Source organism: Mucilaginibacter koreensis (assembly GCF_054783355.1).
The window spans coordinates 345,490-403,160 of sequence record NZ_BAAGQS010000001.1; the positions used below are offsets into that span (position 1 = coordinate 345,490).

The following is a 57,671-nucleotide window of genomic DNA, read 5'->3' on the forward strand; positions in this document are numbered from 1 at the left end:
CTGGCTATGCTATTGAGGATAGTATTTTAACTGACGGCGACTCGCCGGAAGGGCAGTATAAAAATAACTACCTGAGCTATGCGGCCTTAACGGCCCGTTATTTCAACGCTGAATACCGCTGTACCTCCAAAAGTGGTATAGGTGTGCTGGTAAGCTGGTTCCCGCTCATTATGCCAGAAATGTACGATCGCCTTAATCCTAATGATAAAGACAGCCGGTATGATTTTTCAACATATCAGCCGCAGGTGGTGGTCATCAATCTGGGGCAGAATGATGCTTCCATCATAGGCAATCCCAACTTAGAACAGTTTAAAGCGCGTTTCGGTACTCAAAAGCCGGATGCGGCTACTATTATTAAAGCTTATCAGAACTTTTATGGCGCCATTCGCAGCAAGTATCCTTCGGCTACTATCATCTGCGCGTTGGGAAGCATGAGTGCGGTGCAACCAGGCTCTCCATGGCCGGGCTATGTTGCGCAAGCCGTAGCTAACCTGCATGACCGCAAAATGCTGACCTTCTTGTTTTCGCCGGTAAAGGGCTATGCCCATCCCCGTGTTGCAGACGACCGCAAGATGGCCGATGAATTAATCGCCTTTATTAAGGGCCATGTGAAGTGGTAGGCTGATATCGCCAGGGTATTTCTCGCGGTGATAAACTAAAAACTAATCGCAATCCACCTGCTCACAGTGCTCAGAACTTAGTTCTGGCTCAAATGTGCAGTGGCCAATAGATAAATGTTCCAGCCGGTGGCGTAAATCGTGCTTAAGGGTATCAAAGGCTGCCATGTCTGTTGCGCTAACTACAATGTGGGCGGTAAGCGCGTTCTCGGTAGTACTTAGCGCCCATACATGAATATGGTGAACATCTTTAACCCCTTTGGCTTTCATCAGCTCTGTGCGTATTTTGTCAATGTCCATTTCATCGGGCACGCCGTCCATTTCCAGGCGGATGCTTTTCATCAGCAGGCTCCAGGTACCAGTCATGATGACTACCACAATTACTAAACTAACGGCGCTGTCCAGCCAGTACCAGTGGGTAAAGTAAATAAGTACGCCCGAGATCACTACACCTAATGATACCAACGCATCCACAGCCATATGCAGGTAAGCACCTTTCACGTTCAGGTCTTTGTCTTTATCCTTCATGAACAGCCATGCGGTAAGGCCATTAATTCCTATACCCACTAATGCTACCCAGGCCACAGTACCGCCTGCCACTTGCTCAGGGTGCATAAAACGGATAATGGCCTCATAAGCAATAATGGCAACAGCTGCCAGTAATATTACCGCATTCAGCAATGATACCACAATAGTGGAGCGCTTGTAGCCATAAGTATATTTACGGTTGGAGTGCACCTTGCTCAGCTTAAAAGCAAGCAGTGCTAAAGCCAAACTGGCTACATCGCTCAGGTTATGGCCGGCATCGGTGAGCAGCGACAGCGAATGGCTGGCAAAGCCTACAATGGCCTCCACCACTACAAACAACGAATTTAATATGATGCCGACAATAAAAGCGGTATTCAGATGATCCAACTTGGGGGCATGATCATGATGATGGCCGGCATGGGAGTGGTCGTGACCTGATGACATATTACAAATTTAGCTATTTATTGGCTACTGGTGGTGATAAGGTTCGCCTTTGATAATGGTAAAGGCCCGGTACAATTGTTCTGTGAAAAACAGGCGCACCATCTGGTGAGAAAAGGTCATGCGCGAGAGCGATAGCTTTTCATTGGCCCGCTGGTAAACCGAAGCATCAAAACCATAAGGGCCGCCAATTACAAAAACCATGTGCTGTACGGCGCTGATATTCTTTTTATCCAGGTAGGTTGCAAACTGCGATGAATTAAATTCCTGTCCGTTTTCATCCAGCAACACAACGTGGTCCGTTACGGTAAGTTTTTTTAATATCAATTCAGCTTCCTTGTTCTTTTGCTGCTCCTGGCTTAAGGCCTTCGTGTTTTTGAGTTCGGGCAGATCTATGATTTCAAACCGTGTATAATGCTTTAAGCGCTTCAGGTATTTGTCTATGCCTTCCCTGATGTAGGCATCTTCTGTTTTGCCTACCGTAAGCAATGTGATTTTCATAATGCAAAGTAACGTATTTGTAAACGCTAAGTCCGAGAATACATTAATTCGATTTACACTTAGTTAAGGTTACACATATTCTGTTTAAAACATTGCTGTTTCTATATTGTTACGGGCGTCTCTTTAAGTTTTCAATAAATTTAATTACGTTTGGGCAAACATGATTAAATTTTACTCAACTAAACGATGAAGGTATTTGTAAAGAAATCTATTGAGCAGCTTACGGCCAATACAGATGGCGAGGGCAGCCTGAAGCGAACGCTTGGCGCCGGCAGCTTGATTGCCTTGGGTATCGGTGCTATTATTGGCGCCGGCTTATTCGTAAGAACTGCTGCTGCGGCCGGCGAACATGCAGGTGCAGCTGTAACCCTATCATTTATCGTGGCCGCTATTGGCTGCGCCTTTGCAGGCTTATGCTATGCTGAGTTTGCTTCTATCATCCCTATTGCAGGCAGTGCTTATACTTATGCTTATGCTACCATGGGCGAAATTGTAGCCTGGGTAATTGGCTGGGCGCTTATATTAGAATATGCACTCGGGGCGGCTACCGTATCCATCAGTTGGAGCGAATATGCTAATAAGTTGCTCGGGGGGAAAATACCCTATGAATGGTGCCATTCGCCAATGGAATCTATTTTAGTAAATGGCCATAGTGTGCACGGTATAGCTAATTTGCCGGCTTTGTTTATTCTGGTGGTTCTTTCGCTGTTGCTGATTAAAGGCACGCAAGAATCGGCTTTGGTAAATGGTATTATCGTATTTATTAAAGTGGCCATTGTGTTGGTGTTCATTGCTATTGGCTGGCAGTTTATCAACCCGGCTAACCATACACCTTACATTATCCCTGCTAACATGCCTGATGTTAAGCTACAAGATGGTTCTACGTATTCTTATGCGCCATTCTTCAACCACGGTTGGGGTGGTATCATTAGCGGTGCAGGTGTTGTATTCTTTGCCTTTATTGGTTTTGATGCCGTTTCTACTGCTGCGCAGGAAGCTAAAAACCCAAAACGTGATATGCCTATCGGTATTTTAGGTTCACTGGTGGTATGTACTATTCTATATATCCTGTTCTCATGGGTATTAACCGGTGTAGCTCCTTTTACCGATTTTATGCGTTCTGGTAAAGAAGCTTCTGTAGCTTTTGCAATCAGCAACTACATGCATGGTTATGGTTGGTTGTCAACCATGGTAACTGTGGCTATTCTGGCCGGTTTTTCTTCAGTAATCTTAGTGATGCTGATGGGGCAGTCACGCGTATTCTACACCATGTCATCTGACGGCCTATTGCCGAAAGTATTCAGCGATTTGCATCCGAAGTTCCGCACGCCTTACAAAAGCAACATGATCCTGTTCATTTTTGTGGGTGCATTTGCGGCATTTGTTCCGGGTAGTGTTGCAGGAGATTTAACTTCAATCGGTACTTTATTTGCCTTTATCTTAGTGTGTGTGGGGGTAATGATCCTGCGCAAAAAATCACCTAACCTGGAGCGTCCGTTTAAAACTCCATTAGTTCCGTTGGTACCTATATTAGGCATTATTGTGTGCGCCGGTATGATAGTTGGTTTGCCAAGCGAAACTCAACTGAGTGCTTTGGTATGGATGGTATTAGGTTTGCTCATCTATTTTGGCTATAGCCGTAAAAACAGTAAACTGGGTAACATTGGTGATGTATTGCCAACCGCCTCAGATTTTGAAAAGCACTAAACGATATTAACCTCTTTACAAAAAAGGTTCTGCATTGCAGAACCTTTTTTGTTTTAGTTCCTTAGTATACACTACCCATGAAACTGGACAAAAACCTGTGGATACTGATATTTGTGTGCGTAATCAACTCACTGGGGTTTGGTATCATTGTGCCGCTGATTTATTCATACGGTAAAAAGTTCGGCATCAACGAGCAAACGGTGGGTATTTTAACCGCCTCGTTTTCTATCGCCCAGTTTTTTGCCACACCGCTGCTGGGCTCATTGTCTGATAAGTGGGGGCGAAAGCCGGTATTGGTTATCAGCCTTATTGGTACCTGTGCCTCTTTCTTTTTATTTGCAACGGCGCAAAGTGTAATCATGTTGTTTGCTGCCCGTATTTTAGACGGTTTAACCGGGGGCAATATTTCGGTAGCACAAGCCATGATCTCTGATACCTCTACCAATGAAGACCGGGCCAAAAAGTTCGGTATATTAAGTTCTGCGTTCGGCTTTGGCTTTGTCATTGGCCCGGCTTTGGGTGGTTTATTGAGTAAGTATGGTATGCAAGTGCCGTTTTACTTTGCTGCGGGTATTGCCCTGATGGGTGCACTGGCAGCTGCATTTCTGCTTAAAGAAACCAATGATAAAAAGCAGGAAAAAGACGGTAAGGAAAAGAAGTCTTTTACGTTTGCTTCTATCGTTACAGCTCTTAAGATGCCGGTTATTGGTACTGCTGTATTTATCGGGTTCCTGCTCACCATGGCGCAGTTTACCATGATTATCGGCTTCCAAACTTATAGCGTGGATGGACTGAAGCTTAGCCCGCAAAATGTAGGCTTATTATATGCCGGTTTTGGTGTTACCGGTATATTAATGCAATTGTGCGTGCCTTTTTTCGAAAAGATTTTCCCTTCCAAATCGGTAATTTTAATGTGGTCTACTGTGTTATGCCTTGGGGCGATGTTTCTGGCCGGGTTCATGACAGCAGTATTAACATTCATTGCCTGCATTTATGTGTATGGCATGTTTAATGGGTTGCGTAACCCCATGCTGAACGCCATTATTGCCAATCATAACGATGAGGAACGACAAGGAGAGATATTGGGTGTTAATCAATCTTACGCTTCAATAGGCCAAACGCTGGGGCCGATAGCGGCCGGGATGGTGACCGTTTTCTCCAAGCATGCCCCTTTCTTTTTGTCGGCGCTGTTTATACTCGCAGGATTTTTGCTTACTTTTCGGCTGAAAAGAAAAGAACAGCAAAACTCCTGACCTATGTTACACGCTTTCGATGCCCGGCAAATCCTGTCGGTAACCATGATTTTGTTTGCCATTATTGACATTCTGGGCGCTATCCCGGTAATTATTCAGTTACGCCAGCGGGCAGGCCATATCGAGTCGGAAAAGGCTTCTATAGCGGTTCTTATCCTGATGGTGGCCTTCCTGTTTGCAGGTAATGGCTTACTGGCTATTATAGGCTTGGATATTGCCTCATTTGCCATTGCAGGTTCACTGGTTATTTTTTGTATCGCGATGGAGATGATTCTTGGCATCCGCCTGTTTAATGAGGAGGCTGATGTGCCACAAACTGTTTCTATTGTACCGCTGGCTTTCCCCCTGATTGCCGGAGCCGGTACCATGACTACGCTGTTGTCCCTAAAATCAGAATATGCTACACAAAATATCATTGTGGGTATTGTATTCAATACCCTGTTCGTTTACATCGTTCTTAAAAATGTGGGCCGATTGGAAAAGATGTTAGGTAAATCAGGGGTAGGGGTACTCCGTAAGGCTTTTGGGGTGATTTTGCTGGCCATTGCGATTAAGTTGTTTAGAAGCAATACGGGATTGTAGGTGAGAATTAGAATATGATGTCTACTTAAGCAGCCCGTATAGGGTAGTTGTAAAAACAGTAAAGGGCTAATGTAATTACATTAGCCCTTTACTGTTTGAAATATATTTGGAATACCCTTTTACACCGCATTTTTCACCTTAACGGCGTTGAGGCCTTTGGGGCCTTTTTCAGTTTCAAAGGTTACCTTTTGGTTTTCTTTGATGGGATTCATTAAGCCGTTGATGTGCACAAAAATGCTTTCCTGCGTTTGCAGATCGCGGATGAAGCCGTACCCTTTCGATTCGTTGAAAAAGGTAACAATACCGCTTCTTACCGTATCCATCGGTACATCTTCCTGCTTAGGCACACCAATCTGTATGCTGTCGGCAGATATTACCGCTTTGCGTCTGTTCGGATCAGGAGGCGTAGAGGTGATATTGCCGTCTTCGTCAATATAAGCCATCATATCGTCAAGGCTTTTGCCTTTACTTGAGTTGGCTTTGCGGTCTTCTGCCTTGCTCTGCTTGTCCTGCTGCTTTTTGGCTTTTTTCTTTTCTCTTTCTTTCTTACTAAATGTTTCTGTTGATCTACCCATATATAGTTTGAAGTAAATCCCAAACGGTTAAAATTTTTTAGTTTGGGAGCATGTATATAAATATACGGCTTTTATCAGACATTACCTACCCCAGGTTGATAATATCTTTAATTATGACAAAATAAAGGAAATAAAAAGGCATCCTCCTGTGAAGGGAGGATGCCGGCAATGATGGTATAGTGTGTTAAGCTACTTTTACATTTACTGCATTAGGACCTTTACGGCCTTGCTCTACTTCGTAAGTAACCACGGTATTCTCACGAATAGGGTCAATTAAGCCTGAAGTGTGAACAAAGATTTCGCTGCCACCATTACTTGGGGTGATAAATCCGAAACCTTTTGTTTCATTAAAAAATTTTACTGTTCCTTGTTGCATTATATTATTATTAATAAGTCTACAAGGTAAGTATAATAATCGGTAAATTTTACTTTTGGTAAAATATTTTTATAATTGATTAAATCAATTGAAAGGCATTAATATCAATTGCAGGTTAATCTGTCTACTTCAAAAGTAAGTGTTTATTCTTCTGATGCCTTTGGATCATCTGTTTTACCGGGTGCAATCAGCCGGGCCACAAACATGGTATCGGATTTGTGTTCGTACCCTTTAAGTACCTGTTTTTCTTCCAGTATTAAACCCAGCTCTTTAACTAAGAACTCAACAGCGTCTTCGTTCTCTGCTTTAAATGCCGAGCAGGTAATATAAATCAGCGGTTTGCCTGGCTTTAAGTACTTCACCACATTACGTGCTATGCTTTGCTGCAGGCGTTGAAAAAACTGAATGCGGTGTGCCTCAAACTGCGTGATCAGCTCCGGGGTGCGGCCCCAGGTGCCTGAGCCGGTGCAGGGCGCATCGAGTATAATGCCATCAAAGGCATAGTCGTGCATAATGTAATCCGGATTGTGGGTAAGATCCAGTATCTTTTTCTGATACCGGTTCAATCCTGCCTGCTGAAAGCGTTCATCTAAATTAGCCAGGATAGATTCGCGGATATCAGATACCACCAACTTCAAATCAGGCTCCTGCTCATGCAATAAAAGCGATTTGCCGCCAGATGCTGCACAGGCATCCCACCAGTTTTCCCAGCGTTGGGGGCGAAAGTATAAAGCGGTTTGCTGCGAAGAGTAATCCTGCACCTCAAACCAATGTTGTTCTTTAAACAAGGTCTCCAGGCGGGTACCATTGGGCAGGGATAAGCAATTCCGGCCTTCATCTTTGAAAATAACGTCTGCCTTCTTTAATACAGCTTTTACCTGCTGCTCATAGCCTTTACGCACACGAATGAACAGGTCTGGCTGCTGAAAAAAAGACTTCAAAAAAGCCTTTTGATCTATGCTTTCAGATAGCTCACTTATCAAGGGGTAAACATCGGTGAGTTTAAAATCTGGATAAGAAGCTTTAATGACAGCTATTTTTTCATCAATGGTATACTGCATGTAAGCCATCCACTCTGGCTTGAAATGCTGCAGAAAAGAATTAACCTGGGTATTGCATAAAAACTCGGCCACCATCAGGCGGTCTTCAGCCGGATGGCCTGCTAAAGCGTTGCCCAACCTGAAGTAATTGTAAATCAACCGGCTGGCCACCCGCCTGTCGGTTGAACCCATTTGCTTATTTTGGCGGTAAAAGCCTGGCAAAAACTTACTCAGCTGCGTATTGGCCGGAAATTCTTCCAGTAAGCGCTGAAAAGTTTTTAATTGGTTAAGGGCTTTCATTCTACCTGCTTCAATTCAAAGTTAACATATTTAAATAGGTTCACATGGGTATTTATCCATCCCTGACCGGGCTTAAATTCAAAACTGAATGAATTGTGTAAACCAGTAAACTCCTGTTTGTTCAACTGTGAAAGGTTGTTATCGTCATCGGCCAGTACCCGGCCAAAATATAGCCCTTCATCAAAGCCTTTAAAGGCATATTCAGTTGGGTCGTGATGGTAGGTATTGCGGTAGTTGTGTATAAAAGTTATCGCCCCAGTTGAACGGTAATCAATACGTTCGGCGCTGGTGATATGGGTTTTTAACCGCTGCAGGCGCTCGGCTTTCAGGAAAGAATATTTAATCCAGTTGGGATGACCGAACAATACCACCGGATAATGTTGGGTGAGCGTATCCAAAGAGTGCAGTGTTACCATCAAAAACGCCTGGTTGGTTGATGGCACCACAAAATAATTTTCGGCCGTGCGCGATAGTTTGGGCAGTAATGCGCTCAGGTTGCCGCGTACCACACCAAAGTCAATTACCTTGATACGTTTACGACCAATGCTGTCTATCATCCGTTTAAATGGAATGATATACTTATTATCATTAGTATACCCTGAGCGAAGGATGATAACTTGTTTTGCGCCTAAATTGCGACTTAAATATTTAGCGGTAGTTTGGGCATGATAATCCAAAGGCGGGGCCACCGTAATCAACCCTTTGTTATGGTATATAGCAGGCGACGTTGGGGCCAGCGGTGAAACAATGGGTTTATTTTGCATAGCCGGCAGGGTAGTAAAAGCTTTCAGCACCTCAGGAAAAACAGGCCCCACAATGAGGTTGCTGTTGCGAATAGCCGGGTTTATGGCCAGGGCGCGTGCCTGCAATGGCTCATCCTTACTATCGAAAGCCCTCAGTGTATAATTATGCCCATCTGCAGTTATTGAATCTAAAGCCAGTTTAAAGCCCTGATAGTAATCAATAGAAAGGTTAGCCATGCGCTGCTGCGCCTTACTTAAACCACGGGCCGAATTGAGGTGATCCAACTCAAATGGCAGCAACAACGCAATAGACGAAAACTTTTCGTTGCGAACTTTAACCGGCTTGTTCTCCGTTGGTTTGGATGCAGCCGGTTTGCTGCTGGTTTGAGTTTGTGCCTGAATAGGGCGGTTGCTTACCGGCTGCCTTTTGGGCGAACAGGCAGCTAACAGCGCCAGCAGGAACAACCCGTATATCCGCTTATTCCCACTCAATGGTTGCCGGTGGTTTTGAGCTGATATCGTACACAACCCGGTTAATGCCTTTAACATTGTTAATGATTTCGTTTGATATTTTAGCCAGCAGATCATAAGGTAAATGGCACCAGTCGGCCGTCATGCCATCTAATGATTCTACCGCGCGAAGACAAACTACATTTTCGTAAGTCCGCTCATCGCCCATAACACCTACTGATTGTACCGGCAAATAAATAGCGCCGGCCTGCCAAACCTTATCATAAACACCCGCACTGCGCAAATTGTTGATATAAATTGCATCTGCCTGTTGCAGGATATTCACTTTCTCGGGCGTTACCTCGCCCAAAATGCGTATAGCCAAACCTGGTCCCGGGAAGGGATGACGGCCTAAAATTGTATCATCAATACCCAAAGCTTTACCCACTTTGCGTACTTCATCTTTAAATAAAGTATTTAGCGGCTCTACTACCTTCAATTTCATAAAATCGGGCAGGCCGCCAACATTATGGTGCGATTTAATAGTAGCCGATGGACCTTTTACCGATACTGATTCAATTACATCAGGGTAAATGGTACCCTGGCCCAGCCACTTTACATCCTGCACCTGGTGGGCTTCATCATCAAATACCTCAATAAATACCCTGCCGATGGCTTTACGTTTCTTTTCAGGGTCGGAGAGGCCGCTCAGCGCATCATAAAAGCGTTGTTTGGCATCCACGCCTTTTACGTTGAGACCCATATGCTTATATGACTCCAATACGGACTCAAACTCATCCTTGCGCAGCAAGCCATTATCTACAAATATGCAATACAGATTTTTGCCGATGGCTTGGTGCAATAATACTGCCGCTACCGACGAATCAACACCGCCGGATAAGCCCAATACCACTTTGTCATCACCCAGTTTCTCTTTCAAGCCGGCAATGGTGGTTTCAATAAAAGAGTCAGGTGTCCAGTCCTGCTGGCAACCGCAAACGTCAACCAAAAAGTTTTTGAGCAGTTGCTTGCCGTCAATGCTGTGTGTTACCTCCGGGTGGAATTGGATCCCATAGGTTTGCGTACCTTTTACCTGGTAGGCGGCTACCTTAACGGTATCGGTGCTGGCAATGATCTCAAAATCTTCGGCCACCTGTGCAATGGTATCCCCGTGCGACATCCATACCTGCGAAAATGCCGGAATATCCTTTAACAGCGGGCTTTGTTCATTGATGTAATGCAAGTTAGCCCTGCCGTACTCGCGTGTGCTGGAAGGCAGTACCTCGCCGCCATTGTGCTGCGCCATATATTGTGCCCCGTAGCAAACGCCTAATACCGGCATGTGGCCATGGTATGAGGTTAAATCTACCTGTGGTGCATCAGCCTGGCGAACAGAGTAGGGGCTACCTGAAAGGATGATACCTTTTACGCTGCTGTCAACTTCCGGGAAATGGTTAAAGGGATGTATTTCGCAATAGATATTGAGTTCTCTGACACGGCGGGCAATGAGTTGGGTAAACTGCGAGCCGAAATCAAGAATGAGGATTTTTTCTTGCATGGGCAAAGATAGGATTTTTTCGGCAGGTGGAAAGTGCTTTGTTAAGGCTTATATCCTAAGAAATGACCATCGCACTTAAATGCATAAGCTTTAATTACGCTGTATTTCGTAGTTCATACGTCATGAGTAACCTCATAAACTACCTGAATTAGCTGTGAGCGGTCGGCTTAAATTTGTGCCGGCTGCTCAAATTTGCATAATCATTACCGCTATGCTGAAATAAATAATCAAACCTGTTACATCTACCAATGTGGCTACGAATGGGGCGGAAGAGGTAGCTGGGTCGAGGCCGACTTTCTTCAGCAGAAGCGGCAGCATGGAGCCGGCCAATGAGCCCCACAATACAATGCCCACCAGCGCAATGCCTACCGTTAAACCTACCAGCAGCCAGTGCGGCCCGTAAATATCACTAAAGAAAGTCCAGATGTAGATGCGGAAAAAGCCGATGATGCCCAGTGTTCCGCCCAGCAGCAGGCCCGAAAATATTTCGCGCCGCATTACGCGCCACCAATCTTCTACCGTCACTTCCCCCAAGGCCATGGCCTGTATAATGAGGGTGGAAGCCTGCGAGCCGCTGTTGCCCCCGCTGGATATAATAAGCGGGATAAATAAAGCCAATACTACCGCTTTTTGAATTTGGCCTTCGAAAAAACCCATTGCAGTTGCCGTCAGCATCTCGCTCAAAAATAATATAATCAGCCAGCCCACCCGTTTTTTTACCAGCCTGAACAGGTTGATATCGAGGTAAGGTTCCTCTAATGCTTCGGTACCACCAATTTTCTGAATATCTTCGGTATATTCTTCGTTGGCTATCCACAAAATATCGTCTACGGTAACAATGCCTAGCAATATTTGCTCATTGTCGGTAACTGGTAATGCCACACGGTTATTCATCCTGAAGGTGTTGATAGCTTCCTCCTGCGGGTCAGTTGCATTAAGGCCAATCAGGCGGTTATCCATCAAATCGCTTACTTTGGTGGCCGGGTCTACCAGTAATATTTCGCGTATACGTATGTCATCCAGCAGCACGCCTTTATCGTCAATTACATAAATAACGTCAATGGTTTCCGAATCTTTACCAAATTTACGTATGTGAGCCAGTACGCGGCTCACATCCCAATGGCTTTTTACAGCAATATAGTCGGGTGTCATTAGCCGGCCAACGCTGTCTTCAGGGTAACCCAGCAGGGCCAAAGCCTCACGCCGGTCATCGGGCGGCAAATGTAAAATAAGGTTTTTTACGGCATCACCATGCAGTTCGGCAAATAGGGCGGTACGGTCATCGGGCGGTAATTCGTTAATCAGCTCGGCAATTTTATGGCCGGGCAGGCGCTTAATGATGCGCTCCTGCGTAGGAAAATCCAGAATGCGGAATACGTTTACCGCGCGGTTAAGGGAAAGGGTTTCAATGAATTTGGGGCCATAATCCGGAAGTTCGTCAATCAGCTGTTCTACGTCTGATATGTTCAGGTTATTCAGGTATTCCTGCAATTGCTGATCGTTGTGTTGTTCCAGCAACAGCTCTATCTGCTCAACCATTTCTTCCATCTTAAAAATCCCCTTTCTTACATTGGTGTATCAATAATGTCCTATTCAGACTAACGCCCGCAAAAGTCGTTTATTTTTTCAAAATACAAAGGCTGTTTTATATTATCTTTGCGCGAATTTTACGTTTGGTGAGTGGTTGATTGAGTTGAGTAAGAGAATAGTTAAAATAATGTATTGGGTTTCGAACTGTATACCTTTTCATTACCGTCAACTACTCATTTAATCAACTTAATCAACCACTCACCAAACAACTACACAACTAACAACATGGCTTTACAATGTGGTATAGTGGGTTTACCTAATGTAGGTAAATCAACGCTTTTTAACTGTTTATCAAATGCCAAGGCACAGGCGGCTAATTTTCCGTTTTGTACCATTGAGCCTAACGTAGGGGTAATTACCGTGCCCGATGAGCGCCTTACCCAGCTGGCCGAGTTGGTTAATCCGCAAAAGGTAGTGCCTAACACCATCGAGATTGTAGACATTGCTGGCCTGGTAAAAGGCGCCAGCAAAGGCGAGGGGTTGGGTAACCAGTTTCTGGGTAACATCCGTGCCACCAATGCCATTATACACGTACTGCGCTGCTTTGATAACGATAACGTAATACACGTAGATGGTTCGGTAAACCCGATACGCGACAAGGAAATTATTGATACCGAACTACAGCTGAAAGATTTGGAATCGGTAGAAAAAAAGATACAAAAGGTTGAAAAGGCGGCTAAAACCGGTGGCGATAAAGATGCCAAAAAGGCTTTTGAGGTATTGACCATTTATCGTAACCACCTGCTGGAAGGTAAATCAGCCCGCTCGGCCGCTGTAGCCGAAGAAGACAAGGAACATATTGCCGACTTATGGCTGCTGACTGCCAAGCCGGTACTATATGTATGTAATGTAGATGAAGCTGCGGTAAATACCGGCAATGCTTATGTAGAGCAGGTAAAAGCAGCGGTTAAAGATGAAAGTGCGCAGGTGCTGGTAATTTCGGCTCAAATTGAATCTGAGATATCTCAACTGGAAACTTACGAGGAACGCCAGATGTTTCTGGATGATTTGGGCTTAGCCGAATCAGGTGTGGCGAAGCTGATTAAAGCCGCTTATAAATTATTGAACCTGGCTACATACTTTACTGCAGGTGTGCAGGAAGTACGTGCCTGGACTATTACCCAAGGCTTTACTGCCCCCCAGGCCGCAGGCGTTATCCATACCGATTTCGAAAAAGGTTTTATCCGTGCCGAAGTCATCAAGTATGATGACTTCATAAAATTTGGTTCGGAAGCTGCCGTTAAAGAAGCCGGCAAGCTGGGCGTAGAGGGTAAAACTTATGTGGTGCAGGATGGCGACATTATGCACTTCAGGTTTAACGTGTAATGATGATAAAAGATGCAAAGACAAAAGATGAAGGACAATAGTCTTTTATCCTTTGTCTTTCTGTCCTTCATCCAAAAAATAATATATTTGCACACCCGCTCCCGTAGTTCAATGGATAGAATTATGGTTTCCGGTACCATCGATAGGGGTTCGAATCCCTTCGGGAGCACAAGAAAACCCCTTTGCGTAATGCAAAGGGGTTTTTTCGTAATTTATTGTGCGAAATTTGTGCGTATTGCTTTGTCAAGTGCAAATTGTTCTGTTTTCATGTTATATGTATCTGCTTATATTCGTGATAAAAATCAAGGCATTTTGTTAAAGAAGTGTGTGCAAGGATCACTTTACCAGCCCATTCAAAGGTGATGATCCATTTTTGATGAATCTGGACACTTTCCACCAGTCATTCTGTAATACGATGACGTTAGAAGAAAATAAACCCGCTTACGAAGCTTTTGCGACGCACGACAGCGGGAACGTATTGAGAGACTGTATTTGAGAGGCCGAGCATATCGACCTGGAGCTGCCGCATGTGCCGCTACTTTTTCTGGCAGGTGAAACAGATCATATCATTCCGGCTCAGCTGAACGAGAAAAGTGTGAAAGGTTACTCAAAAGAAACAAGTGTAACAGACTTCGAAGGATTCTCTAACCGGGGGCAGGTCATCTATGGGCAGCCCGGCTGGGATGAAGTGGCAACTTACGTTTACGAATGGTTGGAAAGTTATCAATCTAGCGAATCAAAACCCACGGTTTTTATAAATAATAGTTTCCTATCATTCATTAATAGCGTGGGGCCATTCCTACAGCATGGCCCTGCTCGTTTGCTCTTCTTTTGCGAATACGGATGTGATTATGCGCTGGTAAAAGTAATTTGATTTTATGATTACCTTTGACTCTCGTCTTATAGTACATGCATCAAACTCAGATACTCAGTTGTGAGCAGTTACTGGAGGTTTTTTCTTCCTCCCATATTGCCACCGCCATATATACCTCCGAAGAGCTCATTATTGAAGCGGTCACCCGAGAAATGCTAAAATCCTGGGGCAAAGACCGCAGTGTAGTTGGTCAATCGTTGAAAGCAGCCCTTCCCGAACTGGAAGACCAGCCGTTTTTTGCGCAGCTGCAATCCGTGTGGCGTACCGGTGCTCCGATTACCGGCATGGGTGTACCCGCACAACTACTCCTTGACGGGGAATTGCAAACCCGCTATTATGATTACGAATACCGGGCGATCCGGAATGTAGCGAACGCAGTCTACTGCATCCTGCATACCTCCACTGATGTTACTGATCGTGAACTGGGATTGGAAGCGCAGCGGCGTGACCAGGAGAAACAGGAAGCACTGGACCGGGAACAGGCTTTGAACGAAGAGCTGGCAGCATCCAATGAAGAACTGGCGGCTTCCAACGAGGAGATCGCGGCAGCCATGGAAGAACTAAGTTCCATTAACGAGGAGTTACAGCAAACCCAGGGCACCCTGCAGGCACTCAACAATGAGCTGGAAGCACGTGTTCTAGAAAGAACCCAGGAACTGGCCGAAAGAGAGGCCAGTCTGAACTACATTATTGATGGCGCGCCGGTCGCCATTGCCGTACTTAAAGGAACAACCCTGCTGATTAGGTCGGCAAATGAATTCATGCTGAAGATCTGGGGCAGAACAACTGCCGTAATCGGCCAGTCGATATACGATGAGTTGCCGGAGCTGGGCGAACAGGGCATTTTCGGCTTGCTGGAAAACGTTTGGCAAAGCGGAGAAGCGTTCAGCGGCAGCGAGGTGCCGAGCATGATGAGTGACGGTGCCGGCGGTCAACGAACGATCTATACCAATTTTGTATTCAAGCCGCTAAAAGGCGATCAGGGCAGAACCCATAGTATTCTAATGGTGGCCAGCGAGGTCACCCAGCAGGTGCAGCATAGGTTAGCGAGTGAGGCTGCCAGGCACCGTTTTCAGTCCATGGTGACGACTACACCTGTAGCCATGACCATTTTGAAGGGCAAGGAACTGATCGTGGAAATTGCCAATGAACCGATGCTCAGCGTGTGGCGGCGTACGGCAGATCAGGTGCTGGGTAAAGGTCTGGTGGAGATTTTTCCGGAGTTGAGGGATCAGCCCAACCCGCAGAGAATGCGCAGCGTATTTGACACCGGAAAACCGGTTTCACTCCCGGAAACGCCGGTCATGCTGGCCTCCACTGATGGGGTACTGCATACGCATCACGCCAAGTTTTCCTACGATCCGATTTTTGACCAACAAGGAAAAGTAGAATCTGTCCTGGTGACAGTAATCGATATCACCGAGGCGGTTGCCAACCGGAAGCAACTGGAACGAAGTCAGGCAGCCTTACAAAAAACGACCAACGAGCTGGCGACGTTAAATGAGGAGTTGGCTGCGGCTAACGAAGAAATGACCGCATCGAATGAGGAATTAGTCCGCGTCAATGAAGAGTTGAGTGCTTCGGCCAGGCAGTTACAGCAGCTGAACGATACGTTGTCTGAAAGCGAGCAGCGGTTCCGCCAGATGGCAGAAGGTTCGGGCATTCTCATCGGTGTGGGTAACGCAGCAGGGGACGTGACTTACTTTAACCAGGCTTGGTCGAGGCTGACCGGCAGAACCATGGAACATTTGCTCACCTGGGGCTGGTCCGACCTAATTCATCCCGAGGACAAGGAAGATTATATCAGGTTGTATATGACCTCAGTAGAGAACCGAGTACCCTACACGGGTGAGTACCGGATTTTAAGTGCGACAGGTGTATACCGCTGGTTGTATGCGTTTGCCTCACCCCGCTTTGAAGCTGATGGCACCTTTGCGGGCTTCATTGGTTCTTGTATTGATATCACCGACCGGAAGGAAGATGAACAGCGCAAAAGTGCCTTCATCAGTATGGTGAGCCACGAACTGAAAACGCCGCTTACCTCTACTGTCAGCTATGTCCAGGTGGCCCAAAAGAAAGCATTAACCAGCAGCGACACTTTAGTGGCAGGCATGATGGAGCGGGCAGGTAAGCAGCTCGGGAAAATGACGCGGATGATCAATGGCTTTTTGAATGTTTCCCGTTTGGAATCTTCCCAGATTCTGATCAATCCGGTCCGCTTCGATCTGGGGGAGCTGCTCATTGAAGCCCATGAAGAAGCCACCGCGCGCGTCAGCAGTCACCGGATCTTAGTGGAGCAGGCTGGGGAAGCATGGGTCAATGGCGACCGGGACAAGATCGGTCAAGTGATCGATAACCTGATCAGTAATGCCGTCAAGTATTCGCCTGCCGGAAGCCTGATTAAGCTAAGCTGTACCCTGGAAAACGGCCAGGCGGTAGTGCGGGTTCAGGATCAGGGTATGGGCATCAGCGCGGAGCATCTGCCGAAGCTGTTTGAACGTTATTACCGGGTCAATGAACCGGGCTACCAGCAGGTGGCCGGCTTTGGCATTGGCCTTTACCTGTGCGGTGAGATTATCAAGCGGCATGAAGGAAAGATTTGGGCAGAAAGTGAACCCGGTAAAGGCAGCACCTTTGGCTTTATCCTGGCTGTAGTATGAACAGCTTGAGCCGTCTCTGAGTTTATTTATCTTCGGATATAGGTGCAATTACAAATTGCTTGATGAAAGCACAGGTAAAGAAAACCAAAACTCGCTTCCTTTTCCAAGCTTACTAACTACACCAGCGCGGCCACCATGCAATTCAACAAGTTCGCGGCATAAGTACAGGCCGATACCAAAACCTTTCGTGGTTTGCATAGCCTCGCTTTCAACCCTGTAAAAACGTTCGAAAACACGCTGCTGGTCTTTATGTGCCAATCCCATCCCTTCATCTTTTACGCAAACTTTTACTTCTCCGTTTTCCTTTATGCAAGAAACACGGATAGTACTTTCACCCGGCGAATATTTAACAGCATTATTTATATAATTAATGAGAACTTGTTCAATCTTGTCTTGATCTGCGTCCACCAATATATGCTCGACCGCGTGAAAGACTAATTTGTGAGTATTCGCAGTTGCCATTAACTCTTCTTCGGCAAGCTTCATGAGGCTTTTCATATCAAACCGCTTCCGGTGTAATTGGATCTTACCTTCATTCATTCGTGCGACATCCAAAAAACCAGTGATTAGTGTACGCATGCGGTCTACCTGCCGCTTTGCCTTATTTGCGATGCCGGCAATGAGCTCATCTCCTTGGTTACTAGCTTTGATATCGAGCATTTGGATATATCCGTTCAACGAGGTCAGTGGTGATCGCAGTTCGTGGCTGACAATTCCTATGAAGTCATTTTTGCGCTGCTCGGTCATTTTGCGCTCAGTGATATCGATTAGTGTTCCCAGGAAATCGGTCATCGAGCCGTCTTCTTTGGTATATAGCTTACCTGTGGCCCGCACCCAACGCAACTTTTTATCTCTGTGACCGATAATAGGATATTCTAAATCGTATGACTCTCCGGCACTTATGGCTGCCTGAATGGCCTTCGTTACATGTTCACGATATTCAGGAGCAATCTGTGTAACGGCTGCATCAAGCGGCATATCTTCATGCGGCAGGTAGCCAAACAGCTCTTTGGTGCGCTCAGATGCCGTCAAACTGTTGGTCTTTGCGTCCAGGTGCCAAGTACCCATGTTAGCAGATGAAACGCTTAGGCGGAATAAATCTTCAGCGCGCTCGGCCTTGATACGGGCCTTAACCGTGGCGGTTACATCAGTCGCCGTATTAAGTAAACCCCAAACTTGGCCAGCTTCATTTTGCAACGGAGTGAAATCATAATTAAAAAAAAACTCTTTCAACTCACCCTTATGCATAAAAGTAAGATGGGATTCGCGCTGCTGATAGCTGATGCCGGTCTGCATCACCTGCAGCATGGTTTTCGGGAAGTCCATGGCGGAGAGTTCCGGTAGCGCCAGGTGATAAGGCATTCCTATGACAGATTCATCCTTACCCATGATACTGAGCATTGCAGGGTTGGCAAATTGGATGACCATGTCTATGCCTGTATAAACCCCTGCGGGTAATGGTAGGTGATTGATGATGGACTTGAGTTCATGTTCGCTGGTAACCAGCCGGTTGTTAACACTTCGTAAGCGTTTGCTGGTATACTGGCTGTCAGTAAGCTGCTTGCGTAGTTCAATCTTTTTGATGACCTGCTTGGCGAGCAAGCGCAGCGCATTTTGCTGAGATTCAGTAAGCGCTCTAGTTTGCTGGTCGATGACGCAAAGTGAGCCTAAGGCATGACCTTCCTGGTCAACGAGTGGCACACCTGCATAAAAAGTAATGTGCGGGTCGCCGGTAACCAGCGGATTGCTTTTAAAGCGATCATCTTTATTGGCGTCCTCAATCTGCATAATCTCATCTGGTACCTGGATGGCATGGGCACAAAAAGAATAGGCCCGGTCAGTTTCTGATACATCCAGTCCTTTGCTGGATTTGAACCATTGCCGGTTAGCATCTACCAGGCTGATGAGCGCAATCGGTGTCTGGCAAATAACAGCGGCTAATTCTGTAAGTTCCTCATAATCCTGCTCCGTAGCGGTGTCTAAGATATGGTAGGAACGAAGCGCGGCAAGGCGTTTTTTCTCTTGGTCAGGGGAGGATATCTTTTGCATCAGGACATCAATAGTGCTACAAATATAACACTATCAGCTATGAAAAAAGTGTCCTTAAACAGGAGTAGCGACCAAAGTTTTGCACCCACCTGCTAATGATATTGTTTCCAAGAAAGCCTCCTAAAAGGACTAAATGGAGGCATACCAGCTTATCTCATCAAACGGTCGTTTTTTTTTCGGGGGAATCTGTAGGTAGCCTTGACTTCGTACATTCCAGATAACATCACACATGGAACCTAGTACTCGTCGATACCATTTTTCGGTTGCAATGGATCATATGCAAATCATGCTGTATGATGCGATGGCTGATATTGTGATGGGGAAGCGGCTACTAGAGCATAGGGCTGGTATCAATGCGTGTTTAGACTTAACATCACAATTGATGGCTTCAACGGAAAGTGACGATGTGAAGCATAGATTTTATCAATCACTTTCCCTGGTATTGCAGTCACTATCAGTCCTGATTAACGAGCAAATTCAAAGGAGCAGGTAATTATTTGATTTAGAAAACCAGATAAGATTAATATTTGTTATTTATCGGTCTACTGAGAGCTAGACTCGCTTTGTAGTAGTAACCATAGCCGATGAGCCAAATACTTGCCGATACGGCCCGCCAATTTAGCGGGCCTTTTTTATTTACTATAGGGTTGATTTTTGGTACATTTATGCGTGTTTGTAATGTCAGTTAAGTTAATTACTTACCTTGCCTGCAACTTTTTGAAACATGAAAATTCTTTGCTTGCTTACAGCTTGTATCCTTTTTTCTTACCATCTTCAAGCCCAGCGCAGTACACATCGTGATAGTGTTACGCTTGATAGTGTACTCATCCGCGAAAGCCGCAACCGTTTTTTACCTGATGTAGCAGGTTCAAACATATTCTCTGGTAAACGTACTCATTTAATATACACGGCATCAGGCAGCGCCAATTTGGCAAATAATAATGCCCGGATGCTGTTTGCCCAAATACCGGGTGTAAACGTATGGGAAATGGATGGGGCAGGTACACAAATTAATGTGGGCACCCGTGGTACCGATACCCACCGTTCTATTGAAACCAATATGCGCCAGAACGGCTATAATTTTAATTCTGATATATTTGGTTATCCCGAGGCGCACTATACCCCGCCTATGCAAGGTGTTGGACAAATACAGGTAGTGCGTGGTTCGGCTGCACTGCAATTCGGCAGTCAGTATGGTGGCATGTTCAACTTTAAAATGAAAGAAGGCGACCCGGATAAACCCTTTACTATTGAAAGTGAACAGTCGGCCGGTTCTAACCGCTTCTTCAATTCGTTCAATGCCATAGGCGGTACCACTGGCAAACTCAACTACTATGCTTATTTTGATAACCGCAGTGGGGATGGCTGGCGCAGTAAGGCCGCCTTCAATTATCAGGCTTTTTATGCACACCTGCGTTACCAGTTTAATGCTAAAGGCAGCATTACCTTTGAGTTTTCGCGGATGAACTACCGTCAGCAGATAGCCGGCGGCTTAACCGATGCCCAGTTTGCGGCCGATAACCGTCAAAGTACCCGTTTCCGTAACTTCTTTAGTCCGGAAATTAACCTGCCCGCCTTTATCTTTAATTATAATTTCAATCCTGCTACTAAACTGGAAGTCACCTCGCATGTACTGTTTGGGCAGCGCAACAGTGTGCAGTTTCTGGCTAATGCCAATGTGCCCGATACCGTAAATACCACACTTAAAACCTACAATCCGCGCCAGGTAGACCGCGACTATTATCTGGGCTTCACCACAGAGGCCCGCTTACTGCACACTTATCAATTGGGCAACCTACGAAGTACCATCACTGGTGGCATACGATATTTTACAGAAGAAACCCGCCGCAAGCAAAAGGGTGTGGGTACCACTGGCTTTGATTACGATTTAACGCTAACCCAACCTTACGGCATCGACCTGAATTTAAATACCATAAACTATGCGGCTTTTGCGGAGAACATTTTTCAGGTTACGCCGCGTTTTTCAGTTACGCCGGGGGTACGGTTCGAGATGATTAATACTGATACCAAAGGTGTGATTAATAGCCGCCAAACGCCGGTAGCCTATACGGGCAAGCGTAGATTTCCATTGTTTGGTTTTGGCTTGCAGTATCAGGTGTCAGGCAGTACACAATTATACGGCAATATCTCGCAGGCTTATCGCCCTTACATTTATGCCAACGTTACCCCGGCCGACCAACTGGCTATCATTGATCCTAACTTGAAAGATACCAAAGGATATGATATTGATTTGGGTTACCGGGGCAATGTACACAACCTGTTGAGTTACGATATAGCCGCTTACTATGTGTATTATGGCAACCGGGTAGGCAACTTAACGCTAACAGACGCCAGCGGCACGCATTTGTATACAACCAATGTTGGTAACCTGGTGGCTAAAGGTGTAGAGGCCTATGTGAATTTTTCCCTGCTGCATCTCATCAATCCCGATGCTGCAAGCGATATTAAACTGTTTAACTCGCTGGCTTATGATCATGCCCGTTATACCAGCGGCTCGGTTAATCAATCGGGCGTAAATGTGAGCTTGGTGGGTAAAAGGGCCGAAGGAACGCCAGCCTTAATTAACAGGGCCGGTTTAATTTACTTGAATCGTCATGTGCTTACCACACTGGAATACACTTATGTAGGAAAAAATTACAGTGATGCCAATAATACCGTATTTAATGCCACCGGCCTATCGGGTATAGTACCGGCTTACCACGTGTTCGACTGGGCGTTTAGCTACAGCTTTTTGCAACATTATCATTTAACCGCTAATGTGAACAATATCTTCAACGCTAAATACTTTACCCGCCGCATCAATATGTACCCTGGCCCTGGCATTTTGCCTGCTGATGGTACCACTTTTAATGTGGGGATTGGGTTGAAATTATAATTCACAATGACTACAACGAAAAACGTTAGAAGCCGCAGCCCCTATGAGATGTTGATCAAAGAGAAAGTGTAATTAATACTATTTATTTCACCCGATTATCTGTCCTCCTTTCAACAAGATAAGATCGAAGTGAAAAGGAATTGTAGCTCATACCTTGAATGATGGAGCCTTGTAGCTTGGCCAGCTGAGAAGCCTGATTATTACATCAAAACTCCATAAGTAAAGATATTTCTAAGGAATTAACGATACAACTTGAGTTAAGCTGCAACTACACCTGGTGTTTTGTTTGCTTGATTATGACCAGCTGGTTTTATAAGAAACAATTGCTGTTATTCGCTATAGCGAAACATAATCGATTTCCCGCCCATTGACATTCTTCGATCCGGAACAAATATGCGACTAGATTGACTGGGGGTGCACAAGCGCTAAATGCGACCTGATATGACTTAAAATGAGTTCTTGAGAGCTAGCGTTCGAAAGCAGATGGTCATGGAGGTAAGGCACTTCAACAATCTTGGTGTTTGTATAATACTTATTCCAAAAATATTTATGATGGAATTCATTTTGAAGATAATCTGTGCTTATGAACAATAACAGGGGAACGTCCGTTTGTTCAAACCCGTCACTGTTAGTCTGCAAAGCCAGATCTTCCTTTGCCGCGCTGATCTGGCAAACGGCTTTGATGAACTGGGTCACTTTTCTGTGCATTCCTTCGTTCCGCTTTCTTAGCCAGTTCAACCTGACCAGCATTGAGATGCCCAGCGTATACGAGAGCCCGTTAAGAGCAAGATTCCTTTTTAAAAACTGCAAACGCTTGGTGAAAGATAGATGTGAAACCAATGGGATATGGTAATCCAAATTGATGTGCAGCAACGGTTTAGCAGCAGCAGGCAATGCAGCTGCGACTGCCTGTGCAAGTAGATTTCCATTGCACACCCCCAAGAAGATATACTTCTGATGACTCGGTACGGAAAAGTGGTTTTGGAGGATTTCATTGGTGCCGGCTGTTAGCAAACGGGACTTTTCCTGCTGCTCCCCATCGGGGTAACGTATACTGATGACGTCAAAGCTGGATTCTAATTTTTTAATAAACCGGATTTGATCTATGCTTAGCCCTGGCTGAGGTGAAAAAAGATAGACAACGTAAACATTTGCTGGTATCTTAGGAATTGCATTGGCGCTCAAACCTGAAACCAGATGGATGATTACAGACGGCTTAAGCTCAACATTGATATACTCGGCAGGAATCTTGATGTTAAATTTATCTTCCAGCTCTACAACAAGATACACCACATCCATCGAACTGCCTCCGGCATCTCTGAAAGCGATATCTGCCGCGAAATCGTCTGGGTTTTCAATATACTGCAACCAAATCTGCCTGATCACTGCCATCGTTTCATCCACTGTGCTGGAGCAGGCTGCTAGCTCATGACTGGTCAGCTCTCCTAACTGCTGGTAATCTATTTTGAAATTACTCAACATTGGTAAGCTATCCAGCACATAAAAGCTGGCCGGCAACATATAAGATGGCAGGATATCCAACGATTGGCGCTTTAGTTCCGCCGAGGTCAGTTCCTTGTTGCGGAGCTCGACGAAGGCGACGAGTTTAGTCGTCGAATTACTCTTTTTCACCAGCACGGCGACGTTTTTCACGCCTGGCAACTGCCGGATCCTTTCACTTACTTCATCCATCTCAACGCGGTACCCATTTATTTTCACCTGACGATCATTTCTTCCTAAAAAGTATAACATCCCGTCAGGTTGGATGAATCCGATGTCACCGGTTTGGAAAGTGCGGCTTCCGTCTGCGTTTTGAGTAAAGTATTTGTGGGTGGTTTCCGGATCATTCCAGTAGCCCAATGACATATATTTACTCGTCACCACAATTTGACCTTCCTGTCCGGTAGGTACCACCTGATGGTTAGCATCAACGATATCAAACTCCCGATCTTGGACTTGATAACCCAATGGCAACAAGGTTTGCTGCACCTGGGTCGCATGGTTTAGTATCCATTGACAATAGATGGTGGCATTTTCTGTGGAGCCGATGCCCACATATAAGCAGGCCCGGTCATTGAAAAAGGATTTGAAGAGTTTCAGATCAGAGGAAAGGATGCGGTCACCGGCAAGATATACCCATCTCACCGAGTTAAATACAGCGTTCTCCATACACAGGAAAGCCCGGAATATACCGGGTAGCGAATGGTACACCGTGATTTGATGTCTTTTTAAGAAATCACCCAGGCCTGCGATGCCGTCTGTCTTCAAATTGGCCATGTACAGCGTAGCACCGCTCAGCAGCGTACCATAGATATCCCTGATGGCACCATTGACAATAGGCGAGTAAAGAAGCGTACACCGGTCTGATGCGTTCAGCTCAATAGTTTGGATATACTGCATCACGTCGTGCAGTAAGTTTCGCTGATTTTGATAGACGCCTTTCGGTTTTCCGGTGGAACCGGAGGTATAAATGATATAAGACAAATCGTCCTGCGACGCTGTACTTTCATACTGGCTGCACTCCGGCCCCGATGACAACGCATCAATCGCGACAACGGTCAGCAAACCTGATGCGCCGGTAATTGCAGCAGCGGAGATGACGGTGGCGATTTCTGCCAGTTCCAATATCTCTACATTACGTGAATCGGGCGCATCAACATCGAGGGGCAGGTAAGCCCGCCCTAACGAACTGATGGCCAGCATGCAAACAATAAACCGGTAGTCGTTGGGCAGCCAAATGGCGACCGGGCTATTTTGATCAGGGCATAGCTGTTGCAGGACCGAGGCGTAGCGTTTGACTTCCGTCAACAACTGGGCATAGCTTAAGGTTAGGTCTTTGTTTACGATAGCCAGATTGGCCGGATGCCGGTTCGCAGCTGTCAGGAAAGCGGTATAGATGGATTGTTCTATCCAATCTGAATGGTAAGCAGGCGTCATCACGTTTTATAAATTTCAGACCTGTGATCTTGCCTGCATAAGTTCCTTCCAGAAATGGATTTGGTGGGCCGGAAAATTTAACGGCAGCACGCATCCGGCGGTTAAGATGGGGATAGATCGTCCGATAGCTGTCTCCATCCGTTGAACAGCCTGTAATGCCTCCTCTTTGTGAACTAAATGGGCCAGCTCCGATGCAGGCAAGCCCGGTAACAAGTCATTTTCAATCCTTTTATACGTTGTAGCGTAGCCAGGATGAAATTCAAAGTGAATGACCACGTCTGGGTTTAACTTATCTGTACTGAAAAACACCTCTTCTCCATGGAGGTGAAATATCGTGCTTGAAAACAATTGAGCGGAAAGATTCAAACATTCCTGATCATAAGGTTCTCCCCAGTAAGCATATTCATTAGGATTCAGCATACAAGGCTGCATTGCCTGGGTAACAAAGTAATTGCCGCTGATGCCGGTTGCTGCAAATCGTTTTAATACAGTCAGCGTATTTTGTGTTATTTTTTCCAATCCTTTCCGCACTTTATCCGGTGCGCTTTCCATATGGGCTTTGAACAGGTCAAGGCCGGCCATTTGAATAGCTTGTGATACCGGGCAGAATACCGTCGTAAAAATTGGCTTGATGGGATTGAATACCTTTAAGTCTTCAGATACTTTGATATAAGTGTCAATCAAATTGGATTGCTGATTGATATCCGGGAGGTTGACCCAGTCCTCTACCCGGGATATACATCGGTGGCTTATCGTCCTTCTGCCCAAATTATCATTTTCCCAAAGATCGGTTGTCCCGTAGCAAGTAGCCAGCCATGAGCCGGCAGGCGTTATCTTCATGAGATCGAGATCGTATTCCTTGTCAAATGCGAGGGTCGCCGCGACCAGCGTTTCAGCCTCCTGATCATGAACAGGGAAGTGTTTCCAAAAAGCAGTTTGAGTCATATTCATTTTACGTACCGAACCCCATTTCCGTTACCATTGCAAGATTATTGCCAAAGGTAGGAATAATCGACGTTGCTTCTTTTGGAAGTTCAAAATTCGGACGTTTTACGTTTCAAGAAAGTTATGTCAATTTGGTTCTTACTGCACCATTTACAGTATTTGCAATTTTCACAAGCCTTGCAGTGTGTCATGCCTGCACAGGTAGGCCAGCGGTGGTAACGCTGCTGCGCCTGGCCGCCCAGGGCTAGCAACAGGCAGAGGATAAGGGTTAGGTTTTTCATTAATTTAGTTGCCTTTAGGAGTGATGATCTTTGTCATATCTATTATCGACGGAACATCATTGTTGGTTTCAGACGTCGCTATGTAACCAGTTTGGCCAGCCTCGTAAATTGACTTTGCAACCTCCATTAGAATAGCATTGTAAGAAGCAGCTTCTAGTTTATCTGGCGCCTTGGTAAGATATTCAAATGACTTGAGAGTATTTGCACGATGCTTATTTAGTGTATACAAGTGCATATTAACTCGATATTGTTTGAATGCAAACGATATAATAAATATTACTAAGCTGACCAGTAGGAAACGCCCCAACACATGAACAGCAACCTCAGGCGTATATTCTGATTGGCCGGCAACATTAAAGAGCTTGTCAAGCTGTGTGAATCCTACCAGTAAGGCACTTAGCAATGAAATTGCGAAGGAAAGCCATAGCTGAGCTGTTCCGACGTTAAGGGTTGATAATTGTTTTTCAAACGACCCAATGGATATTTTATATTGGGTTTTTAACCAACGTAGCTTTGAATGCTCCAACGCTTGGTTATCAAAAATGTCAGCATATTCACGGACGGCAACCTTACCCACCTCTTTATTCAAAAGAGCGAGAGTCGTTTCTATTTCTTTATTTTTTTCGTCAAACTTTCTTTTAAGATTTTCTTCAAAATCCTCTGAACGCACTTTTAACAAATTCGAATCAGCTTGTAGTTGTTTTACTAATTGCGATACGTCTTTATGATGAAGGGCTAGTTGTAAGTCTACATAAGCCTCAATTTCAGGTAAAGGTGTTATATCGCCATCCGGGTTAAATTGATTCTGAGCGCCAAATGCAATTGCCTTGTAAAATTTTTTCATCCAAACAGGAACTGGGTTGCCTGCCGTATTAATTAAATAATTGGGAATTCCATCGATCAAATTAATAATCGATGCGAGGCTTGAAGAATGCCATGGTTTCAGTTCCACTAGTGAATTGTTCACAACATCAATTATATGCTCTGCAGATTTATAGAGTTCAAGTATCTCTTCAACATCGTTAAGAGGTATGTTGTTAATTAAAGAGTTACGGATAGTCTTGGATTCAATTGATAAATGAAAACTGGAATTTCGAAATTGTGTCATTGTTAGGTTTAAGTTTAAGCCAACAATATAAAAAAAAGCTGCTACATTTTTGTAGCAGCTTTTCAACCAGTTTGTTAAAGTCCCTTATTATTGTTGCTCAGAGCACTGCACCAGCGTGTGCTGAGTAACGGTTACGCCGTTAGAAGAAACAGTAGCATCTTTGGTGCCGTCCTCTTCAATTTTGATAATTTCCTTTTCGGTCTTGTCGCAATAAGTAGTGGTGCTGTAGCTGCCGCCCGATGTGGTATTGCCACGTGTAACCGAAATGTTGATACGGCAGAGGTAACAACGTTTGGTTTCTTTTTTACAACTTAAAAAGGCAAATACACCCACTACCAAAAAAAAGTAGAATTTTCTTCATGTGATAAAGTTTGTTTGAATTTAAGGGCGCAAACATATAAAAAAAGGTAATACATTACTGCAGTGGCTTGTAAAGGAATAGGCGTTAAAAAATAATTATATCCTGCCGGCAGTGGGTCTTCCGCCGAGTAAATTGACCATAAAAATGATTTCTTCATTCAAGCTTATGTGTTCAACTTTATACCTGCGTTGATTAATATATGGTGGCTATTTAAAGCGTACAATCAATTAGCCGGAAGCCTGCGAGTCGATGGTTATAGCCAGATGATTGTAAATCGTTGAAGGCTGAGGCGTAGAAATCCAGTTTAAGTGCTTGAAACTTGTTTGCAGTAGTGCTCCCGCCCGCCGCAATTTGGACAAGCCACACTCATTCGATGATAGTTTAATGCCCTCATTTTCGAACAATAAAAAACCCCGGATTTTTGGCCGAGGTTTTTTGGAGTATGGGGTGGGTTGATTACAAATGAGCAGCGGCGGGAGGTTGGTTGGGGTATTCAATCCCGTATGGAAGTAGGTCTTCTGCCCGGAGTCGCGCCAACTCGCGCTCGAATATTTCATTTAATCGCTTTTTGTTCCGGCGGCGGTAGTCGCTCTGTATCTGATGTATGAGTTCGACGGTGCGTTCCTGCTTAGTTTGTTTCTTTGGCTTAAGCTTTGCAATCAATGACTCTTCATTTTCAGCGTGTGAGTCGGTTGTTGTTGTGCCATGGGTGGCCCTGTGTACGATTTTCATAAAATTTGTTTTTAATATTAGTTATAAATTGAACTGTTTATTGCGGTGGTGCAGGTGGCTTAAGCTACCTTTAAATGTTTGCGTTTTGATTGTTTAAATGAGCGCGGTTCATTCTTTATTTGCTGAAATATCCCTTTAATATACCCAGCTATGCCATTTGGTAGTTCGCTTGCCTCTGGTACAACATCACCGATATTGATTTCATTACGGTAGATATCGTTAAGCCATTTATCAACGGCTTTGTCAATCATTCGCTTTTGATTCCCGCAGGTTTGGCGCCAGTCCGCTGCTAATGGAAAACTGTTTTGATAGCAGCAATAAAGCTGATCGGCACAGTTGTATAAGTGGCGGTAGAATTCGGGCTTGCCGTTCTTAGCTTCCCAGCCCATAAAAACGTCCCCGGTAGACGGGATGAGAAAGGTGTATTTGTCTGCGATTGCATAACCCCTTTTTACAAATACATACACTTGATAGATTCCAATTTTCATAACTATATAATTTAAAAAATTAAAAATTCGGTCATAAAAACCGGCCGCGCTTGGCGACCGGTTTGTTCTTGGGGGTTGTAAGAGTATCGGCTGCGTTAACAGTGGGGGTCCTTTACTCTCGGGCTATTTGGATTTGTAGGTCTGTAAGCACATTGTTTATTTATTGTATCTGATGTGCTTTATATCTTACGTTATTATGTGTTAAATGAAAATATTATTTGTTTCTTTCGACGCTGTAAAGGTACGAATAATATTAATAAATGCAAATAGTATTTTCAATTAATCTCAAATTTATTGTCATATAATGTCATTTCATAATATTGTGTATATTTACAAAATGAAAAAAATTACTATTAACTATACTGAGGCGGAGTTCCGCCAAATGTTGAGGGAGGAATTGCAATTGATTTTGGGGCAAACGGGAACGCCTGCCGTTAATAGTGAAGCGGATAACTATATTAACACACAGCAGGCTGCAAACTATTTAGGCTTCAGTATGAGCAAACTGTATAAGCTGATACACAAAAAAGAAATCCCATTTGATAAGCGCGAGGGTTTAAGGACTCCGGTTTTGTTTAAAAAATCAATTTTGGATAACTGGATAAAAGAGCACAATATTAAACAGTAACCAACCAACAGGTAGTCAAATAACGATATAAATAAATGAGCTGCGTGTCATTAGTTTGCACGAAGTAGGTTTTCATTTTTGGGGTACGGCCTCTGGAAAAACCGGTTTTCCTTTATGGGTGCCTAGGGTCACCTATGGGGGTATTATCCGGCAAGTATATATGCACAGGGTTTTATTTTAGAAATCGGGAGTACGGGGTCTGAGAATCCGGGTTGCCTGATATACAAAAGACCGGGGGTATGTTTTATTCCGGGCATACTGCCTGTCTATCCATATCCCTATATACCTGCTTTAATTAACCATGGGTAGCATACCAGGTACCTGATGACGCATAAGTTATTGACTATATCTTAACTTAGTGTTTATTTAGTAATATTGTACTATAGCTAATTGATAACTAAGTGTATTGGCCTTATCAATAATCAAATTAAATAGTATATGATTCTATTATATATATTTTAGTATAAATACCGCTTGAAGCTTATTTTGAGGGTTTTTTACATCTTGATCGTTATGTGAAAAGCATGATGTTGGTGTATGATATTGTATTTAGTTATATGTATTATCCTCTCTCTAGATAAGCATAGTGTCAGGGAGTGTAAATCGTTTCTTTTGCTCAACTTATCCGGTTCAAAATCGGGCGCAAAAAATATCCTACGGCACTTGTAATTGTAGTTGTTAACATACTACATTAGGGCTGAAAATAAATTCTTTCTTGCGATCTCGTTAAAGCAGCCGAACCGTCGAAATTTCCAATGCTATAACATACGAGTGATGAGCTACTGCCATGCCATGCGTGGGGTTACAATCATTCGTATGTGCGCTTTTCGACGGGCGTGGGCTGCTAATGAGGCCCCACGCTGCTTATTTTAAACCTGCCGAAATTGGGGATTTAGGCAACCAACCCAATTTCACAATGAAATCCGTATTTATCTTATGTCTGTGTTTTGCTTTAGGTCAAACTGTACAAGCCCAGAGTTTTGTCGCTGTACTTAATATGCCGAAGACTTTGGCTTTTGAGGCCTGTGAAAAAATGGGTCTCAAGGAGAACGAAAGTTTAAGGTTTTACGATTCAGAAAACGAGTTAACAAGCTATACATTTACTACTTTAGAGGGTGATGCAAATGTAGTGCTATATTTTAAAAACAATAGGTGTGTGATGATAGGCTGGATTATTGCAAGAGAACTACGGCCAGAAATAGTCAATTCACTTAATAGCAACTTTTTGAAATCTGCTGAAAATAGCACTTGGCATAATCTAAAAAACACGGTGAAAATAGTTGTAGATGGAGGGAATGCCTCAGATACACTTGGAACAGTTGTGTTCCTCCTAAATAAGTTAAATTGAAATTCTATTCACTCGTGAAGCTCCGATTGTATATCTGCCCGTGTGACATCAGAGTAATATTGGACGTCGGCAGGATCAGACGTAAAACAGAAATGAATGACGTCAGGCACCTTGCTAAGAAATCTTCGGTCATTCATTTTAATCGGCTACGGGCGGTTTTGCTCGAAAGCATCAAGTTGTATCTTCCTAATCGTTGTATCCGCTTTCTATCTGCTCGCTATGTAAACGGTTCAATAACTCGTCTATTCCGGCGGTCGCTTCGTTGCGCTCGTCTTCCGACTTGTCAGATAAAATCTGATTGATAAATTCATGGGAGCGTTGCAGGCTTTCTGCCGCGTCAATGTTGCGGTTCCTTTTCAGGATACCGGCATATACTTTAACCAGGCGGTCGATGTCCTCTCGGCCAAGTTCAACAGCTTTTCCGGTATTGAATGCCTTGATGATGCGCTTGCCGTAGCTTTCCATCAGTTCTCTGGCTTCTGCGGTGATATGTCCGGTGCCAATAATTGCACTGTATATCCTGCGGAGCGGTTCAATCTGGCGGATGTTCTGGCGGTAAAACTGATAATCTGAATTTAATTGCTGGGCCAGCGGGGTCTTTTCGATGCGGTTGCGGTAGGCATCTACCTCCATGTAATTACTGCCCATTTTGTTTAATTCGTACTTTGAGCCATGGTAGTTAATCGCCTTTTGAACACGTTTGAATCCATCAGAAAAATTCAGCTTCAGGTCGGCCTCGGCCTTTCTTTCCTCTGCCTCCATGGGTCTATCGATTAAATCAGCGTCATGCAGACCTACACCCATGGTCAGCATATCTTTCACGACGAGCCACTTCTTCAGCGACTTCTCATAATCGGTTAGCGGCACAAGGGTCGATTTTCCGGTAAAGGTATTTGGTACTTCCTTGTAGCCATGATAGACGTCGGACAGGCGCTCCCCGGTATTGACCAGCATTTCCTCCACCGGGGCAAAGCCGCCCAGGTAAGTCTTTAAACGCTCGGTGTCCGTGAATGGGATGCCCTTGCCGAAAGAGGTCTGCAGGGTCTGACGGGTGCGAAGCTGAACGCGGCCGGTAGTTGGGGAGATATAGGGTTCCTGGCCTAATGCTCGGGTCAGCGCAAGGTTGGTACCATAACTGAGAATATCGGTCGGCAGGGTACCCAGTCCGCTGTACAGCACATCCTGCGCACTGTTACCCAAGACCTTTTCCATATTGGCCTTGCCGTCGGTCAGGATGCGCTCACGTTCCTTGGCATCATCATCCGCATTATGCCCGCCAACGATGGTATTGGCGACCAGCTGGCCCATGCTCTGCCCGACGTATTTAATGGCATAAACTTTCATAAGGTTGAAGACAACGGACTCCGCGACGGTAGCGCCGAAATCCCGGGCGCCTTCCAGCTTGGTTTCCATATCTGACCCGTAGATCAGCTTATTGATGTCGCCCACGCTCCTTAACTTTTGATTGAGGTTAAATGAACTGAAAGGGGAGAAGATAAAGGCACCAATTTTACCGGAAAGTCCGCTGGGATGCAGCCACCATGCCGCCAGCGTTTTATCAGAAATGTTTTGATTCCGGTCCACCAGCTGTTCCGCGTAGGCCATCGCCTCGGGGCTGGGGTTCTTAGCCTCCTGTGACCAGTCGAGATTGGTCAGGTTCGCACCGGACTCTTTTAGGTACTTCATGTAGTAGGCCAGATAGGATACCTTGGCGATATACTGGTCACTCTTGCCCAGCGGCATCATTACGGCCTCCATAAACTGCTTCCTAATGTCCTCCGGCATATTCAATACCTTGATACCATGGCTATTCATGTGGCTGACTATCCAGCGGCTAACCGGGCCGAGTTTGGTACCGTTCTGATCTGCTGCCATAGTGGAAGTAAATGCCACATGGCTGTTGTCGCGCATCGAACTGGCGGAGTGTTCGAGCAGGTCGTGTGCTTTGTAGACATCCCTGAACGCTCGGAAAAGAAGCGGCGCATCATTGCCTAAATAAACGGCCGTGTTCACCAGCACGGATGGTACCTGCTTGCCCATTTGCATTACAGAACCCAGCGCCTTTAGTGAAGCGAGGCTTTGTAGTCCATCCAGTGCGCGGCTGGCCTTGCGGCTCATTTCCGATTCTTCCTGGTTGACCCCTCTTCTCGATTTTTCAGTATCCAGCATGGCATTGTAAAAACGCTTCATGGATGCTTTACTGCCGGGGAAAACGGTCTGCTCGAAGCGCGGGTCATTGAACAGGGCGTCCATCTGGTAGCGCACAGGCAGGGTGTTGATTTCCAGTAGCTGCTCTTTGAACCGCTGCGGCTGTACTTTATCGAAGTCAAAGTCGAGGTAACCGCTACGCAAAGGGGTGCGCTCCCGGCGAAGGGCGCTCCCGGCCTCTTTTTTGCTCATCATGGATAGTTTGTTATCTGCCTCGGCCAGTGTTTGATTAGTGGCGGCCTCGCTATTGCGGCTGTCAACTACTTTGGTAGAGGTATAATTTTCAATAGCACCATCCATGCGGCTGCCTTTAATGAGCAGCTGAACATCTGCTAACGCTTCCTTATGACCGGCATAGCTGTCCATCCAGTGCTGAATGACCTTAAGTTCGGCCGGTAGTTCAGCTTCCATCTTATCCATAAAGCCCTTCCAGTCGCTCACGCCGTCCAGTAATTCCGACTTTATCTTGGTGAGCAGTTCGGCCTGTTTCTTGGCGGCCGCATCTTTCGGGCTCTGACGTAAATATTCGATGGTGTGGTCGAGGTTGGCGCGGGAAACCTCGTTAAAATGTTGGTTGATGTCTTCTGGGGTACCGCCGTAATGTTGTATCAGGTAGGCGATGACACCTCTACGCAGGGAGCCGTACCCTGATTTCAGGGAGTCACTGCTTACGCCACCGGCCTGACCGATAAGTTCCAGGGCTTTCTCGCTGGTTTTCAGGAAGGTCTGGCGGGTATCGGTGTACCCTTTATCCCATGCCTGAATACCTGTGGCCACTTTCCACTTGGCCAGCTGCCGGTCGTTCGGCAATATCTTACTGAACAGGTGGGGTTTATGCATCGCGCCAAATAAGGCATTCAGATAAGCACCTTTTCCGCCCATCAGGGTTTTGATTTCCGGCAGTGAGGTTTCCGTATGGGCATGAACCAGCACATCCTTGATATTGCTCAGGTCGCCGTTCTCCGCCATGCGGGATAAGGCGCGGTGCAGGTTGATGAGTTTGGCATTGGAGAGTTCGCCGGCATTCAATCCGCCTTTTAGTAAGCTGCGAAGCTGCGCCCGGATACCGGACGGGTCCGGTGCGGATTCATGTAGTTCGGGGCGCTGCATGGCGGCCTCTGCCAGTCCGTTCACCCGGTCTTTTAGCAGCTCGCTTTTCTTTTCGTTACGTTTCAGTGATTCGGCCGCCTTGGCCAGACGGTCAGATGCTTCTTGCTGGTTAATTTCATCCAGTGTGCCGTCCTTGATGGCCTGCTTTAACTGGTCGCGCTCGGCCTTGGTCAGCGAAGAGGTATCTATCTTTCCTTCGGCCTCCAGTCCGCTCAACAGTTCTTCGGCCTCGGCTTCTGCCGAACGTTCCCGGTGGGCGTTCTGTAATTGCTCCAGATCATCGGCTACCTCGTTCAGTACGGCATGGTTAGCCACGTGCTCATTTTCCAGCGCATAGCCGCCATTGTCATCTTTAACGACCTTAACATCCTTATGACTGTCGATAATGGCAGATAATGCCTTATTTAGCCTGCCGATGGCCGGATAGTCCAGTGTGCCGTCGGGCTTGGTCAGTTGTGAAGACTGAATGCTTTGCAGCCGGCGGAATACCTCGCGTTCTATCTGGCTGGTCTTGGGTGAGGACAATTGCTTTTTAACCTTAGCAGACAGTTGCTCGGTTTCTGACACCAGTTTACTGCGCTCGGCATTGCCGAAGATAGTTTCCAGTGAGTTAATAATCTTAATCGCTTCGCTCGCGGTGGTTGCCTCCATGGAGACGCGGGTCATTTTCGCAATGTCGGCTTTAGAGAAAGGAAGGTCTTTGCCCTTGTAGAAGCTTTTCAAGTCTTTCAGTACATCACCGACAAGACTCTTGGCATTGTGCCAGTCCTTGGCCTTGGCGCCATCTTTCAGCTGCTCACGGGCTTTGGCTCTGGCTACATACATGGCTTTCTTCAACTTGTCGGCATTTTTACGGTCTACCTTGTTCTCTTTCACAAAGTCAGCGATATGCTCGGCCTTCAGTCCAGCAAAGGTGCCATGTAACCAGGTCCGCATTTCCTTCAGTGCCTTACCGTCCAGTCCGTTTTCCTTGCCGAATTTAATGGCTGCTTGAAAGGCTTTGGTAAATGACTTGGTGGCGAGGAGGGCAGCACGCATCGCTTTCAGGGCACCGATACCGATTTCCCGGCCGATGGCAGGCGGGATAACGGTGGAGAAGGTATTGGTGTTCCTCTTGCCACGCTTTCCTTTCTCTTCGCCAATAGTAGCTTCTACCCAGTTCAGGGCTCTGTCCAGTACTTCCATCGGGCTGCCTTCTTCATAAGAAGCTGCATCGTCCATTTCGTGACTGATATCGGCCGACTCTTCTTCCTCGGTCATTTCCTGTCCTGCGGACCTGCGCTCCTTGGTAGAACCTTTCTCCTTACTGCCTGCCTTGCGGTCGTCCAGTATATCCAGTTTATCATTCCGCAGCTGGTCGATACTATCTATATGCGCTTCGGCGGCCTCTCTATCCACTAAGTTGTTGGATATCAATTCCTTTATACGTCCGATGATTTTATCGGCTTTCAGGTTGATTAGCTTACGGTCTTTTAATTTCTTCAGTACTTCCTGTTCAATCTTTATTTTAGATGAAAGTTCTGAATCTCCTGAACGAGAATCACTTATATTAGAAAGCTGTTCAGACCATGAACCGGCGGGGTAGGTTGTCGCCGGTGCTGGTTCCGGTGTCTTACCTTGTGCTGCGCTGGTTGAGGGTTCCGATGGTGGTACCTCAAGTTCGGGAACAGAAGCCGGTTCTGCGACCGGTGCCGTATCAGTAGTTTCATAGCCGCGGAACTCATTATTATCTATAATGGCCTTGGCGGCATCATAGGCGCCTTGCTTTTCCCGAAGGCTTGCTTCATTGACGCCATAAGGACTATTTTTAATCTGGCCGATAAGTCCTTCCAGTTGCTTCATCATTTCTCCGGTGCTGCCGGTCGTATCCAGTGCGCGACTATACGGAACCTCGGAAATGATTTTCTTTTTTAACTCATAGTCGCCCAGATTGGTCTTTTGCTGCTTAGGCTCCGCAGCTGATTGACGTACAGGCGCTTCGGCGATGTCCGCTGGTTGAGCAAGTGCTGCCTTACCTTCTTTTCTGGTTTGAAGTGCGCTATCGGTCAATGATTCAATATTCTTTTTAATTCCCGCAATTTGTACATCAGCAAAATCTTTTGTCGCTTGATTCCGGGTTTCTGATTTGAGTTTCTCGAACTCTTGAAGCTGGGCATTGGATTCTTGAATCAAACGCTGTGTCTCGATATTTTGCTGGTCGGGCTGTTCAGCAGCAGCAACCGAACCGAGTAAAGACTCTACATTACCCGATGCCCGGATACCACGACCGAAAGAATAGCGACCGTCGGGCAAGCGGGTGGCCGAAGTGATGCCTTGCTGCTGGTCATGGATGCGGTCGGCATTACGTGCGTCTGATTTCTGATTGATTTCGATAGTGCCGTTCTCGTGATCTGGCTTGCCGTCAATTAAACGAACAATCTTAGCGGTACCCGATTGGCGGTTACTGCTTCGCTCGTTCTGTACCACCTGGTACACCTGGCCGTTGGCTTCGATGGTTTCACCTGCACTGGCCGACATCGCCTTTCTGATAAGTGCATCGGCATCAGCGACTTTATGAGTGGCAGCAACAGGAACCTGTGTATTTACAGCAGGTGCGCTTTCGCCCGGCTGTGTAGTTGCATTGGTAGAATTTCCAGCTTCTGCGGCTGGGGTGGTTGATGTATTGCCCTGCGGGGTTCCCGTGTCGGCATTACGGATAAGCGCGTCCAGATGGCTGACACCTTGCTCGGCTGCTTTTTGCTGGGTGGTCTTGTCAGCATCTTCCATCACCTTCTCCAGTTCATAGCGTTCCTTGGTGATAAGGAGCTCATTTCCATCGGTCACCTTGTAGTAATGCCCGTCGCGTTCAATGAACTGATGAGTAGTGCCATTGGCGATACTCTTGATTTTATCCTCCAGTGATTCGAGGTTAGTCTTGGTGGCGGAGATTTGGGTATCGTAATCTGATTTGAACAGGTCGTCCGTACCCTCTTTATTGGCCGTCATGCGGGAAAGGTCTGTATTCAGCTGCTTGCGCTGCGCCATCAGTCCTAAAATCTCATTCGTGCGCTGGGCACCCAAGTGCTGCGGGACTTTGCGTTTCAATTCGGCATAGGCATCCACGGCGTCGGCCGCATTTTTCAACTGATCTGCATTGAAGCCCATATCGCGGCCTTCGACCATGACTTGGTTCTTCAGCGCCTCAATCTGGTCATCGCTGTGTGCCTCGGCCACTTTTTGGGAGATGTAATTACGCTGTGCTTTGGGCAGCATCTCGAACGGGGCACGTACTAATGAACCCACCAGTGTCGCAGCGCCGAACTCCCCGGCAGCAGCGGCCAGTGATTTACCGTAATTCTCGGGTGATACATCGTAAATCTGTTGGCCTGCCATTTGATTCGCCAGCAGTTGCTCGCCCATATTTCCGGTGGTCATGGCTCCGGCTACTGCGGTATTGTGTAGCAAGTCGTGCGCGGCACGGATGCCAACCTGGCCGGCACGCCTGGCAAATTTCTGTACGGTACTTTGTGCAGCCTTGGCCAACGCCTCGTGGGTCAGTTCTTTACCGCCGGCCTCGACGAAGTTCTGCACCGCCTCGCGTGTGAGATAAGGCAGTACCTTTTCGGTTACACCTTTACCGAAGGGTAGCTTAATTTTTCCAGCCAAATAATTAACGCCGCCGCCCATCAGACCCAGTAGGTGCTTCTGGTCGTCAGTCAGGTTCTTTGCGGCTTGGTTGGCATCTAAGTCGGAAGAAACCCTGTTGTAGCCATCGAAAAAAAATGAGCCGGGGTTGATGGACTGTGGGAGTAAGGTCATCATATTCAGAAACGCCTTACCTGCATTCGACTTTAAATTCTGTCCTTTTTTAACCTGCTCGAAATCGAAGTTACTGTCCTTTCGTTTCTCTAACCACTCTGGACCGCCAAAATAATCCAGTGCTCTCCGGTCGTTTGGTGAATGGGACTTGCTCAGGTAGTCAGCTACCTGCTCGGCATCGTTAGGGTTAATTCCCTTGCCTTTCAGGTAATCATAGACCCGGTTTGCTGTTTCCTTATCGTTCCAAACATTCGTGGACAAGTTAAACTGGGCTTTGTCCGTATCGCCTTTAAATTCATTTACTTCTTTGGTTCCGTCACCGATGGCGCGGGTAATCATACCGCCTGCATCAGCTGCTAAACGCTCCACGCCAGCGGCCGCATTGTACACGTTGGAAGTGGTTTTTTGAAAGTAAGGGTTTGTAATGATATCGTTTAAAACCGCGCCGCCGAAATTTTTAGGGGCTTTACGCATTTCCGGCAAGTCCTGTTCGTACTCACCTGCCCGGCTTTCCCTTACCTTCGGATTGGACAGCAGTGGTGACTGGGCATGCGCAGCGAACTGCTGCTGGGTCATCCCCGGAATGATGGAAGGTGATTTGCCGTCCGCTGCATTGGTCTGCTTTACCCGCTGGTCGAGCTGATGAATCAAATCCCGGTATTGCGGGTGCTGGCTGTCGGCCACAAGTAAGGTATCACCATTCTTGAATTTGGCCTTCAGCTTTTCTATATCTTCCTTTTTGCAGTTGATGCAGCCATTGGAAGCCCATGGGGTCTTGGAGCCGTACAGCGGGTCGCGCTTGGCTGTGTTCATGGTCTGGTGAATCTGCAGGTCTAAGGCTTTGGGGGCAGGCTGACCATGCGCGGCTACCGGGGTCATGTTCATCCCTAACCCGCCGTATCGAAGCTGGTTAAAGGCGCTCAGATCATGGTCCAGCGTATAGTAGCCGACCGGGGTCGCCCGCTCATTGTCGGGCAGGGATTGCAGGGGATTTTCTGGGCGGTCGTTTTGCTCGCCGTTTACGTTCTTCCCGGTGATGGCATTGAACTTTTCTACCTGGCCATTACTGATGATATAACCATTACCTGACCTTTTATCCACCACAATGCCATGTTCGGGCAATTGCGGTGACTGGCCTTTTTCACGGGCATGTGATGCAGGCTTGGTGTGGGTGGTACTTACTTTCGGATTAGCTAAAACAGGTGATTGTTGCGCCTGCTGATAGCGGTCGTAATCCGCCTGTGGTACGCCGGGGATGGCCGACATGGCGGCCTGCTGTGTCTTGGGTTGATGCGCGCCAATTTTCTGACGGAACTCATCGAATGTTCCCAGCTGGTATTCAGCACCTACGCCATCGTAAAAGGCGCGCTGCTTGGCAGGGTTTTGCAGTTTGGTTCTGAACTCCTGCTCACTGCCTATGTCATAATCTTTCGAAACAGCATCGTACAGGAGTTTGATTTTGTCTTGTTCTGACGGGGTGGGGGTGGGTTGGGTTGTCAATTTGTATTGGGGTGTGGGGGTTTAAAATCCTGATATAGCTTTCTTCTTCTTGCCATTCGTTGGTTTTGCTGCCGGAGTTGGAAGCGGTGTCTTTTTTGGTCTTTTAAGGCGCTGCTGGGTAGCGGCCTGACTCGGGTTCACTACACTGCTTTGGATATTTAGGATAGCCTGCTGCGCACCCTCTGGCGTGGCCGGCCAAGAAATAACATCCATCTTATTGCCACCCTTGAAGACCGTGCCTTCAATCGTGTTAGTTTCCGGGTTGTAGGTGAGTGGCTGCCCGCCGTTCATCCAGCTTTTCGCCGGTAGTGTGTTGTTGATTGCGTCGGCGGCGGCTTGCGGATTGTTCACAATATTGTTAGCGAGATCGTCATAATATTGCTGGCTCAACATCTGTGAATTGCCAAACGCCTGCTGCTGTAAATTACGGGCAATCTGGCTTTCCATCAGGCGCTTTCTCAGCGGGTGAATATCCGTGGCCATGTTATACATGCCTTGCTTGATACCGGCGTTGAAGGCATGATCGTCATATTTCGGCATACCGTTCACGCCGCCTAAGCTGCGCTGGTCGAGCTCCTGCTGTTTGGCTTTTACATATTGCTGCAAAGCATCGGCGTGGCTGACGTCATTTGCATCGGCAATCTCATTGACTAATTGCTGACCTTCCGGGGTACGGGTAGCGAAATTCAGTGCGGCTTGCAGGTTTTGCTGGGATTGTGGTACCCATGTATAAACAGGCGCGCCGTTACGGGCGGTACCGGTTCTGACTTGTAAAGGCTTTGCTATCTGTTTTAACAATGAGTTCTCTGCCTTGTAGGGGTCAAGTATCACGCCGCCGCTGTAATCGGTAAGGGTCGTTAAATCTTCATAAGGATCAGCCTGTGCGTGCAATTTATCCATCTGCTCCTTTACCCATTCGGTCGACCGCTTTGGTGCCAATCCCATAATGCGCTGGGTGGCTGATTTTAAAACCTGGGCTTGCTGGGCTGATTGTGCGGCATAATCTTTCAGCGCGTTCTGCCGTTTCTCCAGTTCCATAGCGGCAGCAATGTCGCCGCGGCGAAGGGCTTTCTGGTTGAGAAAATAATACTGGTGATGCTGGCCCAACAGTTTCTTATAACCTTCCCGGTATTGCTGCGGCATCTTGCCGGCATCATAGGCCATATAAGCCAGCCGCAGTTGTTTATCCAGTTCGGCCTGCTGCCGCTGCCGGGCCTGCGCGGGTCCGGTCAGGTTCTGGTATAACTTACCCATGTCGATGACCTGGGCGGCGCCATTATCGTCGGCGGTAAGGTGACCAACCCATTGCGAGGCGGAGCCTTGTGCGGGTCTGTAAAATTCGGGAGCCTGGTCAGGTTGCTGGTAGGCTTCGGCATAGTATTGTGATTCTGCCATGATGTTAAATAGTTTATGTGTCTGCGTATGTCGCCCTGTCCGCTGCCGGAGAGAGCGCGGCGTATTAGCGTTTGTTAAGTATCTCCGGGAAGAATTTGAGGTAGAATGCTTGTCTGCTGGAAGAGTAAAAACCATTCTCGATCAGCATAGCGTGTAACTTATTAATAGCCATTTCGTTAGTATGGCTCTCAATAAATGCGGTGTAGGTGTCCATGTACAAGCCTTTGTCGGCTAACTTCAAATACAGCGTATCCGCCGCCTTTGTCGCTTCCTTGATTTCGTATGAAAAGTACTGATAAGTGGATAGCTTTAAACGTGCTTTGTGCTTATCGTAGAAGGCCCTACGTGTCTCTGGACTAATCAGCACAAATTTAAACTCATTTATCGTGCTGCTCATATAAATCTCTGGCAACTTGTGGTAAAGGTGCGCGATATAGTCCTTGGGCTTCAGGGGTGCATTCGGAACGATAAGCTTATTAATGAAATCACCTATAAGTTCATCACTTGCCCCCTTCTTTGACATATCGGCTATATCAAATGTTGACCCGTAGGTACGCGCAAGGTAGTCTGTTATCTCCTCCCGAGAGAGCCCAGCTTTAATGGCAAGTAAGTAAGTAAAGTAACGGGGTGGTGTCATGGCGTTGGTATCGGTTCCAAGGTGGGGGTGGGAGATGAGTCGGGACGTTTGGCTTTTTCACTCATCTCTGTTATATCTGCGCCCCGACTCATCCTGTAAATCAGGCTTTCGGGGTTAGCTGTTCGTCAATGTACCGCTGTACCTCAACGAACTTAATTCTAATGCTGCGGCCGACATTGAAGGCGCTAATTTGGCCGCTTTTGATTAACTTATTGACAGTTGGGAGGCTTACGCCAAGTAATGAAGCTAAACTGCGCTTGTCCATTGGTGGATTCAATTTTAGCGCCTCTGCCATTGACGCCTCTGACTGGGCTTTGCCTTCTTTATCGGGGCTAAATACCGCCGCTTCAGCTAACAGCTGCCGCAGGTCCGCCAGTTCGCAAATAATAAGTTGTCTGCTTTTTTTGGAATTATCGAAAATCATTTTCTGAATTGGTTTATCAGCCGGGTGGCTATGGTACAATACAATAAGTGTCGGTTGACACGATTACTAATGCTTTACGTAAAGATACCGAATTTTATGTTGTTATAATAATATTTGACAAAATTTAATTCTAATATTTATTAGATTTATAGTGCTTTGGTAGTCTATAGGATGATATTCGGCGCCCCGATTAGCAGGATTCAGTATAATCCTTCGTGCACGTAATTTTCTCGCGGCGGGATTGAATTAGAATATAGTGTGTTTTCAAAATTATTTGCAATTGAATGTAAATTGGTTTACGCACTGCAAAACCTTACTTAACAAGCATATAGGGGAATATCATAGTACTTTTTAGCATTATGGAACTCCGAAAGTATAATGATGCAACGATTGATTAATTTTCAGGGTTAAGCACAAGTCCTCCTATGACAACCTGTTCTTTAACCTGATACAAAGCCGTTAGGAAAGCTGTATTTAGATGAACTCGAAGTTCAGATTCAGTTGTTTATGAAATCCTGTATCATTTTGCTGCATAGCCCTTGAGATAGTTGACGGCCTTACATTAAAATAAGCGCCAGCGCGCCCGATAGATGGAAATGACTGCTGGGTCTGTACGCAGCGGATAGGGCGCATTGCCGCACCTCTTTTTGCGCCAAGTACAAAAATTGCGTGGAGGCAGTTAGTTTGAGCTGTTGCCCACTCTAAGTTCTCTATGGAATTATCTGATTTGTCCCCAGACCGATGGTTAACCATCGGGAGATTTCCCGGATTTGGAAGGAACGCCTGCGCGACCAAACGGTGAACCCGGAGAATACGCGTGCCCTGGTTGTTGCGTAAGGCTATCCGTTTATATCCATACGAATTATCCACCGGGCATAAAATACGACCTTGGCCGCCGCCTATAATACTGCGGACCTCGCCTCTCCGAGAAATCAGATAATTCGGGTAGTCCTCGATGGGCAACCATTCAGGCGGTTTGCTTTTACGGTTACAGTTGATGGTACTGGGTGTGTTGCTGAGTGTAGATACGAATGGTATCATAGCTTGAAATTGAATTAAGGGCCAGGAAAGCCCGGTGGTTATTCAGCGCCATGGGGTGTGCGCCAGTTGTTAATTAACTTATTCTGCAGGTCATTACAGTATGGGATGCTGGAGTGAGCCTTAAAAATTACTATTCTATATGACCGAATGTCTGCCGATTCCTTTTATTCTTCGGGAGATATGCCGCGCCCGACTTTTACGGTATGGTGGTTGGTATAATTAAGTAATGCTTTTGAGCCGCCCGCGCCCGGATTTATAGAGAAGACACCATTTATGAATGGTTAATCATGTAAAATTGAAAAGGCGCGCCGCCCGATTTTGACCGGATATGAATATAAAATTTTAATCATAAGTAGCCATAGAGCCATTATTATATAAATCTTTAAGTAATGGCTATTTATGGCCGGTCGATGGTTTGCAGGATAATGTTATAGGTGGCGTTAGCAATTTATGTTTTGCTGGCTTGCATTTTAATTGTTGCAAGTCAAAAGGCTTATCATGAGGAGGGTTGTTTGGTTGAAGCGAGGTGAGTGAAGTTTCCTCTCACCCCCTTACCCCCTCTCTCCATCACTGTATTTGTTGGATGAAAAAAAGGCGTAAGAAGGTAAGCGGAAGCTTCACACAGAAACGGTACTTTAGATGAACCAACGTTTATCCGTCGGATGGGAGAAGTATATCGCTTCGGTGACCGGAAGTCAGAAGTTTTCGAACATGACTCGACCCGGATTTTTTGGCTTGCTTGGCAAAATGATTGCAGTAGCCCTTGCATAGCGTCTTGTTAGACGCGGGATATAGTTTTTTTGCAGCAGCCCTATTATATGTTGGCGCGTGTAGTATTCTCAAGGGTTAGCTATCGTAATATTTTATATTGAACAGCATAAACTAAACTGGGATTAAATGTCTTCTTTAACGCTTTTTAATATCAAGCTTTACTTTTTATGTAGTCGTCGATTGCTTGGTAGCTTATTCTGACTGACCGTCCGATTTTGAAACTTGGCAGTACTTTGTACTTTAAAAGGTCATCCAAACCGCGGGTTGAGATTTTTAGGTAAGCCGCTGCTTCCTGGCGTGTGGCTGGCGCCTTTGCTTGTACTTGCTCTTGTTGGTTTGTACTCGCCTTATATTCTTTCAATGCCGTCTGAATCGTTCTATTAAGTAGGGATTCAAGTTCGCGTTCTGAGAATTGATAAAACAACTGCATCGGTGTCGCTTATTTCGATTGGTTACTTATTAGTGTTTGTTTGCTTTTTTTGAATGTGAATCTCTTCATCTACAGTAATCGTTTTAAAGCAATATCCTTCCTTTTTCAATTTACTGGTAGTGGACCATACAGAATCCTTTCTTGATACATCAACTACTAAAATTTCTTCATTAGCTACCAATGATCTCAGGGTTTCTGTCAAATTTTCCTTGTCTTGTAACACTCCTTTAACTATATGCATATTTTTGTCGCTGACGTTACTTATTAACTATGTTAAAATATCGGTGCCGGTCTTATCGTAAGAATTTTCGGCTTCAAAATCATCTACAAACAAAGATAAGTCATATTTAGCCGATGCTAAAAAGTTTGGTATTATTAAGCTCAAAAGGTCGGGGATTTGAATATGTAATTATCAACATGTTATTAACACCTCTATTATAGCCCATGAGGAATGCTGCGAACGTATGAAAGAGTTCAACGATATAGGTGAACTAAGAGGCGATAATCAAACGAATGGTAAGGTGGCTGGTATGAAAACTTATTCTGACAGGAAACAAATGGATATAGCAAAGTTCATCAAGATGCTACACTTATTACTTATACTTTCCGTAGCTAAAATGCACTTAGTGAATTGTATAGCCTCGTAACTGTAAAGCATACAGAAGGGAACTACAAAACTAAAGGTGGTTTTTTTGATAATAACATATACGGGTTCTGGAGTTGGCTTAAAAGAGTTATCTATGGCATCTATTACAACCTAAGTCGTAAACACTTGCAAAGTTATTGTAGTGAGTACTTATATCGATACAATACGAGAACGGTAAAAGACCTTATGCGTTTTGAAAGTACTGTTGAGCTATATGCATGTAGAAGGCTACGTTATATTGATTTAACTGCTAAAAGGGCATAAGCATATCAGATAAGCGATAACTGTAAGTTATAATGATGTAAGGTATCTTTATCTTTGTGAAGATAAAGATGGGAACAGTATGAAAAATATTGATAGTGCGTAATCAAAGGCATGTAAATACTATATATGGTGCTGTTATTGATATATTTGTAATAACTGCAAATAAACCTTTGTTTGCAGTTATTAAATTCTTAAAACTTAAAATCGTTATGGAAACCCCAAAAGTAACACTTAGTGCTGTTTTTGTCGAGGACAAAAAAGGCAGAGGTTATTCTGGCTACTTCAAAGAGTTTCCTCAAGCATTAGCGTTTGGTAGAACAACTGGTGAAGTTCTTGAAAATATGCTGAAGGCATTAGATACCTTACGTGAAATGAACAAGGAAAACGAAGCTGCGCGGAACTCACGTTCTCATTCTACTTCCGCTCCTATTCAAGAACAAGAATATCAGTTTCAATTGGCTTCTTAATTGATGACACAAAACCAATTTGTTCAATATCTTCACGATAATGATTGTTCGTTAACTGAAAATTTCGATGGTGCTTCTTATAAATGTAAAAGAAGAAATTATAAACAAACACCACAAGTTCAAGCTATCTTACCTAAAGTGGATTGGGAAGATGAGGTAATTGATTACTTTGTTTGTCATGTTTGTTACCATTTGAAAGTTGAAGTTCCGGCTGAATATCGAGATATTTGCAATGACATTGAAGAATATGAGTGATATTAAAAGGTCAAGTAGCAAGCAACGTGCTGAAAAGTACGAACCAAAGTTAGCCATCAATGGCACCTTTGAGCAGGCTGTAGGCGTTCTATTTAAGAATGCTGATAGTCGAAAAGCTAAGGAAGCGAAAGAGAAAAAGAACTAATAGGCATTGCCACAAACAGGAAAGCCAGTCGTGAAAAATGACTGGCTTTTTTATTAGTTTTGATTATGGAAAAACAACCTATCAGAACCTTACCAAAAGAGATATTCGACACTTATACCTCGTTAGATGTATACAAACTGATTAAATCTTTCTTTCCGAAACACAAGGGTGCTATCTCAATTGGTCATGATGAAGATAAACAAACATATATGGTTCATGGGCTAAGCGAACAGGAGTACAAGCACGTATTAGAAATTTTCAAACAAAACCCCAATTTGAATTAGTCCCAACTCGTATATAGTTACCATAAAGTATGTAAGTTATTTTCAAATAAATATCATCACTATGATAATTGTTGATAGCTTAAACCGCTTGCATAGATTGTCTATTCCAAATTTCCCGAAGCATCTCGGCTTTTTCTTTTGGTGTAACCTTAATATACTTCATAAACGCCTTTTCGGTACGGTGTCCAGTCACGGCCATAACCACTATACTTGGCACTCCCATTTTAAACATGTTACTGGCGAATGTGCGCCTGGCTGTGTGTGTTGTGATCAGCTCATAAGTTGGTTTTTTGAGATAATGTTTAATGCCCGCCTTGGACTTTTGTAAGCTCACTTCATTGAGGAGCCCAGAGTCGGGAAACTTTTCACCAGCAGATGCTGCAACTTCCTTAATGTAGCTATTGAGCTTTACATTGGACATGCCAGGAGGTAGGCTGTTGGATGTCTTGCCGGCATACTTTTTCATGATACGAGCAATTGTATCATGTATAGGAATGGCCACCGATTCGCCGGTTTTCTGCGTTTTTATATCAATAAACCCGTTATGAATGTTGCTGGCTTGAATGTTGGTGAAATCTGAAAAGCGAAGGCCGGTCCAGCACCCGACCAAGAACAAATCACGAACCCTGTCCAAGCGTGGATTTTTACTTAAATCCAATAATAGCAAGGCATCAAGCTGTTGAAAGTTTAAATAAATATTCTCCACTTCAACTTGAACCTTGACAAATCTGCTACTTCTATGTCTAAGGTTGTTATGCAAACCTGCCTCTTGTGCTTCATTCATAGTAGCTTTTATACATCTAATTAAGCTACCGAATGAGTTATCCGCATAGTTTTCAACTTCAAAGGCGTAATCTTTAATATCCTGATAAAAATCCAAATCAATATCATTAAATGGCAACGCCTTACGCCCAGTATATATCAAAAAGCGCTTTAGCGCCTCCATTGTACTTTTATAAGATTTTACAGAATCTGTTGCATATCTGCTGCCATCTCTTTTTACTCTTTTACCAGTTTTGGTGTCGGCAATCAGTTTTTCGAAATAAGAAATTAGATCATAGGTAAGATCGTTATCTGCGGAAGCTGCAGCTTCTCCGCCACGATTTAAAATTGCAATACAAATCTCTTTAAAATGCTCCGTATCTGGATATTGGTGGATTTCGGAAGTTATTCTTTCAAATTCAGCGGTTACCCAAGTCTTTATCGACTTGAGCTGTTTGGCTACCAGTGCACCCTGTGTAAATGCGATAGTTTGCCTGGGTTCTTGGGTCTTGCCATTCCAGTATCTTGGCTCAACCAATATACCAGTTTTAAAAACTGAGCGCTGGCCATTAAACCTTACCCAGCAGCGCAATGGTGTGGGTTTCGATTTATCTTTAGTCTGCTGTAGGATGAATTTTACACTATGTTTGAAGCCTAACATGATAACCAATATGTAGGCGTAAATTTAATACGTTTGTGCGAATTTTGTGCGAATGTTATTCAATTATCTGCAATTGAGTTCAACTTAAATTGTTTAATAATGCTTTAAACTAGGTTTTTGATTAAAATTTCGATAGTACGCAGCACTATTCAATTAAGGTTATAATCCCTTCGGGAGCACAAAAGAGCCGCTTAAATTGATATTAAGTGGCTTTTTGTTTTTAACGTATTGGTTCGTTTGAAAGGCGAAAATTTATCACCTGCCCATCCAATCTTTAAAATCGTTCACCTTTTCGCGGCTTACAATGGCTTCTTTGTCGTGAGTGGGTTTGAGTTTCAGGGCCAGACGGTTGCCAAAATAGGGCTCCATCTGGTCAATGCTGTCTACTGCTACAATCAACGAGCGGCTTACGCGGAAGAAACGGTCGGGGTCAATGCTTTGCTCTATTTCATCTAATGTGTAATCCACAATAAAACTTTTGTTATCTGTAGTTTTGAAAAAGTTAACCCGTTCATCGCTGTAAAAGTAACTTATGGCGCTTACATCAATAGGCACCAGTTTTTGCAGGTATTTCACCAAAAAACGCTTGCGGTAGGGCGCGGAGGTGCTTTGCTTTTGCAGTTCGGTTACCAGTTTTTCAATTTTTATGGCTTGGTGGTCGGCTATGCCTAAGGTGGCTTTCAAATGGCTGAGTTTATCTATAGCGGCCTTCAGTTCGGATTGCTGTATGGGCTTCAGCAGATAATCAATGCTATTTACTTTAAAAGCTTTCAGTGCATATTCATCATACGAGGTGGTGAATATTACAGGGCTTTCTACCTTTACTTCTTCAAAAATGGCAAAGCTTTGCCCATCGGCCAGTTCAATATCCATTAAAATCAAATCAGGCTGCTCGGTAGCTTCAGTAAGCCATTTTACTGATGAAGCAATGCTGTCGGCTACACCAATCACTTCGGCATCAGCGTGTACCTTGTTAAGGGTTTGTATTAGTTTGGCTACGGCCAATTGCTCATCTTCTATAATCAGCACTTTCATAGTTCAGGTTTTTAATCAGGGGCAAACTCACAGCAAAATTTTCGTCATCGTGCCTAATTTCAATAGCAGTTTGATGCAGCAATTCATATTTAGTGGCAATATTTTGCAAACCCACTTTGTTGGATATCACCCTTGATATTTTCTGCTGTACATTATTACTTACGGTAAGCCAGCGTTGCCCGTCGGACCGGATTGCAATATGCAAGGGTTGATCTTTCAAAATTACGTTATGCTTTACAGCGTTTTCCAATAACAGCTGCAGGGTAAGGGGAGGAATCAGGTAGTCCAGGTGTTCATCTTCAATCGCAATATCCAGTTCGATGCCATTGCCATAGCGGGTTTTTAACAGGTGAAAATAGGAATGTAAAAATTGGAGTTCGGCCTGTAATGAGATCAGCTCGCTTTCGTTGGAGCGTAGGAGGTAGCGGTATACTTTGCTCATTTCATCCAGGAACTCGCTGGCCCGCTCCGGGTCGCTGCTGATAAGTGAAGAAAGGCAGTTAAGGCTGTTGAACAAAAAATGCGGATTTACTTGGTTTTTTAAGCTATCCAACTGGCTTTGTACATAGCTCTTTTTCAGCCGCTCAGTTTCTACCAGTGATTTTTTCCATTGGTCGAAAGTAAACAATCCTTCGTGAAAGCTGGTGGCAATTACGTTAAGCAGTAAGCCGGCAAACAGCAGGGGATGATAGGTTTGCCAGTTCAGGTTATAATTGATCAGCCCGAGGCGCTTAAACACATACAGGTTAACCACGCAAAGGCCAAATTGAGTGAGCAACACATAAACCGGCAGCTGGATGAGGATGCGTTTGAGCATTTTGGTATCGCTCGGTATCACTTCGCGCAGGTAATTGGCCGCCACAATATGCGTTACCCAGGAGCCGGTACCCACTACAAAACTTGCACCGGTAGCATACAAAAACAGGGGAAAATGAAAGTAGCTATCATCCAGCAGGAGATAGCATACCACCATCATAAAAGGGTATACGCTGGCCAGCAGAACAATTACATCCTGCCGGCTAAAGTTTAGGTATTTCATGGCGAGCCGGTTTGCTGCGGTTACAGGCATAAAGTTAAGCGTTTTATAATGATTCCGGTCCACTCATCGGTAAATTAAGCAATGGCTGCCCCTTCAGAAATCTGTTGCTCAAGTGCGAGCCAACGATGCTCGGGTAGGTGATGGGCGCAGGCCTGTAGCAAGCCGGCCAATACAAAATCGGGCGCTTCGCTTTTTACGGCGGTTAACCACATGCGCAGTTCAACATCATTCATGCCTTTAATCATCCATTCAAAATAAACATTCATTTTTTGAGGCTCGATGCATTGCTGAATATTCCGCTCCATGTCTAAAATTTCGGCGTCGGTATAATGCTGCCATAAAACGCTGTTCAGCAGTTGCTCTTCTTTGTTCATGTGCTTCAGGTTAAAAGCAACAAAATCGTTCAGGGCATAATAAATGTTATTGCCTGCACTAAAGGTATCGGTTGCTACTTTATACGCAGCAACAGTAGCTCTCAGCTGCCGGGCCAGCTCCAGGTCGGTTTCATGCTCACTTTCAAAGCTTTTAATTACAGCTGGCGCATGTTGCTCGGCGGCATTTAAAATGCAGCTATCCTCGTGGTAGGCATGGGCATCAAATAAATCGAGCAGTAACTCTACCTGTGCAATGGCTGGGGCGCTTTTTTCAATGTTGGTTAAATCGGTTTGCTGCAGTTGCATTACAGTATCAAACAGCAGGGCGCGCAGGCCTTTGTGAATCTGGTTAAATACGTTGAATCGGGGTGTGTTCATTTGTGTTAAAAATTTGGTTTAAGCAAATGTGCAGCGATAACCCGCGGGTTAAAATGCCTAACCGGATGAACTGTAATTTTTACTGCCTGAATTGTAAATGTATTCTCACTACCTGTAAATGCAGCCGTTTAGCAATAATCCCTTGCAATTTACCGCTCACATCTTTACTATTCTCAATTCATCCGGAGCTTATACCATTTCATACAAGAGGTGTTAGGCCGGCGGCGGTTCAGTCTACACCTTTGCAGCAGAAATCAAAACCAAATCAACATGAAAAAAATCCTAACCCTTGCAGTATTGGCCGCTTCATTTACTAGCTGCAAAAACGAAAACCTGAACAAAGAAACTACTTACACGGTAAACGAAACAAGCTCTAAAGCAGAATGGAAAGGCTCGGCCAGAGACCACTACCACGTAGGTTCATTTAAAGTAACGGGCGAGTTGACTACCTCAGCTAAAGGCACTGTAACCGATGGGTACTTCCTTATTCCCATTGCCTCTATTGAAGATTATGACCTACCTGAACCTACCAGGCAAGTATTGTTGGAAGATTTGAAAAGCGAAAACTTCTTTAGCCTGGCTATGCACCCCAATGCAGGTTTCCATATCACTAAAGTGGAGCCGTACACCCAGGTGGATACTGCTGCGGTGGCAGGTGCGAATTACCTGATTACCGGCGATTTCAGGATGGTAGGTCAAACCCATTCCATGTCGTTCCCGGCCAAAATTACAGCTACTGCTGATAGCCTGACTACCGAAGCCAAGTTTAAGCTTGACAGAACTAAATGGGGCATGAACATTTATACCGACCCAACCAAGCAGCTCTATATTTATCCGGAGGTGAATATTCACTTAACTGTTAAATCAGCTAAAAAGAATTAATACAACCTTAACCCTAACCTTCATCACCCTAAACCATTGGTTTGGCCATAGGCTGCAAGAGTAAGTTTATTGCCAAACCAATATCACAACCTTTAATCATTTTATTAAAAATTATCATTATGCAAAAACACATTATTAACCCCTGGAAATGGCAGGACAATTTAGGTTACGCCCAAGCCGTAGAAATTAAAAACAACACAGGTACCCTATACTGCGCAGGGCAGACCGCCATGAACGCCGACGGACAGCCTGTGGCCGGTTCAATGGAAGCGCAAATCCAACTGAGCTTGCAAAATTTAGAAAAGGTGATTCAACAGGCCGGCTATCATCCTGCTCATATTGTACGCCTTAATTTGTACACTACCTCTATTGCCGAATTCTTTGCGGCTTATGGTACACTGGTGGTCTGGATGAAGCAGCACAACCTAACACCATCCAGCACTTTGCTGGAGGTGAAAGCATTAGCTTTTCCTGAGCTTAAAGTTGAAATTGAGGCCACTGTGGTGCAATAATGTGTTCCTGAACTTAACCTTATCACATCAACCGATCATCAGGATATGAAAACAAAAATTGTGGTATGCGGCGCTACCGGTAATCAGGGTAGCGCTGTGGCAAAGCGCTTATTAGCCAACTCTGAATGGGAGGTAGTTGCAATATCCAGAAACCCCCAATCGCAAAGCGCAACAGAGCTGGCATATGCCGGTGCCGTAGTTGTAAAGGCTGATACCAATGACCTTGACTCACTGCAGCAGGCATTCGAAGGCGCGTATGGTGTGTTTGGCGTTACGCAGCCTTGGTCGGCCGATTACAAGCAGTGCAATATTGAACAGGAGATCGGGCAGGCACAAAACGTCATCAAAGCCTGCCAGGCAGCCAGGGTGCAGCATTTGGTGATGAGTTCAATTATTAATCCGAGCAATCAAAAAACAGGTGCTCCGCATGTGGATAGTAAATTGTTGATCGAGGAACAAGTAAAACAAGCCCATCTGCCTTATACTATTATTCGCTTTCCTCAATTTATGGATAACATTGGCGCGCCTTTCTTTCCGGTAAAAAGGGGGACGGTAAAGGGTTTTATTGCTGCCGATGCCAAAGTACCTTACATTGCCTGCAAAGATATTGGCAAGGCAGTAGCTGAAGCGTTTCAAAACCCCGTTGATAGCGCTTATCAAACTCTGAATGTGATTGGCGATTTTGTATCAGGCCACGAATTGGCCTGTACGCTCAGCAACCTGCGCAACGGCGAAAAGTTTACCTATAAAGCTGCACCTAAACTGCTGCTGCGTTTGTTTGCCAAAGAGTTTTACCACATGCGCCTGATGTTTGAACAAATGGGCCATGCGCCTTATCCTGCCGAAATTGCTGAAGCTTTGCTGCATGGCACATGCAACACAACATTGCAAGCTCATTTACATGAGCAAGGGTTTGCAAACCGGGTATTATAAGAACATAGATTCTGATAATAGATTATAACATTTATTACTTCAAGCAGGCTTATAAGGCGATTGCAGCTTTTACAGGCTAAAAACACTTGGTGCAATTATATATTAACCCCGTTTGAAGTAGTATGATTAGTATGATATGAATAATGCCTGAAATTTTCAGGCATTATCTGTTTTGCGTTAATTTTATAAGATAGTTCTCCGGTTTGGCTGGAAAAGGATAATTGTATCTCGCCTCCTTATACAGTCATCAATATACCGTTCACTTTATCTAAAAGTTCCTCCATCCCGAAGGGTTTGGCTAAGTAAGCATCTGCACCGCATTCAGAGGCGGCACTTTCAATATCAGGGCTGCCGGATATCATTAATACCGGGATGTTGCGGGTAGCTGCCTGCCGCTTAATTTGTTTGCACACCGACCGGCCATCGTGGCCGCCCATCATAATATCAAGCAAAATCAGGTCAGGCCCGCCTTTAATGGCCTGCATTACGGCAGTGCCGTTGTTTACCTGCAGTACTTCATAATCTGATGATTCTAATACCATGGCAATAGCATCTACAATTGCCTTGTCATCATCTGCAATCAATATCGTTTTTTGTAGTGCACCCATCGCTGTTTCTCCTCAAATATCAGGCCCGGCCAAACGGCCAGACCCCCTGGTTTAGGTGATCGGCAACTGTGGCCGGTAACAATATACGAATATTTAATTCAAAATTAATTTTTCATCAGTTTTACACCGCTGCTTACGGCTATGGCATCCTCAAAAGCGCCTACAAAAGTGTCTTTTACATGCGGAACTTTATCTAAATATTTACGTCCGTAAAAGCTGGCGAAAGTAGTTACCAGTGCTGCTGCCCCGCCAATCATTGCTCCTTTTAATGAACTTTCGCGGTTGGCTTTAAACATGGTTGCGCCTACCAAAGCACCTGAGCTGATCCTTGCTGCCAGTTGCGACGCGATAATTCTGTCAGGTGCGCCGGGCGCTTTATCAGCTACAAATTCAGCTACGCTTAATACTTTGGTGAGTATTGCAGTAGCAGGCTTTTGTAAAAACCGAAGCTTCGAATGGCGTAAATCACTGTCGGGGTGTTTGCTTAAATAATTGCTGGCTATAGCCGGAGCAACGCTGGCCCTTAATCCTGCTATGGCGCCCAGGCCAATAGCTTGTTTTAATGCACGTGAATATGAATTTGGCATGAATGTATATCGAATATGTTTCAAATCAACACTCAGCTGGTGGATATAGTTTGGTTGACTTTCTTTGAAATTAAATTTTGTGTGTCAGTGTAAAGTTATTTTGTTTGTCTTACAGGCTTGGGATTGGCAGTTATCAGTTGGATTTGATGAATTTTTTAACCGTCATGCTGTTACCTTGTTGTACTTCAACCAGGTAAGAGCCATTGGGAATGTTGCTTACGTCCAATTGCTTTGTAAAAGGTCCGGCCTCAGTATGATCGCTGATGTTGCGGTAAACTTTGCCAGAAATAGCATCTGATAAGCGAATATTGATTTTATTTTGAGTAAAGGTATCGACGCTGATATTGATATAATTTACGGCCGGATTAGGATACACGGTCAACTTCGGATTGTTGGCCTCAGTGGCAATTATACCGTTTCCCTCCGGTGACATAATGGTGCGCAGGCGTTTCACAGTGGAGGTAACCGCCGTATCTGCAGTAGTTACCAAATTGCTTGTTGAAGATGGAGCAGGGATACCAAATGGAATAATGAATTGAGGCGTTTCGGTTACGGTAACGTTTAGCTTTCCGTTGCTCAGCTTTACCAGTTGTATATCCATGGTATTGCTGCCTGCTTTTGGGGTACATATTCTTGCAGAATCTGCACCGGGCAGGTTTAAGGTGTAGGCAGCAGTGCGGTCTTTCTCATCCGGAACAGTGAGAACATAGGCCGACTTGCCATTAAGTTCATAACGGTCAACCAGTGGGTCAGTTCCTAATGTCTCTTTGTAGGTATACTCACCTATAAGCTTATTGGCCTGGTAAAAGTAGTCGGCAGCCGGTTTGCGGGTTTTGTTGGTGTTGATTAAACCTGATGAACCAAATTGTATGGGGTTAGTGGGATTATCATCATACATTTCATAAAAGAAAATACGCTCAACTCCCTGGCGGGCATACAATAAAGCAGCCCGAAGCTGCCAGTCGGCTTGAGTTTGCAGCACAGTTTTTTTACCAATGGCAATAGCCTTTAACGGACTGCCCTGATTTACATCATTGCCCAATTCTGTTACCCAAACCGGCATATCGCCTGCATACTGGTGAGCCACGTTAATAAATTCCTGCGCTACATTGGCCGTGCCTGAGATGGTCATTTCGGGTGCGGTGCCGCGGGTAGGGGTGCCGCCCTGTGAGAGGCCGCCATTGTTAGAATAAAAATGGTAATTAATTACATCCCAGCACAGGTTTACAGAGCCATCGGAATTATAACCGCGGTTTTTTCGGCACCAGTCAACCATCCCTTTAATATAATCGGTATTGGCATAGGCCAGGCCACCCATCACTACTTTCATGTTCGGGTCGGCATTTTTAACTCCCACACCCGGGCCCATGGTGTTTTTATGCCCATCGTAAAAGGCAGACAGGTTGGCCGCATACTCCCAGGCGGTTTGATATGCTTTGCGGCCTTTCCACCATTTGTCACGTTCGTTGTCGCATTCAATATATCTAACCAGGCCCAGGCTACGCTTAGTAACGTTTACTGGCCCACCTGGGTATTGGGCAATCGGCGCTGTAGAAACCGTGGTACTGTCAACGCCTGCATTATAACCATAACGGGCTGCAAACTGGTAAGCTAACCGGGCCTGTTCTATGTACGATTTAGGATCGGCGTAATCTTTGCCATATTTTACCGGAATGTTTTCATCACCTTTCAGGCTGTCGGGGTAGGTATCCTGCATCCATTGCGGCAGGGTTTTAATGTCGGCCACTACTTCCATACCTTCCGCTTTTAAGCGCTGGTACATCGCATCATAATTCCAACCGCCTGATGGGGATGGATTGAACGTGTACTGGCCTTCTGTCTGCTCCAGGTGAAACCAATCCAGATAATGCCTTACCTGGGTAAAAGCTTTGGCAGGTTTCATGCGTGCTTCATCAATTACATCGGGTGCGTTGGGGTTTTCAAAGTCCCATTCAAAAGCGTTGATACCAAAATAGTTTTTCAGTTTATAACCCTTTTTTGTAGCCGCGGTAACAGGCGTACCAGCTACATAGTTACCATAGAGCTCTATCTCCGGAGGAAAATCGTACCAGCAATTGAGCACCAAATATTTGATATTTTTCAGCGGTTGGTCGAGCGTAAATTTACTCGCGCCGCTAAGTTGCCGATCGGGGTAGGGGCCTGTCCATGTCCCGTATTGGCCGCCTTTAAATGTACCAATAACCACACGTTTGCCTTCAGTAGTAATTGCTGATAAGGTAAGCGGATAATCGCCCAAATCAGCATTATTGCTGAAAAACTTTACCTGGTACACATCTATCTGTTCGCCGGGTAGTACGGGGTAGTAAGCGTCATAATTTTTGAAAATTTTGCCATACTCGGGTTGTACGGTGGTCGCTGTGTTGCCATCAAACATACTGGCAATGCCATCGCTGGCGCTGTTAAGCTGGTACCAGCGCTTGCCGTCTACCGGGATTTTAGTATATGTAACCACATTTACCGGAGGTACAACGATGGGAGAGGTAATTACATCTGTAACTGTAGACAAACCCGGAATGCCAAAGATGAATACTTTTTGAGGGATGTTATTGTTGTACTTATTAACAATTATAGCGTCAGCTTCTACTGCGGCAGCTAATTTAATGGTATCAAAAGCGTTGTAGCTTTCGCCGGTAAAGGTACCCAGCAATGTGCGCTGCTGACCATTAAGGGCATAGATGTAAGCAGGTTTATCGGTAAATACGCCTTGCCAGTCATACAATACCACTTTGGTAATCTTGCTATGCTGCTGTAGTTTCAAGGTCACATCAATATATTGCCAGTTTGATCGGTCCCATTCATCTTCAACCATGCTGTTTAAATCATCTGTTAACCAGGGTGTGTAATCCTGCCCGGTATTAACGCTGGGGATAACCGACGAAATTTTGATGCGCTGCTCACTTTGTGCAAAGCAATGATAACCAGCCAATATTAGTATCAGGCAGCTAATCATAAATTTGAACAAGCGGAAGGCAGATATCATACAATGTAAATGTTTAGTTTAATTAAGGGCGTTATGTGATACTAATTTAACGTTTGATTAAAAATTAACTATATGTAAAGCGCTGACAGTCAATTGTTAATGTAAAAGCCTGATATACGCTGTATACGCAAGGAAGGAGTAAAGGTTACCAGGTTGACCAGTGTTTTGAAGTGTGGAAAGGAGCACTTAAACCTATTGCCGCTTTATTTGTTCACTAAAAAAATTAATATGGCTGCTATACCCTCTTCTGTTACCGAACAACTGAACCATTTAATCATCATAGCCAATGATGGCCACCTAGGCTATTATGAAGCTGCTGAATATGTAGAAAACCCCGTATTAAAGGCTTCGTTTTCCCGCTATGCTGAGGAGCGCAAAGAGTTTGCAGGCGAATTAAGGGCTTTGGTAGCCTCGGCAGGTGAAGCCCCCGAGAGTGGGAGCGGCCCTTTAGGTGCATTGCATCGGGTTTGGATTGATATCAAAACCTCGTTTACCAGCCATAATGATGAAGGGCTATTAAGCGATTGCATAACCGGAGATAAAGCAGCAGTATCTGCCTATCAAACCGCAATCTCCACGCCTGGCCTGCCAGAAGATTTACAATTAGTTTTAACAAGGCACCTGAAACTC

Annotated in this window: 48 protein-coding genes and 1 tRNA gene (2 of these 49 only partly in view); 20 read left to right on the plus strand and 29 right to left on the minus strand. The window is 45.2% G+C overall.

Annotated elements, in window-relative coordinates:
* Positions 1-620, plus strand: the 3' portion of a protein-coding gene (locus ACYVNW_RS01570; RefSeq protein WP_460678080.1) for an SGNH/GDSL hydrolase family protein. Its footprint begins 469 nt before the window's first position; only the last 620 of its 1,089 coding nucleotides appear in the window; its start codon lies beyond the left edge, outside the window; the stop codon is at positions 618-620.
* 42 nt (positions 621-662) lie between these two features.
* Here ACYVNW_RS01570 and ACYVNW_RS01575 read toward each other — a convergent pair whose 3' ends face one another.
* Positions 663-1,589: a cation diffusion facilitator family transporter gene (locus ACYVNW_RS01575; protein ID WP_460678081.1), complete on the minus strand. Its 927-nt coding sequence runs from the start codon at positions 1,587-1,589 to the stop codon at positions 663-665.
* A 24-nt stretch (positions 1,590-1,613) separates the two neighbouring features.
* Positions 1,614-2,087 (minus strand): 23S rRNA (pseudouridine(1915)-N(3))-methyltransferase RlmH, encoded by a 474-nt coding sequence (rlmH, locus tag ACYVNW_RS01580; RefSeq protein WP_460678082.1) that lies wholly within the window; start codon positions 2,085-2,087, stop codon positions 1,614-1,616.
* Between the two features lie 186 nt (positions 2,088-2,273).
* Here rlmH and ACYVNW_RS01585 point away from each other — a divergent pair, with 186 nt between their 5' ends.
* The 3 genes from ACYVNW_RS01585 (at position 2,274) to ACYVNW_RS01595 (ending at position 5,629) form a co-directional block, all read left to right on the plus strand.
* Complete coding sequence (locus tag ACYVNW_RS01585) at positions 2,274-3,794, plus strand: amino acid permease (RefSeq protein WP_460678083.1); 1,521 nt, start codon at positions 2,274-2,276, stop codon at positions 3,792-3,794.
* 77 nt (positions 3,795-3,871) lie between these two features.
* Positions 3,872-5,047: an MFS transporter gene (locus ACYVNW_RS01590; protein WP_460678084.1), complete on the plus strand. Its 1,176-nt coding sequence runs from the start codon at positions 3,872-3,874 to the stop codon at positions 5,045-5,047.
* Between the two features lie 3 nt (positions 5,048-5,050).
* Positions 5,051-5,629, plus strand: a complete 579-nt coding sequence (locus ACYVNW_RS01595) for a MarC family protein (RefSeq protein WP_460678085.1) — start codon at positions 5,051-5,053, stop codon at positions 5,627-5,629.
* 119 nt (positions 5,630-5,748) lie between these two features.
* On the opposite strand, the gene ACYVNW_RS01600 is transcribed toward ACYVNW_RS01595, so the two are convergent.
* The 6 genes from ACYVNW_RS01600 to mgtE form a co-directional block, all read right to left on the minus strand.
* On the minus strand, positions 5,749-6,204 hold the full coding sequence (locus tag ACYVNW_RS01600) for a cold-shock protein (protein ID WP_460678086.1): 456 nt from the start codon (positions 6,202-6,204) through the stop codon (positions 5,749-5,751).
* A 184-nt stretch (positions 6,205-6,388) separates the two neighbouring features.
* Positions 6,389-6,580 carry a cold-shock protein gene (locus ACYVNW_RS01605; protein WP_460678087.1) on the minus strand — a complete coding sequence of 64 codons (192 nt, stop codon included), beginning with the start codon at positions 6,578-6,580 and terminating at the stop codon, positions 6,389-6,391.
* Positions 6,581-6,723: 143 nt separating this feature from the next.
* Entirely contained in the window at positions 6,724-7,920 is a 1,197-nt protein-coding gene (locus tag ACYVNW_RS01610; protein ID WP_460678088.1) for an RsmB/NOP family class I SAM-dependent RNA methyltransferase, read from the minus strand.
* On the minus strand, positions 7,917-9,155 hold the full coding sequence (locus tag ACYVNW_RS01615) for an ABC transporter substrate-binding protein (RefSeq protein ID WP_460678089.1): 1,239 nt from the start codon (positions 9,153-9,155) through the stop codon (positions 7,917-7,919). The genes ACYVNW_RS01610 and ACYVNW_RS01615 overlap by 4 nt, the downstream gene beginning before the upstream one ends.
* Entirely contained in the window at positions 9,142-10,671 is a 1,530-nt protein-coding gene (gene guaA / locus ACYVNW_RS01620) for a glutamine-hydrolyzing GMP synthase (protein ID WP_460678090.1), read from the minus strand. The genes ACYVNW_RS01615 and guaA overlap by 14 nt, the downstream gene beginning before the upstream one ends.
* 186 nt (positions 10,672-10,857) lie before the next feature.
* Positions 10,858-12,219, minus strand: a complete 1,362-nt coding sequence (mgtE, locus tag ACYVNW_RS01625; protein ID WP_460678091.1) for a magnesium transporter — start codon at positions 12,217-12,219, stop codon at positions 10,858-10,860.
* A 267-nt stretch (positions 12,220-12,486) separates the two neighbouring features.
* Here mgtE and ychF point away from each other — a divergent pair, with 267 nt between their 5' ends.
* From ychF to ACYVNW_RS01645, 4 genes are all read left to right on the plus strand, one after another.
* Complete coding sequence (gene ychF / locus ACYVNW_RS01630; protein ID WP_460678092.1) at positions 12,487-13,587, plus strand: redox-regulated ATPase YchF; 1,101 nt, start codon at positions 12,487-12,489, stop codon at positions 13,585-13,587.
* 97 nt (positions 13,588-13,684) lie between these two features.
* Positions 13,685-13,756, plus strand: a tRNA-Arg gene (locus tag ACYVNW_RS01635).
* Positions 13,757-14,116: 360 nt separating this feature from the next.
* The gene (locus ACYVNW_RS01640) at positions 14,117-14,461 is read left to right on the plus strand and encodes a hypothetical protein (protein ID WP_460678093.1); all 345 of its coding nucleotides are present in this window, start codon (positions 14,117-14,119) and stop codon (positions 14,459-14,461) included.
* A gap of 35 nt (positions 14,462-14,496) precedes the next feature.
* Positions 14,497-17,121 (plus strand): PAS domain-containing protein, encoded by a 2,625-nt coding sequence (locus ACYVNW_RS01645; RefSeq protein ID WP_460678094.1) that lies wholly within the window; start codon positions 14,497-14,499, stop codon positions 17,119-17,121.
* 48 nt (positions 17,122-17,169) lie between these two features.
* Here the strand turns inward: ACYVNW_RS01645 and ACYVNW_RS01650 are convergent, their stop codons facing one another.
* The gene (locus ACYVNW_RS01650) at positions 17,170-19,170 is read right to left on the minus strand and encodes an ATP-binding protein (RefSeq protein WP_460678095.1); all 2,001 of its coding nucleotides are present in this window, start codon (positions 19,168-19,170) and stop codon (positions 17,170-17,172) included.
* Between the two features lie 724 nt (positions 19,171-19,894).
* Between ACYVNW_RS01650 and ACYVNW_RS01655 the strand changes: the two genes are divergently transcribed.
* Positions 19,895-22,066: a TonB-dependent receptor family protein gene (locus tag ACYVNW_RS01655; RefSeq protein WP_460678096.1), complete on the plus strand. Its 2,172-nt coding sequence runs from the start codon at positions 19,895-19,897 to the stop codon at positions 22,064-22,066.
* Between the two features lie 399 nt (positions 22,067-22,465).
* On the opposite strand, the gene ACYVNW_RS01660 is transcribed toward ACYVNW_RS01655, so the two are convergent.
* The 6 genes from ACYVNW_RS01660 to ACYVNW_RS01685 form a co-directional block, all read right to left on the minus strand.
* Positions 22,466-25,003, minus strand: coding sequence for a non-ribosomal peptide synthetase (locus ACYVNW_RS01660; protein WP_460678097.1), 2,538 nt, complete (start codon positions 25,001-25,003; stop codon positions 22,466-22,468).
* 15 nt (positions 25,004-25,018) lie between these two features.
* Positions 25,019-25,948: a uroporphyrinogen decarboxylase family protein gene (locus ACYVNW_RS01665; protein ID WP_460678098.1), complete on the minus strand. Its 930-nt coding sequence runs from the start codon at positions 25,946-25,948 to the stop codon at positions 25,019-25,021.
* Between the two features lie 285 nt (positions 25,949-26,233).
* A complete protein-coding gene (locus tag ACYVNW_RS01670) occupies positions 26,234-27,337 on the minus strand; it encodes a hypothetical protein (protein WP_460678099.1) in 1,104 nt (367 codons plus the stop codon).
* A gap of 87 nt (positions 27,338-27,424) precedes the next feature.
* On the minus strand, positions 27,425-27,670 hold the full coding sequence (locus ACYVNW_RS01675) for a hypothetical protein (protein WP_460678100.1): 246 nt from the start codon (positions 27,668-27,670) through the stop codon (positions 27,425-27,427).
* Positions 27,671-28,154: 484 nt separating this feature from the next.
* Entirely contained in the window at positions 28,155-28,430 is a 276-nt protein-coding gene (locus ACYVNW_RS01680; protein WP_460678101.1) for a hypothetical protein, read from the minus strand.
* Between the two features lie 59 nt (positions 28,431-28,489).
* A complete protein-coding gene (locus tag ACYVNW_RS01685; protein WP_460678102.1) occupies positions 28,490-28,918 on the minus strand; it encodes a hypothetical protein in 429 nt (142 codons plus the stop codon).
* A gap of 337 nt (positions 28,919-29,255) precedes the next feature.
* Between ACYVNW_RS01685 and ACYVNW_RS01690 the strand changes: the two genes are divergently transcribed.
* Together ACYVNW_RS01690 and ACYVNW_RS01695 are read left to right on the plus strand one after the other, a co-directional pair.
* The gene (locus ACYVNW_RS01690) at positions 29,256-29,546 is read left to right on the plus strand and encodes a helix-turn-helix transcriptional regulator (protein ID WP_460678103.1); all 291 of its coding nucleotides are present in this window, start codon (positions 29,256-29,258) and stop codon (positions 29,544-29,546) included.
* A 916-nt stretch (positions 29,547-30,462) separates the two neighbouring features.
* Positions 30,463-30,894 carry a hypothetical protein gene (locus tag ACYVNW_RS01695; RefSeq protein ID WP_460678104.1) on the plus strand — a complete coding sequence of 144 codons (432 nt, stop codon included), beginning with the start codon at positions 30,463-30,465 and terminating at the stop codon, positions 30,892-30,894.
* A 186-nt stretch (positions 30,895-31,080) separates the two neighbouring features.
* Here the strand turns inward: ACYVNW_RS01695 and ACYVNW_RS01700 are convergent, their stop codons facing one another.
* The 7 genes from ACYVNW_RS01700 to ACYVNW_RS01730 all read right to left on the minus strand — a co-directional run bounded on the left by ACYVNW_RS01700 (position 31,081) and on the right by ACYVNW_RS01730 (position 44,449).
* Positions 31,081-39,510: a L,D-transpeptidase gene (locus tag ACYVNW_RS01700; protein ID WP_460678105.1), complete on the minus strand. Its 8,430-nt coding sequence runs from the start codon at positions 39,508-39,510 to the stop codon at positions 31,081-31,083.
* A 21-nt stretch (positions 39,511-39,531) separates the two neighbouring features.
* Positions 39,532-40,905: a hypothetical protein gene (locus tag ACYVNW_RS01705; protein WP_460678106.1), complete on the minus strand. Its 1,374-nt coding sequence runs from the start codon at positions 40,903-40,905 to the stop codon at positions 39,532-39,534.
* 64 nt (positions 40,906-40,969) lie between these two features.
* The gene (locus tag ACYVNW_RS01710) at positions 40,970-41,302 is read right to left on the minus strand and encodes a hypothetical protein (protein WP_460678107.1); all 333 of its coding nucleotides are present in this window, start codon (positions 41,300-41,302) and stop codon (positions 40,970-40,972) included.
* Between the two features lie 340 nt (positions 41,303-41,642).
* The gene (locus ACYVNW_RS01715) at positions 41,643-41,966 is read right to left on the minus strand and encodes a helix-turn-helix domain-containing protein (RefSeq protein ID WP_460678108.1); all 324 of its coding nucleotides are present in this window, start codon (positions 41,964-41,966) and stop codon (positions 41,643-41,645) included.
* A gap of 474 nt (positions 41,967-42,440) precedes the next feature.
* The gene (locus tag ACYVNW_RS01720; protein ID WP_460678109.1) at positions 42,441-43,007 is read right to left on the minus strand and encodes an NUMOD4 motif-containing HNH endonuclease; all 567 of its coding nucleotides are present in this window, start codon (positions 43,005-43,007) and stop codon (positions 42,441-42,443) included.
* A gap of 922 nt (positions 43,008-43,929) precedes the next feature.
* Positions 43,930-44,208, minus strand: coding sequence for an excisionase family DNA-binding protein (locus tag ACYVNW_RS01725; protein WP_460678110.1), 279 nt, complete (start codon positions 44,206-44,208; stop codon positions 43,930-43,932).
* A 22-nt stretch (positions 44,209-44,230) separates the two neighbouring features.
* Positions 44,231-44,449, minus strand: a complete 219-nt coding sequence (locus ACYVNW_RS01730) for a hypothetical protein (protein ID WP_460678111.1) — start codon at positions 44,447-44,449, stop codon at positions 44,231-44,233.
* 390 nt (positions 44,450-44,839) lie between these two features.
* Here ACYVNW_RS01730 and ACYVNW_RS01735 point away from each other — a divergent pair, with 390 nt between their 5' ends.
* The 5 genes from ACYVNW_RS01735 to ACYVNW_RS01755 all read left to right on the plus strand — a co-directional run bounded on the left by ACYVNW_RS01735 (position 44,840) and on the right by ACYVNW_RS01755 (position 46,269).
* Positions 44,840-45,118: a transposase gene (locus ACYVNW_RS01735; RefSeq protein ID WP_460678112.1), complete on the plus strand. Its 279-nt coding sequence runs from the start codon at positions 44,840-44,842 to the stop codon at positions 45,116-45,118.
* 209 nt (positions 45,119-45,327) lie between these two features.
* Positions 45,328-45,585, plus strand: coding sequence for a hypothetical protein (locus tag ACYVNW_RS01740; RefSeq protein WP_460678113.1), 258 nt, complete (start codon positions 45,328-45,330; stop codon positions 45,583-45,585).
* Positions 45,586-45,588: 3 nt separating this feature from the next.
* Entirely contained in the window at positions 45,589-45,840 is a 252-nt protein-coding gene (locus ACYVNW_RS01745) for a hypothetical protein (RefSeq protein ID WP_460678114.1), read from the plus strand.
* Positions 45,833-45,985, plus strand: a complete 153-nt coding sequence (locus ACYVNW_RS01750; protein ID WP_460678115.1) for a hypothetical protein — start codon at positions 45,833-45,835, stop codon at positions 45,983-45,985. The genes ACYVNW_RS01745 and ACYVNW_RS01750 overlap by 8 nt, the downstream gene beginning before the upstream one ends.
* Before the next feature lie 65 nt (positions 45,986-46,050).
* Positions 46,051-46,269 (plus strand): hypothetical protein, encoded by a 219-nt coding sequence (locus ACYVNW_RS01755; RefSeq protein WP_460678116.1) that lies wholly within the window; start codon positions 46,051-46,053, stop codon positions 46,267-46,269.
* A gap of 79 nt (positions 46,270-46,348) precedes the next feature.
* On the opposite strand, the gene ACYVNW_RS01760 is transcribed toward ACYVNW_RS01755, so the two are convergent.
* The 4 genes from ACYVNW_RS01760 to ACYVNW_RS01775 all read right to left on the minus strand — a co-directional run bounded on the left by ACYVNW_RS01760 (position 46,349) and on the right by ACYVNW_RS01775 (position 50,518).
* Positions 46,349-47,692, minus strand: coding sequence for a tyrosine-type recombinase/integrase (locus ACYVNW_RS01760; RefSeq protein WP_460678117.1), 1,344 nt, complete (start codon positions 47,690-47,692; stop codon positions 46,349-46,351).
* 255 nt (positions 47,693-47,947) lie between these two features.
* Positions 47,948-48,727, minus strand: coding sequence for a LytR/AlgR family response regulator transcription factor (locus ACYVNW_RS01765; RefSeq protein WP_460678118.1), 780 nt, complete (start codon positions 48,725-48,727; stop codon positions 47,948-47,950).
* Positions 48,702-49,766, minus strand: a complete 1,065-nt coding sequence (locus tag ACYVNW_RS01770; RefSeq protein WP_460678119.1) for a sensor histidine kinase — start codon at positions 49,764-49,766, stop codon at positions 48,702-48,704. The genes ACYVNW_RS01765 and ACYVNW_RS01770 overlap by 26 nt, the downstream gene beginning before the upstream one ends.
* A gap of 74 nt (positions 49,767-49,840) precedes the next feature.
* The gene (locus tag ACYVNW_RS01775; protein ID WP_460678120.1) at positions 49,841-50,518 is read right to left on the minus strand and encodes a hemerythrin domain-containing protein; all 678 of its coding nucleotides are present in this window, start codon (positions 50,516-50,518) and stop codon (positions 49,841-49,843) included.
* Positions 50,519-50,788: 270 nt separating this feature from the next.
* Between ACYVNW_RS01775 and ACYVNW_RS01780 the strand changes: the two genes are divergently transcribed.
* From ACYVNW_RS01780 to ACYVNW_RS01790, 3 genes are all read left to right on the plus strand, one after another.
* Entirely contained in the window at positions 50,789-51,400 is a 612-nt protein-coding gene (locus tag ACYVNW_RS01780; RefSeq protein WP_460678121.1) for a YceI family protein, read from the plus strand.
* Between the two features lie 119 nt (positions 51,401-51,519).
* The gene (locus ACYVNW_RS01785; protein ID WP_460678122.1) at positions 51,520-51,912 is read left to right on the plus strand and encodes a RidA family protein; all 393 of its coding nucleotides are present in this window, start codon (positions 51,520-51,522) and stop codon (positions 51,910-51,912) included.
* Positions 51,913-51,957: 45 nt separating this feature from the next.
* The gene (locus ACYVNW_RS01790; RefSeq protein ID WP_460678123.1) at positions 51,958-52,845 is read left to right on the plus strand and encodes an NmrA/HSCARG family protein; all 888 of its coding nucleotides are present in this window, start codon (positions 51,958-51,960) and stop codon (positions 52,843-52,845) included.
* Positions 52,846-53,081: 236 nt separating this feature from the next.
* Here the strand turns inward: ACYVNW_RS01790 and ACYVNW_RS01795 are convergent, their stop codons facing one another.
* The 3 genes from ACYVNW_RS01795 to ACYVNW_RS01805 all read right to left on the minus strand — a co-directional run bounded on the left by ACYVNW_RS01795 (position 53,082) and on the right by ACYVNW_RS01805 (position 57,041).
* Positions 53,082-53,453, minus strand: coding sequence for a response regulator transcription factor (locus ACYVNW_RS01795; RefSeq protein ID WP_460678124.1), 372 nt, complete (start codon positions 53,451-53,453; stop codon positions 53,082-53,084).
* Between the two features lie 104 nt (positions 53,454-53,557).
* Positions 53,558-54,040: a DUF4126 family protein gene (locus tag ACYVNW_RS01800; protein ID WP_460678125.1), complete on the minus strand. Its 483-nt coding sequence runs from the start codon at positions 54,038-54,040 to the stop codon at positions 53,558-53,560.
* Positions 54,041-54,173: 133 nt separating this feature from the next.
* On the minus strand, positions 54,174-57,041 hold the full coding sequence (locus ACYVNW_RS01805) for a T9SS type A sorting domain-containing protein (protein ID WP_460678126.1): 2,868 nt from the start codon (positions 57,039-57,041) through the stop codon (positions 54,174-54,176).
* 228 nt (positions 57,042-57,269) lie between these two features.
* Here ACYVNW_RS01805 and ACYVNW_RS01810 point away from each other — a divergent pair, with 228 nt between their 5' ends.
* On the plus strand, positions 57,270-57,671 hold the 5' portion of the coding sequence (locus tag ACYVNW_RS01810; protein WP_460678127.1) for a PA2169 family four-helix-bundle protein. 54 nt of this gene lie beyond the right edge of the window; only the first 402 of its 456 coding nucleotides appear in the window; its start codon is at positions 57,270-57,272; its stop codon lies beyond the right edge, outside the window.

What these genes read in the sequence shown, in the direction of transcription:
- ACYVNW_RS01585 (WP_460678083.1), top strand. Translation starts at nt 2,274, where the DNA reads ATGAAGGTATTTGTAAAGAAATCTATTGAGCAGCTTACGGCCAATACA.
- ACYVNW_RS01645 (WP_460678094.1), top strand. Translation starts at nt 14,497, where the DNA reads ATGCATCAAACTCAGATACTCAGTTGTGAGCAGTTACTGGAGGTTTTT.
- ACYVNW_RS01705 (WP_460678106.1), bottom strand. Translation starts at nt 40,905, where the DNA reads ATGGCAGAATCACAATACTATGCCGAAGCCTACCAGCAACCTGACCAG.
- ACYVNW_RS01795 (WP_460678124.1), bottom strand. Translation starts at nt 53,453, where the DNA reads ATGGGTGCACTACAAAAAACGATATTGATTGCAGATGATGACAAGGCA.
- mgtE (WP_460678091.1), bottom strand. Translation starts at nt 12,219, where the DNA reads ATGGAAGAAATGGTTGAGCAGATAGAGCTGTTGCTGGAACAACACAAC.
- ACYVNW_RS01770 (WP_460678119.1), bottom strand. Translation starts at nt 49,766, where the DNA reads ATGAAATACCTAAACTTTAGCCGGCAGGATGTAATTGTTCTGCTGGCC.
- ychF (WP_460678092.1), top strand. Translation starts at nt 12,487, where the DNA reads ATGGCTTTACAATGTGGTATAGTGGGTTTACCTAATGTAGGTAAATCA.
- ACYVNW_RS01785 (WP_460678122.1), top strand. Translation starts at nt 51,520, where the DNA reads ATGCAAAAACACATTATTAACCCCTGGAAATGGCAGGACAATTTAGGT.
- ACYVNW_RS01790 (WP_460678123.1), top strand. Translation starts at nt 51,958, where the DNA reads ATGAAAACAAAAATTGTGGTATGCGGCGCTACCGGTAATCAGGGTAGC.
- ACYVNW_RS01665 (WP_460678098.1), bottom strand. Translation starts at nt 25,948, where the DNA reads ATGACTCAAACTGCTTTTTGGAAACACTTCCCTGTTCATGATCAGGAG.
- ACYVNW_RS01590 (WP_460678084.1), top strand. Translation starts at nt 3,872, where the DNA reads ATGAAACTGGACAAAAACCTGTGGATACTGATATTTGTGTGCGTAATC.
- ACYVNW_RS01745 (WP_460678114.1), top strand. Translation starts at nt 45,589, where the DNA reads ATGACACAAAACCAATTTGTTCAATATCTTCACGATAATGATTGTTCG.
- ACYVNW_RS01600 (WP_460678086.1), bottom strand. Translation starts at nt 6,204, where the DNA reads ATGGGTAGATCAACAGAAACATTTAGTAAGAAAGAAAGAGAAAAGAAA.
- ACYVNW_RS01710 (WP_460678107.1), bottom strand. Translation starts at nt 41,302, where the DNA reads ATGAGCAGCACGATAAATGAGTTTAAATTTGTGCTGATTAGTCCAGAG.
- ACYVNW_RS01715 (WP_460678108.1), bottom strand. Translation starts at nt 41,966, where the DNA reads ATGATTTTCGATAATTCCAAAAAAAGCAGACAACTTATTATTTGCGAA.
- ACYVNW_RS01670 (WP_460678099.1), bottom strand. Translation starts at nt 27,337, where the DNA reads ATGACACAATTTCGAAATTCCAGTTTTCATTTATCAATTGAATCCAAG.
- ACYVNW_RS01575 (WP_460678081.1), bottom strand. Translation starts at nt 1,589, where the DNA reads ATGTCATCAGGTCACGACCACTCCCATGCCGGCCATCATCATGATCAT.
- ACYVNW_RS01780 (WP_460678121.1), top strand. Translation starts at nt 50,789, where the DNA reads ATGAAAAAAATCCTAACCCTTGCAGTATTGGCCGCTTCATTTACTAGC.
- ACYVNW_RS01775 (WP_460678120.1), bottom strand. Translation starts at nt 50,518, where the DNA reads ATGAACACACCCCGATTCAACGTATTTAACCAGATTCACAAAGGCCTG.
- ACYVNW_RS01605 (WP_460678087.1), bottom strand. Translation starts at nt 6,580, where the DNA reads ATGCAACAAGGAACAGTAAAATTTTTTAATGAAACAAAAGGTTTCGGA.
- ACYVNW_RS01650 (WP_460678095.1), bottom strand. Translation starts at nt 19,170, where the DNA reads ATGCAAAAGATATCCTCCCCTGACCAAGAGAAAAAACGCCTTGCCGCG.
- ACYVNW_RS01660 (WP_460678097.1), bottom strand. Translation starts at nt 25,003, where the DNA reads ATGACGCCTGCTTACCATTCAGATTGGATAGAACAATCCATCTATACC.
- ACYVNW_RS01800 (WP_460678125.1), bottom strand. Translation starts at nt 54,040, where the DNA reads ATGCCAAATTCATATTCACGTGCATTAAAACAAGCTATTGGCCTGGGC.
- ACYVNW_RS01725 (WP_460678110.1), bottom strand. Translation starts at nt 44,208, where the DNA reads ATGCAGTTGTTTTATCAATTCTCAGAACGCGAACTTGAATCCCTACTT.
- ACYVNW_RS01760 (WP_460678117.1), bottom strand. Translation starts at nt 47,692, where the DNA reads ATGTTAGGCTTCAAACATAGTGTAAAATTCATCCTACAGCAGACTAAA.
- ACYVNW_RS01765 (WP_460678118.1), bottom strand. Translation starts at nt 48,727, where the DNA reads ATGAAAGTGCTGATTATAGAAGATGAGCAATTGGCCGTAGCCAAACTA.
- ACYVNW_RS01755 (WP_460678116.1), top strand. Translation starts at nt 46,051, where the DNA reads ATGGAAAAACAACCTATCAGAACCTTACCAAAAGAGATATTCGACACT.
- ACYVNW_RS01610 (WP_460678088.1), bottom strand. Translation starts at nt 7,920, where the DNA reads ATGAAAGCCCTTAACCAATTAAAAACTTTTCAGCGCTTACTGGAAGAA.
- guaA (WP_460678090.1), bottom strand. Translation starts at nt 10,671, where the DNA reads ATGCAAGAAAAAATCCTCATTCTTGATTTCGGCTCGCAGTTTACCCAA.
- ACYVNW_RS01730 (WP_460678111.1), bottom strand. Translation starts at nt 44,449, where the DNA reads ATGCATATAGTTAAAGGAGTGTTACAAGACAAGGAAAATTTGACAGAA.
- ACYVNW_RS01680 (WP_460678101.1), bottom strand. Translation starts at nt 28,430, where the DNA reads ATGAAAATCGTACACAGGGCCACCCATGGCACAACAACAACCGACTCA.
- ACYVNW_RS01720 (WP_460678109.1), bottom strand. Translation starts at nt 43,007, where the DNA reads ATGATACCATTCGTATCTACACTCAGCAACACACCCAGTACCATCAAC.
- ACYVNW_RS01805 (WP_460678126.1), bottom strand. Translation starts at nt 57,041, where the DNA reads ATGATATCTGCCTTCCGCTTGTTCAAATTTATGATTAGCTGCCTGATA.
- ACYVNW_RS01690 (WP_460678103.1), top strand. Translation starts at nt 29,256, where the DNA reads ATGAAAAAAATTACTATTAACTATACTGAGGCGGAGTTCCGCCAAATG.
- ACYVNW_RS01655 (WP_460678096.1), top strand. Translation starts at nt 19,895, where the DNA reads ATGAAAATTCTTTGCTTGCTTACAGCTTGTATCCTTTTTTCTTACCAT.
- ACYVNW_RS01595 (WP_460678085.1), top strand. Translation starts at nt 5,051, where the DNA reads ATGTTACACGCTTTCGATGCCCGGCAAATCCTGTCGGTAACCATGATT.
- ACYVNW_RS01695 (WP_460678104.1), top strand. Translation starts at nt 30,463, where the DNA reads ATGAAATCCGTATTTATCTTATGTCTGTGTTTTGCTTTAGGTCAAACT.
- ACYVNW_RS01740 (WP_460678113.1), top strand. Translation starts at nt 45,328, where the DNA reads ATGGAAACCCCAAAAGTAACACTTAGTGCTGTTTTTGTCGAGGACAAA.
- ACYVNW_RS01685 (WP_460678102.1), bottom strand. Translation starts at nt 28,918, where the DNA reads ATGAAAATTGGAATCTATCAAGTGTATGTATTTGTAAAAAGGGGTTAT.
- rlmH (WP_460678082.1), bottom strand. Translation starts at nt 2,087, where the DNA reads ATGAAAATCACATTGCTTACGGTAGGCAAAACAGAAGATGCCTACATC.
- ACYVNW_RS01750 (WP_460678115.1), top strand. Translation starts at nt 45,833, where the DNA reads ATGAGTGATATTAAAAGGTCAAGTAGCAAGCAACGTGCTGAAAAGTAC.